Genomic DNA, 48912 nt, shown 5'->3' on the forward strand with positions numbered 1-48912 from the left:
TCGGGTCGCTTTCAGCCTGTTCCTGTCCGACGGGCGTGTGGCCATCGACAACAACCCTGCCGAACGTGCCCTGCGTCCCATCGGCATAGGGCGGAAGAATTGGTTATTTGCAGGGGCAGACACAGGTGCCGAAACCTTGGCCCGCGCTATGACCATCATCGAAACCGCCAAGCTGAACGGCCTAGACCCACAAGCCTACCTCGCTGACATTCTCAACCGCATCCATGATCACATGATTAACCGGCTGGATGAATTGCTGCCTTGGAATTGGCTGCCGACTTCCGCATCGGAAAATCAGGCCGCATAAGCTGCGGTATCAACGGAGCGCTTACGCTTGAACGCTATGTCGCGCTGGCGTTCGAGGCGGAGGTGATGCCGGTGATCTTGCTCACCAAGGCAGACCTTTGCGACGATCCAGAATCCTACGCCCAAGCGGCAAGCACCATTTCAAACCGCGTTCTGGTCGAAGTGCTCAATGCCTTGAGTGAAGAACCAGTCGCGCGGTTGGCTTCATGGTGCAAGCCCGGCCAAACGATTGCCTTTCTGGGGTCGTCCGGCGTCGGGAAATCTACGCTGGTCAATGCTCTGTTCCGAGCTGGTGTGGCCGATACGGCTGCCATTCGCGAAGATGACAGCAAAGGTCGCCACACGACGACACGGCGGCAATTGCACTTCACGGCCAACGGCTGCGCCGTGCTGGACACGCCGGGCATGCGAGAGCTTCAACTGACCGATGTTGAGGCCGGCATTGCAGATGTATTTGTCGACATCGTTGCCTTGGCGGGCCAATGCCGTTTCAGCGATTGCCGACATGACACAGAACCAGGTTGCGCCATTCAAGGTTCATTGGAGCGCGGCGAGATTGATCGTGACCGGCTTGCGCGATGGAAGAAGCTGGCAGCGGAGGAACGCTTTAACGCGTCTTCGTTGGCCAAACGTAAAAGCGTCGAAAAATCGCTCCACAAGATGATCAATGCGGTCCAGAAGAAGAATAGGAAGTAAGTCGATGATGCGTAAATACAAAACCGACGATATCGATGCCTTGATCACAATATGGGACACGGCAGAACCGCTTGCGCACCCCTTCTTGTCCGATGAAATCAGAAGACAGGTGCGCAAGGATATGCGCAATATCTATCTGCCAAATGCCGATACATGGGTTCTGGAACATGATGGTGTTCCGGTTGGCTTTATCGCCATGATTGGCACAGAAATCGGAGGTTTGTTCCTTGCCCCCACTCATCAGGGCAAGGGTATGGGACGCCACATGGTGGATCATATCGTCGCCATCAAAGGGCCGCTGACAGTCGAGGTCTTCAAAGACAACAAGATTGGTCTGCCGTTCTACGAACGCTATGGCTTTGTAAAAACCGGCGAAGGCGCATTTGACGCCAGCGGCGACAAAACCTTCAAGATGGCGATGCTGCTTCGCAATAGTCATTCGGAGGCACTGTTGATCAGTGCCTCCGATTTAAGTCCGGTATCCCGCCCGCGAGCCCCGCAGGCCGGAGCCCGGTAGAATCGGTTGGCCGGTTAGAAAAAGGCCAAAACCTGAACAGCGCCAACTCAGGAACGAGGACTGCACGGGTCTCAGGTCACTGGGCCGGGTGCTGCTCGTCAGGCGGATTTTTTCGAATCGCGTTATCAAAACGATCGCGAAAGCAGATTGGGATTTCCGGTCTTTTAGGTTCCTTTGGCGCATTCAAGCGCCTTGGAACATGCGACGAAAGTGGCTTGATGTTTGAGCGATGTATCTAAAGTCGACCTTTACACCAACCGACTGACATCTTTCGCCGCCCGCACAAAATCCCGGAACAGTGGATGGGGGTCAAAGGGTTTCGACTTCAGCTCGGGGTGGAACTGCACGCCAATGAACCACGGGTGGTCAGGCCATTCCACGATCTCGGGCAGGCGGCCGTCGGGGGACATGCCGGAAAAGCGTAGGCCGCAAGCCTCCAGCTGGTCCTTGTAGGCGATGTCGACCTCATAGCGGTGGCGGTGGCGCTCGTCGATGGTGGTTGTGCCATAGACCTGCGCCACCTTCGATCCTTCGGTCAGCACCGCGTCATAGGCGCCCAGGCGCATGGTGCCGCCCTTTGCATCGTCGGGGCGGCGGTTGACCTTTTCGTTGCCCTGCACCCATTCCTTGAGGTGGTAAACCACCGGCTCAAAACGCTTTTCGCCGGACTCGTGGTCAAATTCCTCGGACCCGGCCTTTTTCACGCCAGCAACGTTGCGGGCGGCCTCGATCACCGCCATCTGCATGCCAAGGCAGATGCCCAGATAGGGCACCTTGTGTTCGCGGGCGAATTGCGCGGCCTTGATCTTACCCTCTGTGCCGCGCTCGCCAAAGCCGCCGGGGACAAGGATGGCATCGTATTTCTCAAGGTAGGGGGCGGGGTCTTCGCCCTCGAATGTTTCGGCATCGACCCATTCCACGTTGACCTTGACCCGGTTGGCCATGCCGCCGTGGGTCAGCGCCTCTGCGATGGATTTATAGGCATCCTCAAGCTGGACGTATTTGCCGACGATGGCGACGGTGACGTCGCCTTCGGGGTTGTGGATGCGGTCAGAGACGTCTTCCCACTTGGTCAGGTCGGGCTTGGGCGCGGGGCTGATCTGAAAGGCGTCGAGGACGGCCTGATCCATGCCTTCGCGGTGATAGGCCAAGGGCGCGTCGTAGATTGACGACAGGTCCTGAGCGGCGATCACGGCGTCAGGGCGCACGTTGCAGAACAGCGCCAGCTTTTCGCGTTCCTTTTGCGGGATCGGACCCTCTGACCGGCACACAAGGATATCGGGCGCCAGACCGATAGAGCGGAGTTCCTTGACCGAGTGTTGCGTCGGTTTGGTTTTAAGCTCACCACTGGCCTTGATGAAGGGCAGCAGGGTCAGGTGCATGAAAATACACTGGCCGCGCGGCTTGTCCTGGCTGAACTGGCGGATCGCCTCGAAGAACGGCAGGCCCTCGATGTCGCCGACGGTGCCGCCGATCTCGCACAGCATGAAGTCGACTTCGTCTTCGCCAATGGAGATGAAATTCTTGATCTCATCGGTGACGTGCGGGATCACCTGGATCGTCTTGCCGAGGTAATCGCCGCGTCGTTCTTTTTCCAACACGTTGGTGTAGACGCGGCCCGAGGAGATCGAGTCGGTCTTGCGGGCGGGCACGCCGGTGAAGCGTTCGTAATGCCCAAGGTCGAGATCGGTTTCGGCGCCGTCATCGGTGACAAAGACCTCACCATGTTCAAACGGCGACATGGTGCCGGGATCGACGTTCAGGTAGGGGTCCAGCTTGCGCAGGCGGACGGAAAAGCCGCGCGCCTGAAGCAGTGAGCCAAGGGCCGCCGAGGCCAGCCCCTTGCCAAGCGAAGACACAACGCCGCCAGTGATGAAAATGAAGCGTGCCATGTGGGCGATCCCGTGATTTTGCCTGTCGTGTCGGCGTTTTGCGATCTGACCCCGGAGGTCCGGATCTGTGTTCCGGTCGGGGCCAATTCATGTTCTCCCGCTGCCAGAATGGCAGCAGCATCACGGGATTAAACCGATAGCGGATTCGGAACGATTTGTCTAGCCAACCGCAAGATGCTGTTGCGGTTGGTGAACATACTGCAAACCCTAGTGGGGCGTCTGTCAGTCGGCGCGCGGGACCAGCGGGGCGTCCGGGTCGGTGTCGCTGGCGGGCGGCGGGATCAACAGGCTGGGGTCCAGACCATCGAGGCCCGGGGTGGGCGCGTCGGCCCCTGCAGGCGCGGAGGTGCCCAGCCGGTCAAGGATCGAGGTGCCCGAGGCATTGCGCGCCGAGATGATGGTCAGCGTGATCGACGTCACGATAAAGGCCACGGCGAGGATCCAGGTCAGTTTGCCCAGAGCGGTCAGCGGGGCGCGCTGGCTCATGGCGCCGCCGCCCCCGATCCCCAGACCGCCGCCTTCGCTGCGCTGGAGAAGCACGACACCAATCAGGCCAAGAGCCAGAAGGAGGTGTACGATGAGGATAACGTTTTCCATGGGGCCTGCGTCTTTTGATCGGTTTCGAGGTCATTTAGGGGAAGGTGCCGGTCGGTGCAAGGCGCGAAACTGTTTGGCGGCTGGCGGGAGGCTCTGTTTGGCCTGCGGCCAAAGGCGCCCACCCGCCGGCCCCGGACCTGTGTCACTGGTCTGGCGGGGTCTGTGCCGGGGATGCGTTTCGGAGCGGCGGAACCCCGAGAGAGAGGCAGCTGGTTGGGGCCTGAGGCGTGCCAGCGTGGCAGATCACGCACCAGGCGTTGCCGGGAATGCAGCAGTTGACCACGGCGGAGGCGTCGACACCGGCGCGGGGAGTGCCCCAGTCGTCGGTGCATATGTCGCGCAATGCGGCGCCCTGTGACGGTGTGAGGTCGAACACGATGACCGCCGAGGCGGGCGTTGCGCATATGACAAGCGTCACAAGGGCTGCGGCGTGGAAGAGTCTGGACATGTCCTGGGCCTCCTTTGGCATCCTGTCCCGACAGACTGGCAAAGGACGGGGCATCTGTCACGGTGCGTTTGTCACGGTGCGTTTTGCGGGCGGGTGGGACGTGGCGGGGCGGCCCGGAGCACTCATTTCCGCGTCAGCGGTCCGCGCGCGCCCCCTTGTCCGTTCGGACCGGGCAGGGCAAGCTGTTGTCCATGCCCCATGATCACGCCGACGATGCCCCGCCCCACAGCCTGTTGCCGCCTGAGCCTGCCTTGCGGGTCAAGGCGCTGGAGACCTTGTTGACCCGCAAGGGGCTGGTCGATCCGGCGGCGCTGGATGAGATCATCGAGACCTATGCCCACAGGATCGGGCCGCGCAACGGGGCGGCGGTGGTGGCGCGCGCCTGGGTCGATCAGGGGTTTCGCGCGCGGTTGTTGAGCGATGCGACGGCGGCGGTGGCGGAGATGGGATTCACCGGGCGGCAGGGCGAGCATATGGTGGCGGTCGAAAACACGCCGGCGCAGCACAACATGGTCGTGTGTACGCTGTGTTCCTGTTACCCGTGGCCGCTGCTGGGGATTCCGCCGGGGTGGTACAAATCCGACGCCTACCGGGCGCGGGCGGTGCGCGAGCCGCGCGCCGTTTTGGCAGAGTTTGGTGTGACCTTGCCAGAGGGGCAGCGGGTGCGGGTCTGGGATTCGACTGCCGAGGTGCGCTATCTGGTGCTGCCTATGCGCCCCGAGGGAACAAAGGCGCTGGATGAGGCGGCGCTGGCGGGCTTGATCCACCGCGACGCGATGATTGGCACTGCGCTGGTGGAACCGCCCGCATGAGCCGGGTGCATGACATGGGCGGGCGATTTGGCGATGGTGCGGTGATGCCCGGGTCCGAGAACGACCCGGTCTTTGCGCAGGACTGGCACGCGCGGGCCTTGGCCGTGACGCTGGCCGCCGGGGCGTTGGGGCAGTGGAATCTGGATGTGTCGCGCCATGCGCGTGAATGCCTGTCGCCCGCCGATTACATGGCGTTTTCCTACTATGAAAAATGGCTGGCGGCGCTGGCGGATCTGCTGGTGGCGCGGGGCGTGGTGACACGCGCGGAACTGGCGGGGGCGGCACCTGATGTCTCGCCGCTGGCAGAGCGGGCAATGCGGGCCGAGGCGGTGGCCGGGGCCTTGGCACGCGGCGGTCCGGCATCCCGCGACGGGCGTGCACCGCGCTTTGCCAAGGGCGACAGTGTGCGGACACGGCGGCCTGCGCGCAATGTGCGGGTGGCGGGCGGCCACACCCGGCTGCCGGGCTATGTGGCGGGGCTGGTGGGGACAATTGAGCGGCTGCATGGCTGCCACGTCTTTCCCGATGCCAATGCGCATGATCAGGGGGAGCAGCCAGAGCCGCTGTATACGGTGGTTTTCGATGCGGCAGAGGCCTGGGGCGCGGCAGAAGCGCCCGGTGATACGGTCAGTTGCGACCTGTGGGAAAGCTACCTGGAGCCCGTGGCATGAGCGCGCCCGCACCGGTATTCGCAGCCCCCTGGCACGCCGAAGCCTTTGCCATCTCCGTCTCGCTGGAGGTGGGCGGGGCGTTTACATGGTCCGAGTGGACCAAGGTGTTTGGCGCGGTTCTGGCAGAGCATGGCAAGGCCGGGGATCTGGACGGCGGCGATGATTACTTCTACGCTTGGGTGGTGGCGCTGGAACGGATCTGCACCGCCAAAGGCATTGCCGGGGCCGGGGATCTGGAGGCGCTGCGGCGCGACTGGGAACGCGCCTATCTATCGACGCCACATGGCGCGCCGGTACGGATCGACGGCTAACCGACGCGCTGCCCGCCCACATAGGTGGCGGCGATGGCGCGGTCATCGCCCATCATGATGGTGGGAAACAGCGATTCCCAGATGTCGTCCGCGCGTGCATTGCGTTGCGCGATGGCGGGGGTCGAGGCCAGATCCAGCGCGATGAAATCCGCCTCTGTCCCCGGTGCCAGCGTGCCGATCCGGTGATCCAGCCGCAGCGCGCGGGCGGACCCCTCTGTCGCCAGCCAGATCAGTTCCGCCGGGTGCAGGGCGCGACCGCGCAATTGCGCGATCTCATAGGCCGCCGCCATGCTGCGCAGCATGGAAAAGGACGACCCACCACCGGTGTCGGTGGCCAGCCCGATGCGGTGGTTGTCACGGGTCAGCCCGTCCATGTCGAACAGGCCCGAGCCGATAAAGGTGTTCGAGGTCGGGCAATGGATCAGCGCGGCGCCGACCTCTTGCAGGCGGTGGGCCTCACGCGGTTCAAGGTGGATGGCGTGGCCGTACAGCCCGTTTGCGCCCAGCAACCCCGCCTGTTCATAGGTGTCCAGGTAATCGCGCGCCTCGGGAAACAGCGATTTCACCCAGGCGATCTCATCCACCTGTTCGCTGAGGTGGGTCTGCATCAGGCAATCGGGGTGGTCGGCCCACAGCGCCCCCAGCGCCTGTAGCTGCGCCGGCGAAGAGGTGGGCGAAAAGCGCGGCGTGATGACATAGGACAGGCGGTTCTGCCCGTGCCAGCGGGTCAGCAGCGCCTTGCTGTCGTCATAGGCGCGCTGTGCGGTGTCGCGCAGCCCCTCCGGCGCGTTGCGGTCCATGCAGGTCTTGCCGCCCAGCACGCGCATGCCGCGCGCGGTTGCGGCCTCGAACAGGGCATCGACGGAGGAGGGGTGGATGGTGCAATAGCTGCACACGGTGGTGGTGCCGTTGGCCAGCAACAGGTCCAGATAGCGGCCCGCGATCTCTGCCGCATAGGCCGGATCGCCAAAGCGCATTTCCTCTGGAAAGGTATAGGTGTTCAGCCAGTCGATCAGCCGCTTGCCCCAGCTGGCGATCATGGCGGTCTGCGGATAATGCGCGTGGGCATCGACGAAACCTGGCAGCAGCAGCGCCGCGCCGTGATCCGTCACGCTGGCATACTCTCCCCCGCGCAGATCGTCGGCCTGTCCCAAGGCGGCGACCACGCCATCCTCGACCACCAGTGCGCCTTGGCGGTTGTGGCGGGCGGCGTCCAGCCCGTCGTGAAACGGGTCGCCGGAAAAGGTCAGCGCCTGACCAAGATGCAAGTGCTGTTTGCTCATGCAGCAAAGCCTAGGCGCGCTTGCACAAAAGGTAAATCGCCCTTGCCCCCTGTTGCCCGGTGGCGGCATGTCATAAAGTCGGGGCGAAGCAGGTTGAGGGCAAAAACATGGCCGAAGAGCAGGACGCAGAAACCACTGACGCGCCCGAACGCGACGACGCCTATGCGCTGGACCGCAAGGCCGTTGCGGCGATTCTCTATGCCGTGGACGTGGATGACCGCGAGCAACTGATCGAGCTGATGGAGCCGCTGCACGCAGCCGACATCGCCGACCTTCTGGAACAGATCAACGCCTTTGACCGCAAACGTCTGATCCGTCTGTACGACAAGGAAATCGACGGCGAGATCCTGTCCGAACTGGACGAGACGCTGCGCGAAGAGGTGATCGCCGCGCTGACGCCGCAGGTGCTGGCCGAGGCTGTGCGCGAACTGGACACCGACGACGTTGTCGATCTGGTCGAGGATCTGGAAACCGCGCAGCAAGACGCCATCATCGACTCGCTGGAGGCCGGGGACGCGGCGGCGGTGCGGCAGTCACTGGCTTACCCCGAGTTTTCTGCAGGTCGCCTGATGCAGCGCGAGGTGGTCATGGCACCCGAATACTGGAGCGTGGGCGACGCCATCGACTATATGCGCAGTTCGGAACATCTGCCGGAACAGTTCTACCATGTGATCCTTGTGGACCCCAAGCTGCGCCCGGTGGGCAACGTGACGCTGGGCAAGATCATGTCGTCGCGGCGTGACGTGCTGCTGAAACGGATTGTCGAAGAGACCTTTCACACCATTCCCGTCACCCGCGATGAGGGTGAGGTGGCCTATGCCTTCAACCAGTACCACTTGATTTCGGCCCCGGTGGTGGACGACAACGACCGGCTGGTGGGTGTGATCACCATCGACGACGCCATGGCGGTGCTGGATGAGGAAAACGAGGAAGACATCCTGCGGCTGGCCGGTGTGGACGGCGAAAGCCGCCTGTCGGACAAGGTGATCGAAACCACCAAGCGGCGCTTTCCCTGGCTGGCGGTGAACCTGCTGACGGCGGTCATGGCCTCACTGGTGATCTCGCAGTTCGAAGAGGCGATCACCCAGGTAGTGGCGCTGGCGGTGCTGATGCCGATTGTCGCCTCGATGGGCGGCAACGCGGGCACCCAGTCGCTGACGGTGGCGGTGCGGGCGCTGGCGACCAAAGACCTCACCGGGTCGAACATCTGGCGGGTGATCCGGCGTGAGGTCGCGGTGGGGCTGATCAATGGCATCGCCTTTGCGGTGATCATGGGGATTGTCGGCATTGTCTGGTTCGGATCGCTGCAACTGGGCGGGGTGATCGCGGTCGCCATGGTGGTCAATCTCGTGGTCGCGGGGCTGGCCGGGATCGCGATTCCGGTGATCCTTGAAAAGGCCGGGGTGGACCCGGCGCTGGCCTCGGGCGCCTTTGTGACGACGGTGACCGATGTGGTCGGTTTCTTCGCCTTTCTCGGGCTGGCCGTGGTGTGGTTGCTGTGACACTGGAGGCGCGCAAGGCGGCGGCGCGCAAGGCGGGGTTTGCCCGACGCCAGCGCGCGTTCGACACGCAGTTGCCCGGTGCCGCAGGCAAGCTGAGCGAGGTGCTGGCCGGCTATCGCGGCGTGCCCCTGTCGGGGTTCCTGCCGATCCGCACGGAAATCGACCCGGTCCCCGCAATGGCAGAGGCCTCGGCGCATGGGCCGGTCGGCGTGCCGGTGATTGTCGCCCGCGCGCAACCGCTGAAATTCGCCCGGTGGGAGCCGGATTGCACGCTGGTCGAGGGCGCGTTCAAGGTCATGATCCCCGACCCGGCGGAGTTCCTTGAGCCCGAGGTGCTGATCGTGCCACTGATCGCCTTTTCACGCGACGGCGGACGGCTGGGCTATGGCGGCGGCTTCTACGACCGGACGCTACAGATGCTGCGCGCCAAGCGCCCGACTTTGGCCATCGGCTTTGCCTTTGCCGCTCAGGAAGACAGCGACCTGCCGCTGGAACCCACCGATCAGCCGCTGGACATGATCGTGACCGAATCCGAGGTCATCACACCCAACTCCTGACCTCAGATCGGCGGTGCGGGCGGCTTGGCCCGCAGTTCCAGCCGTCGCTCCCGCTCAAACACATACAGACCAGAGGCGACGATGATCGCGATTCCGACCCATGTCAGCGACGTCGGGAAATCGCCAAACGCCAGGTAGCCGATCACCGTGGCTCCCACGATCTCAAGGTATTGCAACGGCGCGATGGTGCCCGCAGGCGCCAGTCGCAACGCATAGGTCAGGAACAGATGTGAGATCGTCGCCACCACGCCAACCCCAAACAGCGTCCAGATCGCCCGCCCCTCGGGCCAGACCGGATCGAAATAGACGTTTCCAGTGCCGTTGAAGATCAACAGCGGCGGCAGGATAAGCAGTGTCGCCGCCAGCGCGGTGTGTCCCTGCAGGACAAGCGGATGCAACCGCCGCGTCATGGCCCGCGTCATCAGCATGTAAATGGAAAACAGCGCCGCCGTGACCAGGGGCAAAAACGCCACCGGCCCCAGATCGGAAAAGCTGGGCCGGATCACCAACAAGGCCCCGCCGAAGCCGACAGCGCAGGCCGTCAGGCGGCGCCAGCCCACGGGTTCACCCAGAAAAACCGCGCCCATGAGGATCAGCACAAACGGCTCGACAAAAAAGATCGAGATCGCATCGGCGATCGGCATGTAGCGCAGCGCGGTAAAGAAACAGCCCGTCGCCGCCAACAGCGCCGCCGCCCGCGCCAGATGGAGCCAGACATCGCGCAGGGTCATGCGCAGACTGTGTCCCAACATCGCGGCGAGCGGCATCAGGATCGCGACCTGGATGGCAAACCGATAGGCAAGGATCTGCGACACCGGCACCACCTCGGGCGTGGCCTTGGCAAACGCGTCCATCATCGGCGCAAACAGGCAAAAGGCCAGCATGAACAAAATGCCAAGAGTGGTACGCTGTGGTGGGGGGGGCATGAGACCTCGCAGAATTGTCGCGCCACATGACCCGCGCCCGCGCCAAAAGTCAAAGCGGATCGTCCCGGTTTCTTCTGTCCTGAAATATCCCGGGGGAAAGGCCGCAGGCCGAGGGGGTCGTGCTGAAAGCATGCCTCTGGCATGACGCCCCCTTTGCCCCGCTCAGGGAAACGCTCCTGACACAGGTCAGGGCAGCAGCGACAGCCAGATCCAGGCGGTGATCACCGACAGCGCCGTGGCGATCAGCACCGCCGAGGCCGCCACCCGCCGCGCCCGCCCGTACATGTTGGCAAAGACATAGGTATTGATCCCCGGTGCCATGGCGGCGGTCAGCACGGCGGACCGGAATGCCTCGACCGACAGGCCGGTGATCGTGCCCAGCGTCCATGTGATCGCCGGATGCAGCATCAATGAGACCGCGCAGATATAGGCGATCACCCGCCCGTCGCCTTGCGGCTTGTAGCGGCACAGAACCCCGCCCATGCCGAACAGCGACGCGGGCAGCGCGGTGCGGATCATCATGTCCAGCGCGTCGGTGGCGACAGTGGGCAGCGACAGGTTTACCAGGTTGGCAAACAACCCCAGTCCGATCCCGATCACCAGCGCGTTTCGGAACATCGCCCGCCCGACTTTGCCCGGCAACGCCCGGTTCGAGATCCCGGCAGAGCGCGCGCGCACAATCTCCATTGCGGTGATGCCGATGCCATAGCAGAACGGCGAGTGCAGCGCGACAATCACATAGTTGGCTTGCAGCGCGTCGCTGCCATAGGCGCGTTCGGTCAGCGCCAGACCGATCATCACCGAATTGGCAAACAGGCAGCAAAACCCGATGGCAACCGCATCCTCCCAGTCGCGCTTGAACAAAAAGCGCGCGCCCAGCAGTCCGGCGGCAAAGCAGGTGGCCGACCCGGTGTAGAAACTCACCAGCAGCCAAGGATTGAAATCATCGCCCAGTTCCAGCGTCCAGATGGCGCGGAACAGCAGGCAGGGGATGGCAAAATTCTGGGTAAAGCTCATCAACCCGTCGACACCGGACTCGGAAAACCAGCCTTTCCAGACCGCCGCGTAACCGGCAGCAATCACCAGAAAAACAGGCAGGATGACGTCGAGCAGGGCCTGCATCTCAGTGGCTCTTCCGAGCCGGCTCAGAGCGCATAGCGAATGACCATGCCGTCATGGGCCGGAGTGATATGCTCTGCCGTCTCATCCGCGACCTCGGCATGGTCAAGGTCGATATGCATGTTGGTCAGCACGGCGCGGCGGGGCTGTGCGCGTGCGATCCAGTCCAGCGACAGTGCAAGATGCGCATGGGTCGGGTGAGGTTTGCGGCGCAGCGCGTCCAGCACCCAGCAGTCCAGATTTTCCAGTTGCGGCCAGACGTCGTCGGGGATCGTCGCCACATCCGGCAGATAGGCCAGATCGCCGATGCGGAACCCCAGAGCCTCGATGCTGCCATGGTTGACCTCGAACGGGGTCAGAGTGATCGGGCCGCCCGCGCCGTCGATGCTGAAGGGGCCCTTGATGGTGTGAAGGTTCAGGATCGGCGGATAGGGAGAGCCTTCGGGTTGCACAAAGGCATAGGCAAAGCGCGACAGCAGGTCGCTTTGGGTGTCGCCGTCCGCCCAGACGTTCAGACGCTCGCGCGTGTTGAAGACGATCTGACGCAGGTCGTCCAATCCGTGGGTGTGATCCGCATGGGCGTGGGTCCAGACCACGGCGTCCAGCTTGCCCACCCCGGCGTCCAACAGCTGTTCGCGCATGTCGGGCGAGGTGTCGATCAGCACGGTTGTGGTGCCGTCAGCGGTCTCACGTTCCACCAGCATAGAACAGCGGCGGCGGCGGTTCTTGGGGTTTTGCGGATCGCAGGCGCCCCAGTGGCCGCCAAGGCGCGGCACGCCGCCTGACGAACCGCAGCCAAGGATGGTAAAACGCAGCTCACCGCTCATGCCTTGGCCTCTTTTGCAGGGATTTCCCCCGTCCATGCGGCGGCCTTGGTAAAGAGGCGGTCAAAGTTGGCCTCTGTCCGGGCGGCGAACTCCTCGTAGCTGAGACCAAAGACCTCGGCGCCCTTGCGCGCGGTATGGGCGACATAGGCCGGTTCATTGCGCTTGCCCCGGCGGGGCGGCGGCGCAAGGTAGGGGCTGTCGGTTTCGACCAAAATGCGGTCGATGGGGGCGTCGGCAAAGATGTCGCGCAGGTCTTGCGATTTGGGGAAGGCGGCGATGCCGGACATCGACAGGTAGAACCCCAGGTCCAGCGCTGCGCGCGCCAGCTCTGCGCTGGAGGAAAAGCAGTGCATGACGCAGGTGTAGGGTTGCGTGCGGTAGCCTTCGGTCAGGATACGCGCGATGTCGTCGTCCGCGTCGCGGGCGTGGATGATCAGCGGCAGGCCGGTGGCCTGCGCCGCCTCTATGTGGATGCGCAGGCTTTGCTTTTGGATCTCGGCGCTTTCGGCGGTGTAGTGATAGTCCAGCCCCGTCTCACCGATGCCAATAAATTTAGGATGTTTGGCAAGAGCCACCAGTTCGTCGAGTGTCGCCAGCGGTTCCTCTGCGGCGGACATCGGGTGGGTGCCTGCGGCATAGAAGACGGGGGCGTTCGCCTCGGCGATGGCGCGCACCTGCGGTTCATTCCGCAGGCGGGTGCAGATGGTGACCATGCGCTGCACTCCGGCCTCAAGGGCGCGGGCGATAACCTGCGGGCGTTCCTGATCAAAGTCGGGAAAATCGAGGTGGCAGTGGCTGTCGGTAATGACGGGAACGGTCATGACGGCTCCTTGGTTGCCCGTGGTATCTAGGATGGGACGGGGAGGGTCAAGACGGCGGCCGCGACTAGGGGGCGCCCAGTCCGGCGGGGCGGGCAACCGGGCGCAGGGTAAACGGATCTGGACGGAAACCGGGGTCGCGCGCGACGGGACGCAGAGAGGATATGGGGGCCTGAGCTGTCGGCGGGCCACGCTCGGGGTCCGGGATCACGGGGTCCGGGATGGGGGCAGGATCAGGCTGTGGTGCGGGATCAGGCTGCGGCGCGGGTTCTGGTCGGACGTCAGGCGTGGCGTCAGGCAAAGGGCCGGGCAAAGGGGTGGGCAAAGGGTCGGGCGGTGAGGGGATCGGGTCAGCGACCGGCGCCACTGTCACCTCAGGCGTCACGACCTCTGGAACGACGACCTCCGGAACGACGGCCTCTGGAACGACGGCCTCTGGCAAGATGACCTCCGGCACCGAGAGCGCGGGCGGTGGCGGTGGAGCTGCGGGAGTTGTATCTACTTGCGGCATCACCCCGATGGCGGGCGTGGCAAGGGCTGCGCCGGGGGCGCGGGATGTCTTGGGGGCGGTTCGCAGCGCGGCGCGCGCGGTCAACAGTTCGGTTGCGGCAAAGGGCGCGGGGCGCACCAGAGCGGCAGGGGCATCGCCCGCCACCACAGGGCGCGGACGCGGCGTGGCGTCGGGCACAGGCGGGGTCACAGGTGCGGCAGGCGTGACAGGCGGCGGCGGGGCGTCGGCGCGGACCGGCGCTGCGGGCAACGCCCTTGGCGGGCTGGGCGCGTCCTCGGCCGGGGGCGCGGCAGGAGTGTCAGGCAAGTCGGTCTCTGGTGCGCGATCCCATGCAGCGATAAGGTCGCCTAGATCCGGTGTGACCGGCGACAAGGCCAGCGACGGGTCGGGCGGCTCTGTCCGGGGGCGGGAGATCACCGCAAGGATCGCCAGATGCACCGCCAGCGCCAGCAGCAGACAAATCAACGCCTCTATCAGTCGCGCGCGGGTCACTTCGCCCCCTGTCCGGTGGTTACTAGATCAACCCGCCCTGCGCCTGCCTGCGCCAGCGCCGTCAGTAGCCGCGCCAGGGCGGTTGCGTCGGTCTGCCCGTCGGTCTGCAAACGGACCGGGCCAGCCCCGGCGGCGGCGGTTATGGCGGCCTCTCCGCGCAAGGTGCCGAACGAGACCAGCCCCGACGGCGCAAGGATCAGAACCGAGCGCATCGGGCCGGGGGCATCCTCGACCGACAGCTTGCTGCGCCCGGCGCTGCCGGGGTCGGCGAATTGCGCGGTCATCAGGAAAAAGATCAGCAACAGGAAGACCACGTTGATCATCGGCACAACCGGTTCCGCCCGCGCCTTGGGCGGGCCGGGCCAGAACCGGCGGGGCGTGCTGAGGCGGACGCGGGCCATATCGTTATTCCACCACGGCGAGGCGCGTAAAACCAGCCTCGCGCAGCGTGTTCAGCACATCGACCAGCCGCGCGACGCCGGTGCCGGGGGCAGGGCGGATGACAATGAGATCGTCCGGCCCGGCCATGAGGGGCGCAAGTGCGGTGGGTAGGTCCGTCACGGGCTGACCATTCAGGGCAAGGCCCGCAGGCATGACCGACACAAGGCGGGGTGGGCCAGTATACGGTGTCTCACCGCCGGGCGCGGCCAGCAGCAGCGAAACGCCATCGGTTCCGCCAAAGCGCGCCACCAACATGAAAAAGACCAGCAGCAGAAAGACCACGTCGATCATCGGGGTCAGGCTGGGGCGGCGGCGGCGCGGAGAGACGGGCAGGTTCAACATGGGATCAGGCCGATGGCTCCTCTTCGTCCTCGGCGTAGGCCCAGGGGGTCGTGAAGACGCGGGTGACCAGATCCTCAAGATCATGCGCCAGCCGGTCCGCCATGCCGTCAAAAATCGACAGCATGACACTGGCCGGGATCGCCACGGCCATGCCTGCGGCGGTGGTCAGCAGCGCCGCCCAGATCCCGCCCGCCAGCGCGGCGGGGTCCGCCTGCTGGCCGCTGTCCTGCAGGGCCTGAAACGCGTCGATCATACCCAGAACAGTGCCCAGCAGTCCCAGTAGCGGCGCGATGGTGACAACTAGGTCCAGCATCCGCAGGCCCAGCCGGGTCTCATTCAGCACGGCGCGGGCCTGCCGTGCGGCCTCTTCTCGGGCGTCTTCCTCAGGAATCGACAGGCGCGCCTGCATCGCCGCCTGAACGACGCGGGCGCGGGGCGCGGGGTCAAAAGAGATATGCGACATCGCCAGCGTGGTCTGCCCCTGTCCCCAGAAGCGCAGCGCCGTTTCTGCGCCTTCGCGTTTCCAGGTACCGCGCCGGAACATCTGCCAGAGCTTCCACAGCACAAGACTGAGCGTCAGGACCGACAGGACTGCGATGGCCCAGAGCGCCGGGCCGCCGCGATCGAGGAACTGGGGAATATTGCTCAGCATTGGGGGGCCTTCCGGGTCGGGGGGCGGGGGCTTTGTCCAGTGATCTCACGAAATGGCGTTTGGCGCGAGTGCGGGTTTTGCGATGACAACAGGGGCCGGGGGTGGGTCGATTTGGGATCGGATGGGGCGAACTCTGGGATTGGATGGGAATGGGCCGGGGGTTTGATGGTCCACGCGTGGGAATTCCTGGTTCGACGGGCGGAACACAGCCGATTCACCGCGACTCGCACCGATTTTGGATGATTCGCGGGTCGGATTCCGGCACAACGCGGGTGTCGGATGGCCGGGTCAGGTGCTTTGGCAGCCGGTTTTTGGATTTTGTGGGTCCGGATGGGATTTTTTTACCGATCATGTTCGCGCCTACATGTTGTGTGTGTCCGGGTCGTGTTTCGCTAGGTTTGCGCAGGATGGGGCGTTCTGAGTGAATTTTGCCTTATTTCTCTGGGTCTGGCTATGGTGTCTGGCCATCATTTCCCGCAAAAAACTATTGAATACCACCCGTTCCCATGTCATTCATAGTTTACACGATGAGAACGGCAGCAAGGGCATCCAAGACCCGGCACTGAACTCAAATAATAATAAGAGCAGGTTTCATACAGGCGCACGCTCTCATCGTGACACAAGGATCCGGCGCGCGGGCGAGCAGACATCCCCCCAGGTGGCGCGCGCAGTCGGAGACACCCGCATAGCGGGTCCAGCGGCGGGTTGATCAATGGCAGCTGATCAACCCGCCGTATTTCGTTTCAAATCGGGGGATTGAAGGGGCCGAGGGCAGTGAGCCGCAGGCTGAGGTTCAGAGGCGAGTTTCGACTTAAGGTCGATGGAAAAGGCCGGATGTCCATTCCGGTCGATTTTCGCCGTGTCCTCGAAGCAGGCGACCCGGACTGGGATCCGACATCCAAGGATCACACCAACCCGGGCTTTGTCATGGTCTACGGCCACCCCAGCAATGAATACCTTGAATGCATGACCATCGACGCGATGGAGCGGCTTGAAAACCGGATCGACGCGATGAAGGCCGGACCGCGCAAAAAGGCGCTGTCGCGGATCTATTCGTCGGGGTCGGTCAATGCCGTGGTCGATGAAACCGGGCGCATCGTGATCCCCGCCAAGCTGCGTGCGCGCTATGGCATTACGGGGGAGACCTTTGCCGTGGCGAACCTGAACACGTTCCAGATCTGGAGCGCGGACCGCTATGTGCCGACGGATGTCGTGGATGAAGACGATCTGATGGAAGATCTTCCTGATGACCCGATGGAATGGCTGGACGAAGCCGAGGAGGTCTGAGTGAGCGATCCTGCGGCGCAAAAGGGCGGCGCACCCCATGTTCCGGTGCTGTTGCGCCCGCTGTTGGCAGCGGTGGCGCCGGTTACGGGCGTGTGGATCGACGGCACGCTGGGGGCGGGCGGATATGCGCGCGGATTGCTTGACGCCGGGGCCGACAAGGTGATCGGCATCGACCGGGATCCGCTGGCCCATGAGATGGCGCGGAACTGGGGTGCCGAATACGGCGACCGGCTGTCGCTGTGGCAGGGCAATTTCGCGCAGATGGACAAGGCGGCCGAGGCGGTCGAGGCGGTGGATGGCGTTGTGCTGGATCTGGGCGTGTCCTCGATGCAGCTGGACCGAGCCGAGCGCGGCTTTTCCTTCATGAAGGACGGACCGCTAGATATGCGGATGGGGCAGGAGGGGCCGACGGCGGCGGATCTTGTCAATACCGTCGAAGAGGCGGAGCTTGCCAATATCCTGTTCATCTACGGCGAAGAACGGCAATCGCGCCGGATCGCCCGCGCCATTGTGCAGGACCGACCGTTTGACCGGACCTTGCCGCTGGCCGAGCTGATCGAGCGGGTGCTTGGCCGCACCAAGCCGGGGCAGGCCCATGCCGCCACCCGCAGTTTCCAGGCGCTGCGGATTGCGGTGAACGGGGAATATGACGCGCTGTGGCAAGGGCTTATGGCGGCTGAGCGGGTGTTGAAGCCCGGCGGGCGGCTGGCGGTTGTGACCTTTCATTCGGTCGAGGACCGGATGGTGAAACGCTTTTTCCAACTGCACGGCGACAAGAAGACCCATGTGAACCGCTACGGCGACCAGACGCAGGCGGCGACAGACCCGTTCGAGGTGTTGACCCGCAAGGCCGTGGGCCCGGATGCCGAGGAACTGGCCGAAAACCCGCGTTCGCGATCTGCCAAGCTGCGGGTTGGGCGGCGGACAGAGATCCCCGCGCGCGCCGTAGAGGCGGCAGAGCTGTCGATGCCAGTGATGAAACAGACACCAAAGACACCAAGGAGACGATGAGATGCGCAGTGTTTTTTTCCTGCTTGCGGCCATGGCCGTCATCACATCCGGCTACTGGGCCTACTACGAAAACTACCGCACCAAGGCGGAGCTGGACAACGTGGACGATCTGCGCCGCGACATCGGGGCGGCGCGGGAGCGATTGGCGATCCTGCGCGCGGAATGGGCCTATCTGAACCGGCCCGACCGGCTGCGCGATCTGGCCGAGCTGAACTTTGACCGGCTGGGGCTGTTGCCGCTGCGCCCGGACCAGTTTGGCAGCATTGATCAGGTGGCGTACCCGCAGCCGCTGTCGCTGGATCTGACGAAACCCGTCGATGTCACCTCTGCCGGAGCGACCAACCCATGACCCGCACGCCGCTGCGTCCGCTGGCCCGCATCCTTGAGGCCCGCCAGAAAGGCGAAAACCCCGACGCCATCGAACGCGAGAATCGCAGGCTGCGCCACGAAGAGATTCGAGACCGGCTGCGGCTGCGCGCTGAGGGGCGGTTGCTGGTGCTGGCGGTGATGTTTGTCTGTGCCTATGGCGTGGTCGGGGCGCGGATGGGGGTCTTGTCCGCGTCGGAGCCGAAAGAGCCGCGCGCGCAGATGACAGGCGCATCCATCGTTGCCACCAGGGCGGACATCACGGACCGGCATGGTCGTATTCTGGCCACCAACATGTCGACCCACAGCCTGTATGCGCATCCACAGCAGATGGTTGATCCGCTGCGCGCGGCGCAGGAGCTGGCGGCGATTTTCCCGGACATCGACGCCGAAAAGCTGGGCGCGCGGTTTACCAACCCAAAGACCAAGTTCCTGTGGGTCAAGAAAAAACTGAGCCCCGAGCAGTTGCAGGCGGTGCATGACATCGGGGAACCGGGCCTGTTGTTCGGCCCGCGCGAAATGCGGCTCTATCCCAACGGCGCGCTGGCGGCCCATGTTCTGGGCGGCGCGAGTTTCGGCGATGAGGGCGTTCATGCCGCCGAGGTGATCGGTACGGCGGGCATCGAAAAGTACTTTGACGCGGAAATGCGCGATCCCGCCCGGCAGGGCGTGCCCCTGACGTTGTCGCTGGATCTGACGATTCAGGCCGCCACCGAAGAGGTACTGGACGCCGGGATGAAGCTGCTGAACGCCAAGGGTGCTGCCAGCGTGCTGATGGATATCTACACGGGTGAGGTGATTGCCATTGCCTCTTTGCCCGACTTTGACCCCAACGACCGCCCGCGCGTGCCGATCGCCGGGGAAAAGGCAAGCGACAGCCCGCTGTTCAACCGCGCGGTGCAGGGTCTGTATGAGCTTGGCTCTACATTCAAGATCTTCACCGCAGCCCAGGCGCTGCAACTGGGACTGGTCCATCCGCAAACCGTGATCGACACTTCACCGCCCTATGAGGTGCTGGGATTCAAAGTAGGTGAGTTTCAGGGCAAGAACTATGGCAAGCTGTCTGTCGAGAACGTGATTGTCCAAAGCTCGAACCGGGGCACGGCCAAATTGGTCATGGCCATCGGGCGGGGCCGTCAAAAGGACTTTTACGAAAATCTGGGCATGTTCGCGCCCTCCTCACTGGAGATCGTCGAGGCGCGCAACGCCAAACCGCTGATCCCCGAACGGTGGACCGACCTGTCGGCGGTGACAATTTCCTATGGCCACGGCATTTCGGTCTCGCCGCTGCATCTGGCGGCCGGCTATGCGATGATTGGCAATGGTGGCCATGTGGTGCAGCCGACCCTGTTGAAACAGGATGGCCCCCGCATGGGGGACAAGCTGTTGCGCGACGACGTGGCAGAGCAGGCGCGTACCATGCTGCGTCATGTGGTGAGCGCCAAAAAGGGCACCGCCTCTTTTGCCGAGGTGCCGGGCTATCGCGTTGGCGGCAAGACCGGGACCGCGGAAAAGCCCAAGGAGCGCGGCGGCGGCTATCACAAGGACAAGGTGATCGCGACCTTCGCCGCGTTGTTCCCGACAGATGAACCGCGCTATGCGCTGGTGGTTATGCTGGATGAGCCGGTCGAGACCTCCGGATCGACCCCGCGCCGCACCGCTGGCTGGACGGCCGTGCCTGTTGCCGCCGAGATGATCACACGGATTGCCCCGCTTCTGGACTTGCGTCCGGATTATGATACGGGGCAGGTGAAAACGTTGACGACGGCCTCTGACTAAGGCCGCGTGGGCACAGGGCCACCTGCGGAACTGCGGGGCCAGAACCACAGCCGGGGGCGATAGAAACATGGCGTCTGAACGCAGCATTCTGACCAAGAGCCTGTCACAACTGGGTCTCACCGCCCGCGGCGGTCGAGAGGTCGCGGTGACAGGTCTGGCAGTGGACAGCCGTGACGTCCGCGAGGGCTATCTGTTCGCTGCGCTACCCGGCACACGGGTGCATGGTGGAGAGTTCATCCAGTTCGCCCTGCGCATGGGGGCCGCAGCTGTGCTGACCGATGCGGCGGGCGCCAAGATGGCAGAGGCGGAACTGGCAGCATCAATCGCGGCACTGGTGATCGCCGAAGACCCGCGTCAGGCGTTGGCATATACGGCGGCGCTGTGGTTCGGCTCTCAGCCGGAAACCGTGGTTGCGGTGACAGGTACAAACGGCAAGACATCGGTCGCCAGCTTTACCCGTCAGATCTGGCAGGAACTGGGCCTGCGTGCGGTCAATGTGGGCACCACCGGCGTCGAGGGCGATTGGCAAACCCCGCTGAAACACACCACGCCAGAGCCGATCACCCTGCACCGGGTATTGTCCGGCGCGGCAGAGGCGGGGGTGACCCATGCCGCGATGGAGGCATCCAGCCACGGGTTGGCGCAGCGACGGCTGGACGGCGTGACCTTGGCGGCCGCCGGGTTCACCAACTTCACCCAGGATCATCTGGACTACCACGAAAGCTTTGACGAGTATTTCTCTGCCAAGGCGGGGCTGTTTGCCCGCGTCTTGCCCGAGGACGGGATAGCAGTGATCAACATCGACGATCCGCGCGGCGTGGACATGCTGGCCATCGCGCGGGCACGTGGCCAAGAGGTGATCACCGTGGGCCGTGAGGCGGCGGACCTGTGTCTTGAGGCGCAGCGCTTCGATGCCACGGGGCAGGAGATCCGGCTGAGCTTTGAGGGGACTGTGCGTCAGGAACGGCTGGGGCTGATCGGCGGTTTTCAGGCGGAAAACATCCTTGTCGCGGCGGGGCTGGTGATTGCCTGCGGTGGCGACCCGGAGGATGTGTTTGACGTGCTGCCCCTGTTGGGGACGGTGCGCGGACGCATGCAATTGGCGGCCAAACGGGACAACGGCGCGGCGATCTTTGTCGACTACGCCCACACCCCTGATGCGGTGGCGACGGCCTGCAAGGCATTGCGCCCGCATGTCATGGGTCGGTTGATCGCCGTGGTCGGCGCGGGCGGCGACCGGGATCGAGGCAAACGCCCGTTGATGGGCATGGCCGCAACCGAGAACGCCGACAGCGTGATCGTGACCGATGACAACCCACGATCTGAGGATCCCGCCTTGATCCGCGCGGCGGTGATGCAGGGCGCGCCCGAGGCGCTGGAAGTGGCCGACCGGGCAGAGGCGATCCTGCGCGGTGTCGACGGGCTTGGCCCCGGCGATGCGCTGCTGATCTGTGGCAAGGGCCATGAAACCGGGCAGACAGTCGGCGACACGGTTTACCCCTTTGACGACGTGGAACAGGCCAGCATCGCGGTGGCGGCTCTGGACGGGAAGGGGCTATGACGGCGGCGCTGTGGACCTCGGCTGAGGCGGTCGCCGCCACCGGCGGCACCACGCCCTGCGACTGGACGGCGACGGGCGTGTCGATTGACACGCGCACGATTGTCCCCGGCGATCTGTTTGTGGCGCTCAAGGTGGCGCGCGATGGGCATGATTTTGTCAAACAGGCGCTGGACAAGGGGGCCGCGGCGGCACTGGTCAGCCATGTCCCCGAGGGGGTGGACGACTCTGCACCTTTGTTGATCGTCAAGGATGTGCAGGCCGCACTTGAAGCATTGGGGGGGGCCGCGCGCGCCCGCACCCGTGCGCAGGTCGTTGCGGTGACCGGGTCGGTCGGCAAGACCTCGACCAAGGAAATGTTGCGCACGGTTCTGGGCGCGCAGGGCCACGTCCATGCCGCCGAGAAAAGCTATAACAACCATTGGGGCGTGCCGTTGACGCTGGCGCGGATGCCGCGCGACGTGGATTTCGCCGTGATCGAGATCGGTATGAACCATCCCGGTGAGATTGAACCCCTGGCCCGTCTGGCCCGCCCGCATGTGGCGCTGATCACGATTGTTGCGCCCGCGCACCTGGCGGCCTTTGACAGCGTCGAGGGGATCGCCCGCGAAAAGGCCGCGATCTTTGACGGGTTGGAACCCTACGGCACCGCCATCTTCAACGGCGATTTGCCGGTCAGTCCCATCCTGCGGGAAAAGGCCGACGCGGGACGCCGCTTTGCCGTCAGCTTTGGCGAGAAGGCCTGCAACCAGTACCGGCTGTACCGGGCGTCCGTGCGCGATGCCTGTACCGTGGCCGTGGGCCGGGCCGGGGTCGAGACGCGGCTGTTCAAGGTTCTGGCGCCGGGACGACATTTCGCGGTAAATGCCATGGGTGCGCTGGCGGTGAGCGATGCTCTGGGTCTTGATCCGGCGCTGTCGGTCATGGCGCTGGGCCAATGGCAGCCGGGCGCGGGACGCGGCCAGCGCGAAAGCATAGCACTAGACCCGGTGGATGCGCGCATCAGCGTCGAGCTGATCGACGATGCCTACAACGCCAACCCGGCGTCGCTTGCGGCGGCGCTGGAGGTGTTGGCGGCGGCAGAACCCCGGCATGGCGTCGGGCGCGTCGCACAGGGGCGGCGGATTGCCTACCTTGGCGACATGAAGGAACTGGGCCGCAGCGAGGTGGCCCTGCACCGGGTGATAGCCCACAACCCCGCGCTGACGCGCATTGATACCGTGCACTGTATCGGACCGCTGATGCAGCACCTGTGGCGCGACCTGCCGACCGAAAAGCGGGGCCATTGGACCGAAACCGCCGACAAGATGGCCGAACGCGTGGGGCGCGATCTGGACGCTGGCGACGTTGTACTGGCCAAGGGCTCTCTTTCGATGGGGGTGGGGCGCGTGGTTGACGCCATCCGCAAATTGCGCCAATCGACACCGGATCTGGAAGGCTAGGAAGGACGAGAGCCATGCTATTCTGGCTGACAGAGTTCAGTGACGGCGGCGACGCCTTCAACCTGTTTCGCTACATCACCTTTCGCGCAGGCGGGGCATTCCTGACGGCGCTGATCTTTGGCTTTCTGTTTGGTCCGCCGCTGATCAACGTGCTGCGCAAGCGGCAGGGCAAGGGCCAGCCGATCCGCGCCGACGGCCCCGAGGGGCATTTCGCCAAGGCAGGCACGCCCACGATGGGCGGGTTGCTGATCATCGGCGCGCTGGTCACCTCGACCCTGCTGTGGGCGCGGCTGGACAATCCGTTTGTCTGGATGGTGCTGTTCGTGACCATTTCCTACGCGGCCATCGGGTTTGCCGATGACTACGCCAAGGTGAGCAAGCAGAACACCGCAGGCGTGTCCGGCAAGGTGCGGCTATTGCTGGGATTTGTCATTGCCGGGATCGCCGGGTTCTGGGCTGCGGCCTATCATCCCGAAGACCTGTCCTACCGGGTGGCTTTTCCGATCTTCAAGGACACGCTGGTCTATCTGGGGTACTTCTTTGTGCCCTTCGCCATGATCGTGATCGTGGGCGCGGCCAATGCAGTCAACCTGACGGACGGTCTGGACGGGCTGGCCATCATGCCGGTGATGATTGCCACCTCGACGCTGGGCGTGATTGCCTATGCGGTGGGCCGGGTCGATTTTACTGAATACCTCGACGTGCACTATGTGCCCGGCACTGGTGAGATCCTGATTTTTGCCGCCGGGGTTGTGGGCGGCGGGCTGGGGTTTCTGTGGTACAACGCGCCACCGGCGGCGGTGTTCATGGGCGATACCGGGTCGCTGGCGCTGGGCGGCGCATTGGGGGCCATCGCGGTGGCGACCAAGCACGAGGTGGTTCTGGCGATCGTCGGCGGGCTGTTCGTGGTCGAGGCCCTGTCGGTGATCATCCAGGTGTTGTATTTCAAACGCACCGGCAAGCGCGTCTTCCTGATGGCGCCGATCCACCACCACTATGAGAAAAAGGGCTGGGCCGAGCCGACCATCGTGATCCGGTTCTGGATCATTTCGTTGATCCTGGCGATCATCGGACTGGCCACGCTGAAAGTTCGCTGAACCGGAAATTTCATGTCCAACAGGCGCTTGGCGTGCCTTTGTGACCTATTCGGAGACCAGTCATGATCCCTGTTCGCGGGTTTGAGGGCGCTGTGGTGGCGGTGTTGGGACTGGGGCGGTCCGGTCTGTCAGCAGCGCGGGCGCTGCGCGAGGGTGGTGCGCGGGTGGTGGTCTGGGACGACACCGACGCGGCCCGGACACGGGCCGAGGGTGACGGGTTCGAGGTCCGCAGGCTGGACCGGGCCGAGGCATTTGACGACGTGGCCTGCCTGATCACCTCGCCCGGCATTCCGCATCTGTATCCGCAGCCTAATGCGGCCATCGCGGCGGCCCTGCGTGCGGGTGTGCCGGTCGACAACGACATCGGGCTGTTCTTTCAAAGCCTTGGCGGCGATTGGGACATGTATGACCAGCCGCCCAAGGTGATTGCAGTGACCGGGTCGAACGGCAAATCCACCACGTCGGCGCTGATCCACCACATTCTGACGACGGCGGGCCGCGAGAGCCAGCTTGCCGGCAATATCGGGCGCGGCGTGCTGGACATCGACCCTCCGGGCGATGGCGGGGTCGTGGTGCTGGAACTGTCCAGTTACCAGACCGATCTTGCGCGCAGCTTGACCCCGGATGTGGCTGTTTTCACCAACTTTTCCGCCGATCACCTGGACCGGCACGCGGGCCTGGGCGGCTATTTCGCGGCCAAGCGACGGCTGTTCGCCGAGGGCGGGCCGGATCGGGCTGTCATTGGCGTCGATGAGGTAGAGGGGTTGTACTTGGCCGGGCAACTGTCAGAGGGGCGCGCGGATGACCGGGTGATCCGGGTGTCCAGCGGCCAGAAGCTGGGCGGTCCGGGGTGGTATGTCTTTGCGCGCAAAGGGTTTTTGTCCGAGTGGCGCAAGGGGCGGCAGGTGGCGTCGTTTGACCTGCGCGAGATCGCCGGGTTGCCCGGCGCGCACAACCACCAGAACGCCTGTGCAGCCTATGCGGCGTGTCGCAGCCTGACCCTTGCCCCGCGTGAGATCGAGGCCGCCATGCGCAGTTTTGGCGGTCTTCCGCACCGCAGCCAGCGGGTGGCAGAGGTGAACGGCGTCACCTATGTGAATGATTCAAAGGCAACAAATGTCGACTCGGCGCTCAAGGCGCTCTTGGCGTTCCCGAAAATCCGCTGGGTCTGTGGTGGGTTGATGAAGGACGGCGGACTGGCGGCATTGCAGCCCGCGTTGGACCATGTGGCCAAGGCCTATGTGATCGGCCGTGAGCCAGAGAGCTTTGCCTTGCAACTGCCGGGTGTTCTGGCGGAAATCTGCGGTGATATGGCGACGGCCGTCGCGCGCGCCGCTGCGGATGCCCAGCCGGGTGAGGTGGTTCTGTTGGCCCCGGCGGCGGCGAGTTTCGATCAGTACGACAATTTTGAACAACGCGGGAATGATTTCATTGCCTGCGTCAAGTCTGTAACAGGTCTGGAATAGGGTGCGTTTTCAGCCGGTTGCACGGCTCTGAATGTCGCGCGCGGCGGCCACGCCCGAGGCCCAAGCCCATTGGAAATTGTAGCCGCCCAGCCAACCCGTGACGTCAACGGCCTCCCCGATCACATACAGACCGGGCAGGTGTTTTGACATCAGCGACTTGGAGTCGAGACCTGCTGTTGAAACGCCGCCAAGGGTGACCTCTGCGGTGCGATAGCCCTCAGAGCCGGTGGGTTTGAGCCGCCAAGCGGTGAGGGCATCGGTCAACTGGTCGATGCGCGTGTCGGACAGATCAGCGATATTACCTTTCAGATCAATCTCCTGCCCAAGAAAGCTCACGAGGCGGGCGGGCAGGTGGGTGGTCAGTTCGGCGCTGAGCGCGCGCTTGCCGTCGGATTGGCGTTTGTCCCGCAGGAGGCCGGAAAGTTCCAGATCGGGCAGCAGGTTGACCACGATCTCTTGACCTTCGTGCCAATAACTGGAGATTTGCAGGATGGCAGGTCCGGACAGGCCGCGATGGGTGAACAGCATGGCCTCGGGAAAGCTGGCCTTATCGTTGGAAATCAGCGTGTTGGTTGCAACGCCAGAGATCGCGGAAAAGCGGTCACCAAAGGTCAGCGGGACCAGCGCGGGGCGGGTCTCTGTCAGGTCATGGCCAAACTGCTGGGCGATGTCATAGGCGATGCCGGTGGCACCCATCTTGGGGATGGATTTGCCGCCCGTGGCGAGGATCAGGTTTTGCGACGTGACCTCAACGTCACGCCCCTCTTTCTCCAGCAGGGTGACAAAGCGGCCGTCGGCGTGGCGCACCTCCTTGATCGCGGTGCGCAGCCAGAGGCGGGCGCCGGATTTCTCCATTTCCTGCAATAGCATGTCGACGATCTGGATGGACTTTCCGTCACAGAACAACTGTCCCAGCGTCTTTTCGTGCCAGGCGATGCCGTGGCGGTCGACCATCTCGATGAAATCCCATTGCGTATAGCGGGCAAGGGCGGATTTGGCGAAATGTGGATTTTCGGACAGGAAACTATCGGGATCGCAATACATATTCGTGAAGTTGCAGCGCCCGCCGCCGGAAATACGGATCTTTTCACCGGGGGCCTTGGCGTGGTCGATGACCAGAACATCCGGTCCCGCCTGGGCGGCGGCCATCAGTCCGGCGGCCCCTGCGCCAAGGATCAAGGTGGTGACATGCATGGACCGGGAGGTAGGGGCAAATCCGGCAAAAGGCCAGAGGACGCCAAGCCGGTAAATTGAGAAATCCGGGCTTCGACGTGACTGCTGGGTCACACCGCTTTGGCGGTCACCGGATTCATTTGGCGTGACCGCAATTTCTGCGCTACACTGGGCGTCAGATCCGGAAAACCGGACGGTCCGAGGCAGTAGCGGTGTTCAGATGACAGAGATGGTTTATGGCACGGTGCCCGTGAAGGGTGGCGAGCCGGTGTTGCCGAAATGGTGGCGGACGGTGGACAAGTGGACCTTGTCCTTTATTTTCATGCTGTTCGGCGTAGGGCTATTGCTGGGCCTCGCCGCCTCGCCGCCGCTGGCGGACCGCATCGGCCTGCCGCCTTTCTACTATGTCCAGCGTCAGGCGTTCTTTGGCGGCCTCGCAATGGTGGCCATGGTGCTGACCTCGATGATGGGGCCGGTGATGGTGCGACGGCTGGCGGTGATGGGTTTTTTCGTGGCCTTCGTCGCGCTGGCGCTGCTGCCGGTTCTGGGCACCGATTTCGGCAAGGGCGCGGTGCGGTGGTATTCGCTGGGCTTTGCCAGCGTGCAACCGTCGGAGTTTCTCAAGCCGCTTTTCGTGATCCTGACCGCCTGGCTGATGGCCGCAGGGCAGGAATTGAGCGGACCGCCGGGGCGGATGTACTCCTTTATCCTGATGTTCGCGATCGTGCTGATGCTGGCATTTCAGCCGGACTTTGGTCAGGCGGCGCTGATCCTGTTTGGCTGGGGCGTGATGTGGTTTGTCGGCGGCGCGCCGATGCTGTTGCTGGCGGGGCTGGCGGGGCTGGTCGTGCTGGGCGGCATGTTGGCCTACAACTCGTCAGAGCATTTCCAGCGTCGGTTTGACGGTTTCCTGAACCCCGAGGTCGATCCGACCTCACAGCTTGGCTATGCGGAAAACGCGATCCGCGAGGGCGGCTTTTTCGGCGTCGGCGTCGGAGAGGGGCAAGTGAAGTGGAGCCTGCCGGACGCGCATACGGATTTCATCATCGCCGTCGCGGCCGAGGAATACGGCCTGCTGATGGTTCTGGTGATCCTGACACTGTACGCGGCCATCGTCATGCGCAGCCTGATCCGGCTTATGCGGGAACGCGATCCGTTTATCCGGCTGGCGGGCACCGGGCTTGCCGCCATGTTCGGCGTGCAGGCGATGATCAACATGGGTGTGGCGGTGCGTCTGCTGCCGGCCAAGGGCATGACGCTGCCCTTTGTCAGCTACGGCGGGTCGTCTCTGATCGCGGGCGGTATCGCTGTGGGGATGCTGCTGGCCTTTACCCGGTCCCGGCCCCAGGGCGAAATCCGCGACATTCTGCGCGGGCGGGCGCGGTGACACCGGCCTTATGGGCAGGAACCTGCCGGTCTTCCCCTTGTCATGGACGGGGACGTGGGGATGTTATATCCGCGCGTGGATCGGGTACGGAGTGGATTAAATGGGCAAGCGCAAGCCTTTGCTGGTGATGGCGGCGGGCGGCACAGGTGGACACATGTTCCCTGCGCAGGCCCTTGCGGAAATCATGCTGGCGCGCGGTTGGCGGGTAAAGCTGTCGACGGACCAGCGCGGTGCGCGCTACACCGGCGCCTTTCCCGAGGGGGTCGAGATCGAAACAGTCGCCTCTGCCACCTTTGACCGCGGCGGGGTTCTGGCCAAGGCACTGGTGCCATTTCGGCTGGCCTCTGGTGTGATGTCGGCGATTTTCGGCATGCGGCGCGACCGGCCTGACGTGGTAGTGGGCTTTGGCGGCTATCCCAGCGTGCCGGCGCTGACCGCCGCCTGGCTGATGAAGCTGCCGCGCATGATCCATGAACAGAACGGCGTCTTGGGCAAGGTGAACACCTGGTTTGCGTCCAAGGTCGACGTCATGGCCTGCGGCACATGGCCGACTGACCTGCCCGAAGGGGTTGAGGGCATCCACACCGGCAACCCGGTGCGCCTGGCGGTGCGGGAACGGGCGGGCGCGGGCTATATCGCGCCGGGTCCTTATCCGATGTCGATCCTTGTGATCGGCGGCTCTCAGGGGGCGCGGGCACTGTCGGACATTGTGCCGCCCGCCATTGCCGCCCTGCCGCTGGACATGGTCGGCAACCTGCGGGTCAGCCATCAGGCGCGGGACGAGGATGAGTTGCGCGTGGCGACCTATTACGCCGAACACGGGCTGGACGCGGATGTGCAGCCGTTCTTTCACGACGTGCCGGCGCGGATGAGCGAGGCGCAATTGGTGATCTCGCGCTCCGGGGCGTCCTCGGTGGCGGATATTGCGGTGATCGGACGACCTAGCATCCTGATCCCCTATCCGCACGCGACAGGCGATCACCAGATGGCCAATGCGCAGGCGCTGGTGGACGCGGGGGCAGCCATCCGCATCCCGGAAACCAAGCTGACAATCGAGACGCTGACAGAGACAATCCAGGCGGTTCTGAGCAACGAACAGGGCGCGATCCGGATGGTGCACGCGGCGCTGCGGGTGGGAAAACCCGAGGCGGCGGACCACTTGGCCGCGCTGGTCGAAGAACTGGCAGGCATAACAACAAACGATGAGGGCACGGCAGATGAAGGACTTGGGGATTGAGCGGGGCGCTTGCATGACCGGCGCGACAAAGCTGCCCGGCGATGTGGGCGCGATCCATTTCGTCGGGATTGGCGGGATCGGCATGTCCGGTATCGCCGAGGTGCTGTTGAACCACGGCTATTCGGTTCAGGGCTCGGACCTGAAATCGACCAAGATCACGCAGCGGTTGGTGGATCTGGGCGCGCGGGTGTTCGAGGGGCAGGTGGCCTCGAACCTTGAGGGGGCCGAGGTTGTGGTGATCTCTTCGGCGATCAAGCCGGGCAACCCCGAACTGGACGAGGCGCGCCGCCGCGGTCTGCCCGTCGTGCGCCGGGCGGAGATGCTGGCCGAACTCATGCGTCTGAAATCCAACGTCGCGGTGGCCGGAACGCATGGCAAGACGACAACCACGACGATGGTCGCCACGCTGCTGGACGCTGGTGAGTTTGACCCCACGGTGGTGAACGGCGGGATCATTCACGCCTATGGCTCCAACGCGCGGATGGGGCAGGGCGAGTGGATGGTCGTCGAGGCCGATGAGAGCGACGGCACCTTCAACCGCTTGCCCGCGACCATCGCCATTGTGACCAACATCGACCCCGAGCATATGGAGCATTGGGGCACGATCGAGAACCTGCGCAACGGGTTCTATGATTTCGTGTCGAACATCCCCTTCTACGGTCTGGCAGTCTGTTGCACTGATCACCCCGAGGTGCAGGCTTTGGTCGGTCGTGTGTCCGACCGCCGTGTGGTGACCTACGGATTCAACGCGCAGGCGGACGTGCGGGCGGTTGGGCTGACCTACAAGGGCGGCGTGGCGCATTTCGACGTGGTGTTCCAGCAGACGGGTGAGGTGATCGAGGGCATGACCCTGCCAATGCCGGGCGATCACAACGTGAGCAATGCTTTGTCGGCCATCGCGGTGGCGCGGCATCTGGGCATGTCGGGCGATGAGATCCGCAAGGCCTTGGCCGCATTTGGCGGGGTGAACCGGCGCTTCACCAAGGTGGGGGAGGTGAACGGCGTGACGATCATCGACGATTATGGCCACCACCCGGTGGAGATCGCCGCCGTTTTGAAAGCGGCGCGGCAGGCCAGCGAGGGGCGGGTGATCGCGGTGCATCAGCCGCATCGGTACAGCCGCCTGTCGCATCACTTTGAGGAATTCTGTTCCTGCTTCAACGAGGCGGATGTGGTGGCGATTGCCGAGGTGTTTGCCGCCGGTGAGGACCCCATTCCGGGGGCCACGCGCGATGACCTGGTGGCGGGGCTGGTGCGGCATGGCCATCGCCATGCGCGGGCGATCCGCGACGAGGACGATCTGGAGCGGTTGGTGCGTGAGCAGGCGCAGCCGGGGGATATGGTGGTCTGTCTGGGGGCGGGCACGATTTCGGCCTGGGCGAACGGATTGCCGGCGCGGCTGGAGGCGGTGCCGGGCTGAAGCCCGGCCACCCCCTGTCCACGCGTGGACAGTGTTCGGGGTATGTGAAATCAATGGGTTACAGAGACGGTTTTACGTTTCTTTAAGAAATGGCCCCTTCGGGGGCTGTTTTGTTTTGGGGGGTGTGGGGGCGCTGCCCCCGGCCTTCGGCCTCCCCCGGGATATTTTTGGACAGAAGAAGCTGGGGGGAGGGATAAGCCGTTGCGGTTTGGCTTGGCGGGGGCGAGAGTTGCGGGATGAAGGCCAAAGACATCAAAAATCGAAAGACGCTGGAGGCGTGGCTGAAGACGCGGCCGCGAGAGGATGCGGTGGTGATCGCGCATCGCGCGATGCTGCGAGCTTTGCCGTTCTGGGGGGCGGCGATGGGGGAGGATTGGGCGCGGAAAGGTGATTTGACAGCTTTGCCGGTTTTGCGTTGTGGTTTGATATCGGCAGTTGCGAGCACCTTGCCAACTGCCGATATCAGTAGCGCCACCGCCACCGCCACCGCCGCCTACGCCGCCTCCTACGCCACCGCCGCCGTCGCCGCCTCCTACGCCGACGCCACCGCCGACGCCGCCGACGCCGACGCCGCCGCCGCCGCCGCCGCCTACGCCGCCTCCTACGCCGACGCCACCGCCGACGCCGCCGACGCCGACGCCGCCGCCGCCGCCGCCGCCTCCTACGCCGACGCCACCGCCACCGCCGACGCCTCCTACGCCGACGCCACCGCCACCGCCGACGCCTCCTACGCCGCCGCCTACGCCACCGCCGCCGTCGCCGACGCCGTCGCCGACGCCGTTCTGCTGGAAGCGGAGGGTGACGTGATGGGACAAGCCCTTTGGCCCGGAGCCACGCCCGATTGGTTCGTGGAGGGCGAGGTCAAGATGTTGGCACTGTGGGATACTGATCCAGTCGAACGTTGGGAGTTCTGGCGGCGCTGGTGGGCGGGGGCAAAGGCGGGCACGCCGATTGATCCGCAGTTGCAACTGGCCATCGTCGAAAGGATTGACGAGGAAACGTGGACAGACCCGGACAAGGTTGCAGCAGCGATTGCCAAGATCGAGCGGGATTTTGTTCCGCCATTGTCCGAGGCTGCCTTCAGCGATTTCAGTTTTGAGGACGTTCACAACTGGATGGTTCTGGCGGAGTTCGATGACGATCTGGACCATCTGCGCGACCCGGACGTCATCCGAGCCTTTTACGAAGACTGTGAGGACCTGCGCGACCAATTGCAGGATTTCACCGACTTTGCAGGCGACGCCGCAGAGGGGCGGAACCGGCCTGTGCCAATGGTGCGCTCGGCGGACAAGTTGGGTCAGGAATTGCAGCGCTGCGAGGGTGCGTCCCGATTGCGGGCGCGTCGGTTTGTGCAACTGGGCCAATATGCCGAGTTGCATGCGGCGGTCGAAGTGGACCGCGCGGTGGTGGGCGAGACCAATGCGCGGATGCTGGACGACGCGCTGGATGCCTTTCGCGCTATTTGCCGCAAACATCTGGGGCCAGTGTTGCGGCGGATGGAACCGTTGGACCGGTTCGAATTGGGTGACAGCGATCCGGCGGAACTGGTGCGCGTGCTGAGCGTGACGGTCGATGCCTTGTCACAGGCGCAGGTACAGGGGTTGAAGCCGCTTTCGCCGGACGCACAGACCGCGTTGAAGGAGTTGGTCGAGGGGCTGGAAGACCTGAAGTCGCAACTGGCCGAAGCGCAATCGGACGAACGGCGGTCCTACCTCGCGAAACGCTTTGCGCGGGCTTATGCGGGCAGCGCGGCGACGGTCAAGCGGTTGACGGAGCGTATGGCCCCGGTGGCGCAAGGGGCCAGCAAGGGAGTGGACGGTGCGATCAAGAACCATGGGCGGTGGACCAAGATTGCAGAGATCCTTGACTGGCTATCCAGTTTTGTTTCGTGAGGAATTTAGCGCCCTATGGACAAATGCCTGCCTTTCCCGTCCTAAACCGCCCGCAAGCCGCCCTTTTCTGCAATTGCATCTATCGCAGGGCTTGCCTGATCGGCGTGACTGGCGCAAGCTAACCACACCTCTGGGGGGATACGGAGGGCAGACAATGACCGTTTCGTTAATACTCGCCTGTGCTTGGGCCGTGCTGGCCAATGTGCTGGCGATGCTCCCGTCGCGGGACAACCATTGGACGCGCGCCTATGTGTTGATCGCGTTGGGCATTCCGCTTGTCGGGTTTGTCACCTATCAGAACGGTCCTTGGGTCGGGCTGTTTGTCCTGTTTGCCGGAATGAGCGTGTTGCGCTGGCCGCTGCGCTATCTGTTTCGCTGGGTGCGGCAGACCGCAAGGTAAGGGCCTCCTGACTGGCGCGGCCTGTGTCCGCGCGGCAAGACTGTTGCCGCAAGGAGGGCTGTGCCCATGATTTTCATCATTCCCGCTGTTGCGGCGCTGATCGGTCTGACCGCCGGTTGGGGTTTTTTGCGTTATGGGCTGTCCGGTCTGGCCTGGGCGCTGTCGGCTCTGTTGGCGATACTGATGGCCTGGGGTTTGTACAAGAGCCAGACGGCGCAGGGCTGGGATGCGCTGGCCTATGTGGTGCTGTGGCTGTTGGGCGCGGCCCCGGCGCTGTTGGGTCTTGGGCTGGGCGCATTGATTGGTCGGTGGCGGCGGATCAAGGCCGAGGGGATCCCGCAGGTCGAATGATCCTCTTGCAGCGGCGCGTCGTGCGTCCTAGCAACCGGGGATGAGCAATTTTCCTACCCCGCGCGGACGGTTGACCCCGGACCGCCCGCTGAACGATCTGACATGGCTGCGCGTGGGCGGGCCTGCGGATTGGCTGTTTCAACCTGCCGATCTGGACGATTTGCGCGGGTTTCTGGAGGAGTTGCCCCGCGATGTGCCGGTGTTCCCGATGGGCGTCGGGTCCAACCTGATTGTGCGCGATGGCGGTATTCGGGCCTGCGTGATCCGGTTGGGGCGCGGGTTCAACGGCATCTCGGTGGATGGCGTTCGGGTGACGGCGGGGGCGGCGGCGCTGGATGCGCATGTGGCCAAGCGTTCGGCAGAGGCGGGTGTTGATCTGACGTTTTTGCGCACCATTCCGGGCAGCATCGGCGGCGCGGTGCGGATGAACGCGGGCTGTTATGGCACCTATGTGGCGGATCATCTGGTCGAGGTGCGCGCGGTGACGCGGGGCGGCGATCTGGTGGTGATCCCGGCGGCGGAGTTGTCGTTACAGTACCGGCAAAGCGCGTTGCCAGAGGGCTGGGTGCTGGTGGAGGCGGTGTTTGAGGGTGTGCCGGGCGACCCGGAGGCGTTGGCCGCGCGGATGGATGCGCAATTGAAGAAGCGCGATGAGACGCAGCCGACCAAGGACCGCACCGCAGGCAGCACGTTCCGCAACCCTGCCGGGTTTTCCTCAACCGGGCAGGCGGATGACGTCCATGACCTGAAGGCGTGGAAGGTGATTGATGAGGCCGGGATGCGCGGCGCCGTGCAGGGCGGCGCGCAGATGTCGCCCAAGCATTCGAATTTTCTGGTGAACACCGGGGGCGCCACGGCGGCGGACCTCGAAGGGCTGGGCGAATCGGTGCGAAAAAAGGTTTTCCAACACAGCGGAATAGAGCTACACTGGGAAATCATGCGGGTCGGTGAACCGGACCGCGGCTAGGGCCACTGGTACGACAATAAAAACAGGGTCCGGCAACCACAGGCGGTTGTACAACAGATGGCGGCAGTGACCGCGCAAGACTTTGCGACAGGGTGTTGAGCCCCTGCGCGATCCATGGGGGTGTTTCCCCTTGGGACCGAATGGGGGCACGGCCCTCTGAATAAGAATGGGGGCACGGCCCTCTGAATAAGAATGGGGGCACGGCCCTCTGAATAAGAATGGGGGCACGGCCCCCGGGCAGTTGAGGCAGATTTGGGAATGTCGAGCAGGACAATCCCGAAAGTGGTGGTGTTAAAAGGTGGTCCCTCGTCCGAGCGCGAGGTCTCGCTTGTTTCCGGTCGGGAATGCGCCGCCGCTTTGAGGGGCGAAGGATACGAGGTGATCGAACTGGACGCGGGCCCCGATGTGGCCGAGCGGCTGGCAGAGATTGCCCCGGACGTGGTTTTCAACGCATTGCACGGGCGCTGGGGCGAGGACGGCTGTATCCAGGGGATGCTGGAGTGGCTGCGCATCCCGTATACGCATTCCGGGGTTCTGGCCTCGGCGCTGGCGATGGACAAGGAAAAGACCAAGGACGTGTACCGCGCCGCCGGACTGCCGGTGGCCGAGAGCCTGCTGGCGCGGGCCGATGAGGTGCGCGCGCGTCATGTGATGGCGCCGCCCTATGTGGTGAAACCCTACAATGAGGGATCGTCGGTCGGCGTCTATCTGGTGGATGAGGCGGCCAACGGGCCGCCGCAGCTGGATGCCGCGATGCCAGAGGTGGTCATGGTCGAGGCCTTTGTGCCGGGGCGAGAGTTGACCACAACCGTGATGGGCGACCGGGCATTGGGTGTGACGGATATCGTCACCGACGGCTGGTACGATTACGACGCGAAATACAAGACCGGCGGGTCGCGGCATGTCTGCCCCGCCGAGGTGCCGCAGAAGATCACCGACGCCTGTCTGGATTACGCCCTGCGCGCCCATAAGGCGCTGGGGTGCCGGGGCGTGTCGCGGACCGATTTCCGCTGGGATGAGGGCAGGGGCCTCGACGGGCTGATCCTGCTGGAGACAAACACCCAGCCGGGCATGACGCCGACCTCTCTGTCACCGGAACACGGTGCGTTGGTGGGGCTGAGTTTTGGCCAGTTCTGTGACTGGATGGTGAAGGATGCCTCATGCGACAGGTAGAGGCGCAGGCCGCCAATGACGATCCGCAGATGGCGCGGCTGGACCCGCGCGCATCCAAGCTGAAATACCGGCTGGAACGGCTGATGCTGACGCCGTTCTTTCGCTTTGCCCTGCGGGTGTTGCTGCCGTTTGGTCTGTGCTTTGGCGCGGGGGCGGCGTGGTTTGCAGTAGATGAAAACCGCGAGGCCTTTCACCTGATGCTGAGCGAAGTGCGCGCCACGGTGGAAAACCGGCCCGAATTTCAGGTCCGCATGATGGCGATTGACGGCGCGGCACCGGAGGTGGCGGTTGCGATCCGGGCCAATCTGTCGATCGACTTTCCCAAAAGCTCTTTCGATCTGGACCTTGAGCAGATGCAGCGCACAGTGACGGCACTGGACGCGGTCAAGACGGCAGAGCTGCGGGTGCGGCAGGGCGGCGTGTTGCAGGTGGACGTGGTTGAGCGCAGGCCTGTCGTGCTGTGGCGGACCGCCGAGGGGTTGCACCTGCTGGACGACGAAGGGATCTTTGTCGGTCCGGCCGCGTCACGCGGGGCCTTTGCCGCGCTGCCGGTGGTGGCGGGCGACGCGGCGGAACTGGCGGTGGACGAGGCGCTGCGGCTGTACGCGCTGACCGGGCCGGTGCGGGCGCGGCTGCGCGGGTTTGAACGGATCGGCGCGCGGCGCTGGGACGTGGTGCTGGACCGGGGTCAACGGATCATGCTGCCCGAGGCGGGCGCGGAACGGGCGCTGGAACAGGCCATCGGCATGGCGCTGACGCCGGGGCTGGACCTGCTGGCGCGCGACCTGACGGTGGTCGACCTGCGCCTGCCGCGCAGACCAACAATACGAATGACCGAGGACGCCACGCAGCAGATGTGGCGGATCAAGGCGATTGAGGCTGGTAGGGAAGTGGTGCGATGATCGAGCTTTACGAGTCCCAAAGGGCGATGCGGAACATGCGGCGCGCAGCGATGCAGCGCGGCGTGGTGGCCATTCTGGATGTAGGGTCGTCCAAGGTGGCCTGTCTGGTGCTGCGCTTTGACGGCACCGACCCGTCCGATGAGGGCATCGGGTCGCTGGCGGGGCAGTCGGGATTCCGGGTGATCGGGGCCGCGACAACGCGGTCGCGCGGGGTGCGCCACGGCGAGGTCCACGACATGGGCGCCACCGAACGGTCGATCCGCACAGCGGTGCAGGCGGCGCAAAAGATGGCCGGTATCCGGGTCGATCACGTCATTGCCGCCTTTTCCGGGGCCGAGCCGCGCTCTTACGGGTTGGCGGGCAAATCCGAGGTGCTGGGCACCACGGTGGATGAGCAGGACGTGGCGCGGGTGCTGTCGGCCTGTGATGTGCCGGACTTTGGCTATGGCCGCGAGGTCCTGCACGCGCAGCCGGTGAATTTTGTGCTGGACCACCGCTCGGGCCTGATTGATCCGCGCGGGCAGATCGGCAATGAGCTGGGCTGTGACATGCACATGCTGACGGTCGAAGGGCAGGCGATCCAGAACCTGGCCCATTGCATCAAACGCTGTGATCTGGAATTGGCCGGGCTGGCCTCATCCGGCTATGTCAGCGGTGTGTCTGCGCTGGTCGAGGACGAACAGGAACTGGGGTCGGCCTGTATCGACATGGGCGGCGGTGCCACGGGCCTGTCGATCTTTATCAAGAAACACATGATCTACGCCGACAGCGTGCGCATGGGCGGCGATCACGTCACCCGCGACATCTCGAAGGGGCTGAAGGTCTCGATGGCGACGGCGGAGCGGATCAAGACATTCTACGGCGGACTGGTGGCCACCGGCATCGACGACCGCGAGATGATCGAGATCGGCGGCGATTCCGGCGACTGGGAACACGACCGCCGCACCGTCAGCCGCGCCGAACTGATCGGCATCATGCGTCCGCGCGTCGAGGAGATCCTCGAAGAGGTGCGGATGCGGCTGGATGCGGCGGGCTTTGACCATTTGCCGTCGCAACAGATCGTATTGACCGGAGGAGCGTCGCAGATCCCCGGTCTGGATGGATTGGCGTCCAAGATCCTCGGCCAGCAGGTACGCCTTGGCCGCCCGCTGCGCGTCCACGGGTTGCCGCAGGCGGCGACGGGGCCGGGATTTGCCACCGCCGTCGGTCTGTGCCTGTTCGCGGCGCATCCGCAGGACGAATGGTGGGACTTTGAGATCCCGGTGGACCGGCTGCCGGCGCGCTCGTTGAAGCGCGCGGTGCAGTGGTTTCGCGAGAACTGGTAAGGCGTGATCGGTTCCTGCCTGGCAGGCCCGAAAAATCGCTGTAGAGGATCACTTCCGGGGCTGACGGGCTGGTAAGGCTCTGTTAGGTTATACACAAATCCGTCCACAGAGGCGGGGCTACGGGACGTCGGGCAGACTCCCTCAAATTGTCAGTCGAACCATAGCGCGCCACGAGTGTTCGTGGCGTGGCTTTAGTGGTCTGTTCTGGGCAATCCACCGTATCTGGGCGTGTGGGCGAAATGCGGCCAATGCATGCCGCGAATTTGCCACATTTGGTAGATTTCACGCGTTTTTCGCGTGACGGACCGGGCGTCTATCGGTAGGATTCAAGGGAACGGGCCGCGCACAGGCCTGAAACCGGAATAAAAAACAGGCGGACGACAACATGGCACTGAATCTTTCGATGCCCGGACAGGACGAGCTGAGACCCCGGATCACGGTCTTTGGCGTGGGCGGCGCGGGCGGCAATGCCGTCAACAACATGATCGAGAAAAACCTTGAGGGCGTCGATTTTGTCGTCGCCAATACCGACGCTCAGGCGTTGGCCCAAAGCATGTCGCAAAGCCGCGTGCAGCTGGGTGTCAAGGTGACCGAGGGTCTGGGTGCCGGGGCGCGCGCCAGCGTGGGTGCCGCCGCCGCCGAGGAAAGCATCGAACAGATCGTCGACCATCTGGCCGGCGCACACATGTGTTTCATCACCGCAGGTATGGGGGGCGGCACCGGGACAGGGGCGGCCCCGATCATCGCGCAAGCGGCGCGTGAACTGGGTGTGCTGACCGTTGGCGTGGTGACCAAGCCCTTTCAGTTCGAGGGCGCCAAGCGGATGAAGCAGGCCGAGGCCGGTGTCGAAAGCCTGCAAAAGGTTGTCGATACGCTGATCATCATCCCGAACCAGAACCTGTTCCGCCTTGCGAACGAAAAGACCACCTTTACCGAGGCGTTCAGCCTTGCGGATGACGTGCTGTATCAGGGCGTCAAAGGGGTGACGGATCTGATGGTCCGTCCGGGTCTGATCAACCTCGACTTTGCCGACGTGCGCGCGGTGATGGACGAGATGGGCAAGGCCATGATGGGCACAGGCGAGGGCGAGGGCGAGGATCGCGCGGTTCAGGCCGCCGAAAAGGCCATCGCCAACCCACTGCTGGACGAAATCAGCCTCAAGGGTGCACGCGGTGTGTTGATCAACATCACCGGCGGCAACGACCTGACGCTGTTCGAACTGGACGAAGCGGCCAACCGCATCCGCGAAGAAGTGGACGCAGAGGCGAACATCATCGTCGGCAGCACGCTGGACGATAGCATGGCAGGCCGGATGCGTGTGTCCGTCGTCGCCACCGGCATCGACGCCCGCGACAACACCGGGGATGTCCCGGTGCCGCGCCGTCCGCTGTCCAAGCCGCTGGGCAACCTGGCAAACACCTCCACGCCCGCCCCGGCCCCTGCGCCGCAGCCCGCGCCGGAACCGGTAGCCGCCCGCGCCGCCGAGGCAGAGCCCGAGCCGTCGCTGTTCGGTCAGATGGACGAGGTCGCACAGGCCGATCCGGTGATCTCGCGCGAGTATGACGAGGTGATCGAGGATGAGCGCGCCGACGACGGCCTGCCGCCGCCGGTCTACCGCGCCCATGTGGCCGAGTTCCGCCCCGCCCCGGACACGATCGAGGCGGACCCGCAGGACTTTGTCGCACCGCGCGCACCCGCTCCTGGCACGCCCAGCCCGGCCACGCTGGACCGGCTGAAGGCCGCCGCCGCGCGGACCCGCGAAGAAACGCAGGCCGCCGCTGCCGCACCGCAGGCTGCCCCCGCAGCCCCGGCAGAGGAACGCTCGCGCTTTAGCGTCAACTCGCTGATCGGGCGGATGACCGGCCATAGCGAGCATCAGGCCGCACCGCAGGCCCGCCGCGCGCAGCCGCCGGTGCAGGCGCATCGCCCGGCCCCGATCCATGATCAGGAGCCCGAAGCCGAGGACGACCGGATCGAAATCCCGGCCTTCCTGCGCCGTCAGGCCAACTGAGCCGGAGTTACCCACAGGCGGACGGGCCGAACCCGAGCGCCTGACCTAGTCGACCTCGTGAGAGCGCCCTCTGCCTTGGCAGGGGGCGTTTTCCTGTTTCGGGGCGGGAAACAAAGGTGTTCACAAAACGCAACATTGCTGCAAAAAACACCCTGTTCCGCTGGTTCGAAGGTGTCAAGTCGCGCGTGGGGTGTCCCGTGGATAATGCAGTAACCACAAGGAGTTACGGCATGACCTTCGGGTGTGTGGCGGGGTTTCGCCGACCGCTTGCAGGGGATGTTTCACACCGTTGCAATCTTTGATTTGAGGCGCGGGTGAGGCTTCGCTAGGTCCAATGTCAAAGCCGCGTCCAGGTTGGGGGGACGTGTGCAACTCAGGGGCAGCCTCGTGCAGACCACTCTTCGTTCGCCGATCACATTCACAGGTGTTGGACTTCATTCCGGCGCGCCAGCGCGCCTGACCATCCGTCCGGCCAGCGCCGATTATGGCATCTGGTTCAAACGCACCGACATCGCGCTTGGCGACACGATGGTTCCGGCCCGGTGGGACGCTGTCGATGCGTCGCCGCTGTGTACCCGGATCGTGAACCGCGCGGGCACCTCTGTATCCACGGTCGAACATGTCATGGCGGCGCTGTCGGGCTGCGGTGTCCACAACGCATTGATCGAGATCGACGGACCCGAGGCCCCCATCCTCGACGGGTCGTCGGTTCCGTTTGTGCGTGGCATTCTGGCCCGTGGCCTGCGCCAACTTGCAACGCCGATCCGCGCGATCGAGGTTCTCGCCCCGGTCGAGATCCGCACCGACATGGGGTGGGCGCGTCTGTCTCCGGCGGAGATGGGGCAGGGGCTGACCATGCAATTCCATATCGCTTTTGCCGATGCGGCGATTGGCGAACAGACCAAAACGCTGAACCTTGCGAATGGCGCCTTTGTGCGCGAACTGTGCGACAGCCGCACGTTCTGTCGCGCGTCGGATGTAGAGGCGATGCATGCGGCGGGCAAGGCGCTGGGCGGCACCTATGAAAACGCGGTTGTGGTTGACGGCGACAAGGTCCTGTCCCCCGGCGGGTTGCGCCATTCGGATGAGGCCGTGCGCCACAAGATGCTGGATGCGCTGGGCGATCTCGCGTTGGCCGGTGCGCCGATCATTGGCCATTATGAGGGCCACAAGGCCGGTCACGCCATGACAAATGGCCTGCTGCGGGCGCTGTTTGACAGGCCCGGTGCCTACCGTGTGGTCCAGTGTGATGTGGACCAAGCTGCGCGCCTTCCCGGCTCCGGTGTCGAACGGCATGAGATTCCGGCCGTGGCCTGAGCGCCCCAGTGGGCGGCATGGCGCGCATTATTCGGTCCACAAGACATTTTGCACCGGAATTTTCTGTGCTAGACCGCTCCCAATGGCAGCCGCTCAAGGCGGTGCCGCACGAAGTAGAGGACGATCGGGCATGACTGGGGGCGGATCGCGGAAACTTGGGGTCGTGGCGGTGGCACTTGTGCTGTCGCTGGCGGGCTGTGGTGAATTGCAGCGCAAAGAAGTGGGCCCGGGTGGCGTGCCGCTGGAAAGCTTTACCGCCAAGCAGATCTTTGAACGCGGCGAATATGAACTGTCGCGCAAGGACGAGAAGGACGCAGCCTTTTACTTTGGTGAGGTTGAGCGGCTGTATCCCTATTCGGAATGGGCCAAACGTGCATTGATCATGCAGGCCTATGCCTATCACGAAGATACGGACTATGAGAACGCGCGCTCTGCGGCGCAGCGGTACATCGATTTCTATCCCGCCGAAGACGACGCCGCCTATGCGCAATATCTGCTGGCGCTGTCCTACTATGACCAGATCGAACTGGTGGGCCGCGACCAGGGGCTGACGTTCCAGGCCTTGCAGGCGCTGCGCACGGTGATCGAACGCTATCCCGACAGCGAATACGCACGGTCCTCGATCCTGAAATTCGACCTGGCCTTTGACCATCTGGCGGCCAAGGAAATGGAAGTCGGGCGCTATTATCTGAAACGGTCGCACTACGGTGCTGCGATCAGCCGATTCCGCGTGGTGGTCGAGGATTTCCAGACCACGACCCACACGCCGGAGGCGCTGTATCGTCTGATCGAGTCCTATCTCTCGCTTGGTCTTCTGAACGAGGCGCAGACTGCCGGGGCCATCCTTGGCTACAATTACCAGTCGACCGACTGGTACGAGGACGGGTTCAAGCTGTTGACCAAGCAGGGGCTGAAGCCCACTGTTCTTGGCGACAACTGGCTGTCGGCGATCTATCGTCAGATGATCAAGGGCGAGTGGTTGTAAGGAGCGGCGGACCACAGGTCTGCCCGACGGCGAACCATGCTGCGCGCGCTTGAAATACGGGACATGTTGATCATCGAGCGGCTGGAACTGGAGTTCCAGCCGGGGCTGAACGTGTTGACCGGGGAAACCGGGGCCGGAAAGTCGATCCTGCTGGATTCGCTGGGCTTTGTGCTGGGCTGGCGCGGGCGCGCGGAACTGGTGCGTTCTGGTGCCGAGCAGGGCGAGGTTGTGGCCGAATTTGAGCTGCCCCAGGGTCATGCGGCTTTTGCGGTGCTGGAAGAGGCGGGGCTGCCCGCGTCGGATGAGCTGATCCTGCGGCGGGTGAACACCAAGGACGGGCGCAAGACCGGTTGGGTCAATGACCGCCGCGTGTCTGGTGAGGTGCTGCGGCGCCTGTCGGAAACCTTGGTCGAGTTGCACGGCCAGCATGATGATCGCGGCTTGCTGGACCCCAAGGGGCATCGCGCGATCCTTGATCTATATGCGGATGCGGCCCCGGCCATTGCCGGGGTGCGCACGGCGTGGCGGGCGATGGGCGCGGCGCGCAAGGCGCTGGATGCGGCACAAGCGGCGCTGGAGGCGGTGCGCGCCGAAGAAGAGTTCCTGCGTCATGCGGTGGCTGAGCTGGAAAAGCTTGGTCCGGTCGAGGGAGAAGAGGCAGAGCTGGACGCCCGCCGCCGCTCCATGCAAGCGGCTGAAAAGATCCGCGATGACATCGGGCAAGCCTCCAGTGCGCTGGGGTATGACGGGGCCGAAGGGGCCATGTCGAACGCTCTGCGCTGGCTGGACGGGGCGGCAGAAAAGGCGGGCGGACTGTTGGATGCGCCCATCGGGGCGTTGACGCGGGCGATGGCGGAACTGGATGAGGCCGCGCGCGGCGTGGCCGATTGCCTTGATGCGCTGGAGTTCAACCCGGCAGACCTGGACGATACCGAAGAACGGCTTTTTGCGATCCGGGGTTTGGCGCGCAAACATCAGGTGATGCCGGACGCCCTGCCGGGATTGGCGGCAGAGCTGTCGGACCGGCTGGCGGCACTGGACGCGGGCGAGGCGCGGATTGGCGGGCTGCGCGCTGATCTGAAGGCGGCAGAGGCGGGCTATGATGCGGCGGCCACGGCACTCAGCGCGCGGCGGCGCGAGGCGGCGGGGCGGCTGGACGTGGCGGTGGCGGGCGAATTGGCCCCGCTCAAGATGGAACGGGCGGTGTTTCACACCGCTGTCACCGAGGCCCCGGCGGGACCGGAGGGGCGCGACACCGTCGCCTTTACCGTAGCGACCAACCCCGGCGCGCCCGCAGGGGCGCTGAACAAGATCGCCTCTGGCGGCGAGCTGTCGCGGTTCCTGCTGGCGCTCAAGGTCTGCCTGACAGAGGCGCAGGGGCGCGGGGCGACGATGATCTTTGATGAGATCGACCGGGGTGTTGGCGGGGCCACGGCGGATGCGGTGGGCCGCAGGCTCAAGGCGCTGTCCGAGGGCGGGCAGGTGCTGGTCGTGACCCATTCGCCGCAGGTGGCGGCGCTGGGCGGGCATCACTGGCGGGTGTCCAAACGGGTCGAGGGCGAGAAGACGCTGTCCGAAGTGCTGCCGCTGGCGGTGGGCGACCGCGAGGATGAGATTGCGCGGATGCTGTCCGGCGACGTGGTCACAAAAGAGGCCCGCGCGGCGGCGCGGGCGTTGTTGAAAGCGTGAATCGCAAGGCTGGAGCGCGTCAGGTGGCGTGCTCCGCCGGGCGGGACACGGCCAGCAGACCGATCCCACAAAGCAGCAAGGCAGTCCCGGACGCAACGGTGCGCAGCGTGTTGAACACTTGCCAGCGGGGCGAATACGCCTGCCAGAGGGCCTGCGCCTGAGCCAGATCCTGCGGCACCTCCAGCGCGCCAAGCGCGCGGTTCATCGGCACATTCACCGCCATTGTCAGCACCATGCCGCCAAGGCCATAGACCAGCGCCGCCGCCGCAAAGGCAAGGGCTGCGGGGCTGTTGCGGACCCCGAGACTGAGACAGGCGGCCAGCGCGCAGACCAGCGGCGTGCCAAAGAACGCCGGGGCAAAGACCGCGTTGCGGACGCTTTCGTTCATGGCCTGCATGGCGGCGATGGCAATGCGCGGATCAAGCGTATCCAGCCCCCATATGGTCGAACAGATCCAGGCATAGAAGAAGCCAAAGATCGCGCCTGTGAACAGCAGAGCGGCAAGGCTGGTGGGCACCAAGAACCGTTGCATCGGCTCACACCGGCAGTCTGCGCGCCGTGAGGCGGGCGAGGGGATAGGACAGGATTGTTTTCAAGGCCGTGATGAGCGCGTGGCGTCGGGCGCGGCGTGAGGCCTGTGTCTGCTGTCTGTGGCGGTCGTGTGTGTCGCAGTATTCGAAAAAGGCAGGGGTCATTGGTGGCTCTCCGGTTAAAAGCGTACACCTATGTACGCCTTGAGCAAATGCGTACATAGGTGTACGCCTTGCGTCAAGGGAGATATGCCATGCGACCAGAGAACCGGACAGAACGCGAAGCACAGATTGCCGAGGCGGCCTACGCGGTGTTGGCGGAAAAGGGCTTTGGCGGGTTGTCGATGCTGGCGGTGGCAAAGCGGGCCAAGGCCTCGAACGAGACGATGTATCGGTGGTACGGTGACAAGACCGGGCTGTTTCGGGCCTTGATCCAACGCAATGCGGCGCAGGTCACCGAACGGTTGGAGGCCTTGCCACCGGACGCAACATCATTGGACGATCTGGGCGCGCTGCTGTTGGATATGCTGCTGAGCGACCGCGCCGTGGCGTTGAACCGTGCGGCGGCGGCGGACCCCAGCAACAGCCTGGGAGCGGTGCTGGCCGAGGCCGGGCGGGGCACGGTCTTTCCCCGGCTTGTGGCGGTTTTTGAACACCTGTGCGCCGCGGGCGAGGTGACCGGGCCGCCCGAGGCCGCAGCCGCGCTATGGGTGGATCTGTTGGTGGGCGATTGGCAGCTGCGCTGCGTGACCGGGGCGATGAGCCCGCCGGGGCCAGAGGCGCGGGGTGCGCGGGTCCGGCGCGCGTCGCGGGGTGTGTTGACCGCCCGCTAGGCGGATGGACCTGCGGCCGCCCCGACTGCCGGGGCTGCGCCCGTCAGCGGCCCGCCCTCCGGCCACATCCGGCAGAAGCGCCTAGTTGCCGGGCACCAGTTTGCCGGGGTTCATCAGGTTTTGCGGGTCCAGCGCGGTTTTCACGCTGCCCATGACCTGCCAGGCGTCGCCGTGTTCGGCCTGCATGAAGGGCAGCTTGCCATAGCCGACGCCGTGTTCGCCGGTGCAGGTGCCCCCCAGTTGAATGGCGCGGGTGGCCATGCGCGCGGCCAGATCCTTGGCCTTGTTCAGTTCGGCGGGCTGGTCGGGGTCGATCAGCAGGATGGCGTGAAAGTTGCCGTCGCCCACATGGCCGAGGATCGGGCCGGGCAGGCCGCTGGCAGCGATGTCGGCCTGTGTCGCCTCGACCGCCTGCGCCAGACGCGAGATCGGCACGCAGATGTCAGTCACAACCGCACGGGCGCCGGGGCGCGAGGCCAGGATGGCGTAGTAACCGTTATGACGCATGGCCCAGAGCGCGCGGCGTTCCTCTTCGCGGGCGGACCAGCGGAAGGCGCTGCCGCCGTGGTCTGCGACGATCTCGGCAAAGCGTTCGGCGTCCTGTTCGGTGCTTTGCGGGCTGCCATGAAATTCGATCATCAGGTGCGGCGCCTCTGCCATGTCGGTGCCGGCATAGGCGTTGAAGGCGCGCGCCGTCTGGGCGCAGGCAAATTCGATCCGGGCAAGGGGGATGCCCATCTGGATCGTCTCCATCACGCAGGCGGTGGCCGCGTTCATGTCAGGAAAGGCGCAGATGCCAGCGCTGACTGCCTCTGGCTGGCCGTGCAGGCGCAGGGTCAGTTCTGTCACCAGACCCAGCGTCCCCTCAGAGCCGACCATGAGCGCGGTCAGGTCATAGCCCGCAGCACTTTTGCGGGCGCGGGTGCCTGTGCGGATCACCCGACCGTCGGCCAGCACCACCTCCAGCCCCATGACGTTGTCGCGCATCGAGCCATAGCGCACGGTTGTGGTGCCAGAGGCGCGGGTCATCGCCATGCCTCCCAGCGAGGCATTGGCGCCGGGATCGACCGGAAAGAACAGGCCGGTGGCGCGCAGCTCCTCATTCAAGGCCTCACGCGTGACGCCGGGTTGAACGGTTACATCCATGTCGGCTGGGCGGATTTCCAGCACCCTGTTCATGTGCCGGAAATCCACCGACACGCCGCCGCGCAGGGCCTGACCGTGGCCTTCGAGCGAGGTACCCGCGCCCCAACCGATCATCGGCACGTCGGCCCTGGCGCAGATTTTTACGATGTCGCGCACCTCTGCCGTGGTACGCGGATAGACCACGGCCTGTGGCGGCGTGGTGGGAAAATAGGATTCCGATGCGCCATGCGCGTCGAGATCGCTCTTGGACAGGCTGACGCGTTCGCCTAGGAGGGTTTTGAGATCATCGATCGCCTGCGCGATGGGCATTGGGGGGACTCCGGCATTTTGCTCGGGCTACCTTAACCAGCGCGCGCGTCGCGGGAAAGCCACGGGATTTGGGGAGGCGGGATTGTCCAGCCTGCTGCGAGAGCAACTGCACAGCGTCAAGGCGGCCTGCGGGCAGGGCTGGGATATGTTGCGGCATCGAGGGCCGGGGCAGATCCAGTTCTGGTTCATTGCGCTGGGGGTCGGGATTGCCTCTGGTCTTGCGGCGATTGCCTTTCGCGGCGCGGTCGAGTGGTTGCAGACGCTGGTCTACGGCACGCCGGACGTCAACACGCTGCATTCCTTTGCCGAGCATCTGCCGTGGATCTGGGTGCTGGTGATCCCGGTGCTGGGCGGGATTGCTGTGGGGATCATCCTGCATGTGGCCACGCCGGACGGGCGTGTGCGGGCCGTGGCCGACGTGATCGAAGGCGCGGCGCTGAACGACGGGCGGGTGGAAAAGAAGGCGGGGATCGCCTCGGCTCTGTGTTCGTGGATCACCCTGTCGACCGGCGGATCGACGGGCCGGGAGGGGCCGGTGGTGCATATCGCCGCCATGGCCTCAAGCTGGGTGGCCAACGCGCTGAAGGTGGACGGGATCACCGGGCGCGATCTGCTGGGCTGTGCTGTGGCGGCGGCGGTCTCGGCCAGCTTCAACGCGCCGATTGCCGGGGCGTTGTTCGCGCTGGAGGTCATCCTGCGACATTTTGCGCTGCACGCCTTTGCGCCGATCGTGGTGGCCAGCGCGGCGGGGACGGTGATCAACCGGCTGGTGTACGGCGATGTCACCGAATTTGTCCTGCCGGGCACAACCACGGTGGAATTTTATCTGGAGCTGCCGGCGTTCTTTATCCTCGGGCTGGTCTGCGGGCTGGTGGCGGTGATCATGATGAACGCGATCTTTTTTGCCGACGACATGGAAACCCGGCTGCAAAAGCGGCTGGGCCTGCCGTATTGGCTGCGCCCGGCGGTGGCGGGGCTGCTGCTGGGCGGGCTGGCGATCCTGTATCCGCATATCATCGGCGTCGGGTATGAGACGACCTCGCGCGCGCTGACCGGCGGGCTGTTGATGCATGAGGCGCTGGTGTTCGCGGTGATCAAGGTAGCGGCGGTGTCGATCACCATGGCCGGGCGCATGGGCGGCGGGATCTTTTCGCCTTCCTTGATGGTGGGGGCGCTGACCGGGCTGACCTTTGGCCATATCGCGACGGGTATCTTTCCCGAGGTGTCTTCGGCCTTTACGCTCTATGCGCTGGCGGGCATGGGCGCGGTGGCGGCGGCGGTGCTGGGCGCGCCGATCTCGACCACGCTGATCGTGTTCGAACTGACAGGGGACTGGCAGACCGGGCTGGCGGTGATGGTGTCGGTGTCAATGTCGACCGCGCTGGCCAGCCGCGTGGTGGACCGGTCGTTCTTTCTGACCCAGTTGAAGCGGCGCAACGTGCATCTGGCAGCGGGGCCGCAGGCCTATCTGCTGGCGATGTTCCGGGTGCAGGGGGTGATGCGCAAACCGACCGACGACAACGCCGCCGACGAGGACGCCTGCCTGCGGATGATCGAGCAGGAACTGTATGTGCTGGCCACTGCGACGCTGGAGACGGCGTTGCCGCGTTTCGACAAATCGGGCGTCGCGTTCCTGCCGGTGGTGACGATGGTCGACGATGCGCCGGTCTTGCAGGGCGCCCTGTTCCACGTCGATGCGTTGAAGGCCTATAACCGGGCGCTGGCGGCGACGGCGAAAGAAGAACACAGGTAACCGGACCGAAAAAAGGCGGGCCACGCATGGCCCGCCCGATGTCCGGACGTGTGTCCGGTGGTGTATCGCGATCACTTGATCCTTGAGATGTTCTTGGCGAGGCAAGCCTGGCGGGCGACGCCGGTGGTCCCGTTACAAGCGGCAACCGCATCGTCAAAGCTGTCAAAGGTCTTGTCGTTTTTCTTGTTATCTTTCTTGACCTTTCGATCAGACAGAAAGCGGCTGCTGGCCCATCCGATCCTGCCGTCAAAGCGCAGCTTGTACCATCCGTCCTGCTTGTAGAGGACATGCGCCTTTGCGCCGTGGGGCATCTTGTCGATGACATTGTAGGACCGTCCCGGCCCGTTGCGCAGGTTCAGGTGGCCGTCACGGGGGGCGTCGATCCA

48 protein-coding genes are annotated in these 48912 nt (G+C 64.5%); 32 read left to right on the plus strand and 16 right to left on the minus strand.

Annotation, left to right across the window (positions count from 1 at the left end; all coding sequences use genetic code 11):
• The 3 genes from CHB90_RS17670 to CHB90_RS17680 form a co-directional block, all read left to right on the plus strand.
• A partial coding sequence (locus tag CHB90_RS17670; RefSeq protein WP_141135915.1) for a transposase domain-containing protein occupies positions 1–307 on the plus strand: 307 nt, incomplete at its 5' end.
• Positions 262–1002, plus strand: coding sequence for a ribosome small subunit-dependent GTPase A (gene rsgA / locus CHB90_RS17675; RefSeq protein WP_245823287.1), 741 nt, complete (start codon positions 262–264; stop codon positions 1000–1002). The genes CHB90_RS17670 and rsgA, both read left to right, overlap by 46 nt.
• 4 nt (positions 1003–1006) lie before the next feature.
• Positions 1007–1519 (plus strand): GNAT family N-acetyltransferase, encoded by a 513-nt coding sequence (locus tag CHB90_RS17680; RefSeq protein WP_089279181.1) that lies wholly within the window; start codon positions 1007–1009, stop codon positions 1517–1519.
• A gap of 248 nt (positions 1520–1767) precedes the next feature.
• On the opposite strand, the gene CHB90_RS17685 is transcribed toward CHB90_RS17680, so the two are convergent.
• From CHB90_RS17685 to CHB90_RS17695, 3 genes are all read right to left on the minus strand, one after another.
• Complete coding sequence (locus CHB90_RS17685) at positions 1768–3411, minus strand: CTP synthase (protein WP_089279182.1); 1644 nt, start codon at positions 3409–3411, stop codon at positions 1768–1770.
• Positions 3412–3633: 222 nt separating this feature from the next.
• A complete protein-coding gene (secG, locus tag CHB90_RS17690) occupies positions 3634–4008 on the minus strand; it encodes a preprotein translocase subunit SecG (protein ID WP_089279183.1) in 375 nt (124 codons plus the stop codon).
• Positions 4009–4150: 142 nt separating this feature from the next.
• Positions 4151–4456, minus strand: coding sequence for a hypothetical protein (locus tag CHB90_RS17695; RefSeq protein ID WP_141135916.1), 306 nt, complete (start codon positions 4454–4456; stop codon positions 4151–4153).
• Positions 4457–4647: 191 nt separating this feature from the next.
• Between CHB90_RS17695 and nthA the strand changes: the two genes are divergently transcribed.
• From nthA to CHB90_RS17710, 3 genes are read left to right on the plus strand one after another with little or no spacing between them, the layout of a single operon-like run.
• Entirely contained in the window at positions 4648–5268 is a 621-nt protein-coding gene (gene nthA / locus CHB90_RS17700) for a nitrile hydratase subunit alpha (protein WP_089279185.1), read from the plus strand.
• A complete protein-coding gene (nthB, locus tag CHB90_RS17705) occupies positions 5265–5939 on the plus strand; it encodes a nitrile hydratase subunit beta (protein WP_089279186.1) in 675 nt (224 codons plus the stop codon). Before nthA ends, nthB begins: the two co-directional genes overlap by 4 nt.
• The gene (locus CHB90_RS17710) at positions 5936–6250 is read left to right on the plus strand and encodes a nitrile hydratase accessory protein (RefSeq protein WP_089279187.1); all 315 of its coding nucleotides are present in this window, start codon (positions 5936–5938) and stop codon (positions 6248–6250) included. Before nthB ends, CHB90_RS17710 begins: the two co-directional genes overlap by 4 nt.
• Here CHB90_RS17710 and guaD read toward each other — a convergent pair.
• Positions 6247–7533, minus strand: coding sequence for a guanine deaminase (guaD, locus tag CHB90_RS17715; RefSeq protein WP_089279188.1), 1287 nt, complete (start codon positions 7531–7533; stop codon positions 6247–6249). The genes CHB90_RS17710 and guaD overlap by 4 nt on opposite strands.
• Positions 7534–7640: 107 nt before the next feature.
• On the opposite strand from guaD, the gene mgtE reads away from it, so the two are divergent.
• Entirely contained in the window at positions 7641–9035 is a 1395-nt protein-coding gene (gene mgtE / locus CHB90_RS17720) for a magnesium transporter (protein WP_089279189.1), read from the plus strand.
• A gap of 2 nt (positions 9036–9037) precedes the next feature.
• Positions 9038–9592, plus strand: coding sequence for a 5-formyltetrahydrofolate cyclo-ligase (locus CHB90_RS17725; protein WP_089279223.1), 555 nt, complete (start codon positions 9038–9040; stop codon positions 9590–9592).
• Between the two features lie 2 nt (positions 9593–9594).
• Here the strand turns inward: CHB90_RS17725 and CHB90_RS17730 are convergent, their stop codons facing one another.
• From CHB90_RS17730 to CHB90_RS17765, 8 genes are all read right to left on the minus strand, one after another.
• Complete coding sequence (locus tag CHB90_RS17730; protein WP_245823289.1) at positions 9595–10518, minus strand: DMT family transporter; 924 nt, start codon at positions 10516–10518, stop codon at positions 9595–9597.
• Between the two features lie 186 nt (positions 10519–10704).
• The gene (locus CHB90_RS17735) at positions 10705–11640 is read right to left on the minus strand and encodes an AEC family transporter (RefSeq protein WP_089279191.1); all 936 of its coding nucleotides are present in this window, start codon (positions 11638–11640) and stop codon (positions 10705–10707) included.
• Positions 11641–11663: 23 nt separating this feature from the next.
• Entirely contained in the window at positions 11664–12464 is an 801-nt protein-coding gene (locus CHB90_RS17740; RefSeq protein WP_089279192.1) for an MBL fold metallo-hydrolase, read from the minus strand.
• The gene (locus CHB90_RS17745) at positions 12461–13285 is read right to left on the minus strand and encodes a TatD family hydrolase (protein WP_089279193.1); all 825 of its coding nucleotides are present in this window, start codon (positions 13283–13285) and stop codon (positions 12461–12463) included. The genes CHB90_RS17740 and CHB90_RS17745 overlap by 4 nt, the downstream gene beginning before the upstream one ends.
• A 64-nt stretch (positions 13286–13349) precedes the next feature.
• Positions 13350–14285, minus strand: coding sequence for a hypothetical protein (locus CHB90_RS17750; protein ID WP_089279194.1), 936 nt, complete (start codon positions 14283–14285; stop codon positions 13350–13352).
• Entirely contained in the window at positions 14282–14686 is a 405-nt protein-coding gene (locus CHB90_RS17755; protein ID WP_089279195.1) for an ExbD/TolR family protein, read from the minus strand. Before CHB90_RS17755 ends, CHB90_RS17750 begins: the two co-directional genes overlap by 4 nt.
• Before the next feature lie 4 nt (positions 14687–14690).
• Positions 14691–15068 carry an ExbD/TolR family protein gene (locus CHB90_RS17760; protein ID WP_089279196.1) on the minus strand — a complete coding sequence of 126 codons (378 nt, stop codon included), beginning with the start codon at positions 15066–15068 and terminating at the stop codon, positions 14691–14693.
• Positions 15069–15072: 4 nt separating this feature from the next.
• Positions 15073–15720, minus strand: coding sequence for a MotA/TolQ/ExbB proton channel family protein (locus CHB90_RS17765; RefSeq protein ID WP_089279197.1), 648 nt, complete (start codon positions 15718–15720; stop codon positions 15073–15075).
• 834 nt (positions 15721–16554) lie between these two features.
• Between CHB90_RS17765 and CHB90_RS17770 the strand changes: the two genes are divergently transcribed.
• The 8 genes from CHB90_RS17770 (at position 16555) to murD (ending at position 25726) form a co-directional block, all read left to right on the plus strand.
• Positions 16555–17007, plus strand: a complete 453-nt coding sequence (locus tag CHB90_RS17770; RefSeq protein WP_245823290.1) for a division/cell wall cluster transcriptional repressor MraZ — start codon at positions 16555–16557, stop codon at positions 17005–17007.
• Positions 17008–18018: a 16S rRNA (cytosine(1402)-N(4))-methyltransferase RsmH gene (gene rsmH, locus CHB90_RS17775; RefSeq protein WP_089279198.1), complete on the plus strand. Its 1011-nt coding sequence runs from the start codon at positions 17008–17010 to the stop codon at positions 18016–18018. It begins immediately after the preceding gene.
• A gap of 1 nt (position 18019) precedes the next feature.
• Positions 18020–18367 carry a cell division protein FtsL gene (gene ftsL / locus CHB90_RS17780; protein ID WP_089279199.1) on the plus strand — a complete coding sequence of 116 codons (348 nt, stop codon included), beginning with the start codon at positions 18020–18022 and terminating at the stop codon, positions 18365–18367.
• Positions 18364–20163 (plus strand): peptidoglycan D,D-transpeptidase FtsI family protein, encoded by a 1800-nt coding sequence (locus tag CHB90_RS17785; RefSeq protein ID WP_089279200.1) that lies wholly within the window; start codon positions 18364–18366, stop codon positions 20161–20163. Before ftsL ends, CHB90_RS17785 begins: the two co-directional genes overlap by 4 nt.
• Positions 20164–20230: 67 nt before the next feature.
• On the plus strand, positions 20231–21724 hold the full coding sequence (locus tag CHB90_RS17790) for a UDP-N-acetylmuramoyl-L-alanyl-D-glutamate--2,6-diaminopimelate ligase (RefSeq protein WP_089279201.1): 1494 nt from the start codon (positions 20231–20233) through the stop codon (positions 21722–21724).
• Positions 21721–23163, plus strand: a complete 1443-nt coding sequence (locus CHB90_RS17795; protein ID WP_089279202.1) for a UDP-N-acetylmuramoyl-tripeptide--D-alanyl-D-alanine ligase — start codon at positions 21721–21723, stop codon at positions 23161–23163. Before CHB90_RS17790 ends, CHB90_RS17795 begins: the two co-directional genes overlap by 4 nt.
• Before the next feature lie 14 nt (positions 23164–23177).
• Complete coding sequence (mraY, locus tag CHB90_RS17800) at positions 23178–24260, plus strand: phospho-N-acetylmuramoyl-pentapeptide-transferase (protein ID WP_089279203.1); 1083 nt, start codon at positions 23178–23180, stop codon at positions 24258–24260.
• A gap of 62 nt (positions 24261–24322) precedes the next feature.
• A complete protein-coding gene (gene murD, locus CHB90_RS17805; RefSeq protein ID WP_089279204.1) occupies positions 24323–25726 on the plus strand; it encodes a UDP-N-acetylmuramoyl-L-alanine--D-glutamate ligase in 1404 nt (467 codons plus the stop codon).
• Between the two features lie 9 nt (positions 25727–25735).
• Here the strand turns inward: murD and CHB90_RS17810 are convergent, their stop codons facing one another.
• Positions 25736–26920, minus strand: coding sequence for a BaiN/RdsA family NAD(P)/FAD-dependent oxidoreductase (locus CHB90_RS17810; protein ID WP_089279205.1), 1185 nt, complete (start codon positions 26918–26920; stop codon positions 25736–25738).
• 199 nt (positions 26921–27119) lie between these two features.
• Here CHB90_RS17810 and CHB90_RS17815 point away from each other — a divergent pair, with 199 nt between their 5' ends.
• The 14 genes from CHB90_RS17815 to recN all read left to right on the plus strand — a co-directional run bounded on the left by CHB90_RS17815 (position 27120) and on the right by recN (position 43955).
• The gene (locus CHB90_RS17815; RefSeq protein WP_089279206.1) at positions 27120–28286 is read left to right on the plus strand and encodes a peptidoglycan glycosyltransferase FtsW; all 1167 of its coding nucleotides are present in this window, start codon (positions 27120–27122) and stop codon (positions 28284–28286) included.
• 100 nt (positions 28287–28386) lie between these two features.
• Positions 28387–29523: a UDP-N-acetylglucosamine--N-acetylmuramyl-(pentapeptide) pyrophosphoryl-undecaprenol N-acetylglucosamine transferase gene (locus tag CHB90_RS17820; RefSeq protein WP_089279207.1), complete on the plus strand. Its 1137-nt coding sequence runs from the start codon at positions 28387–28389 to the stop codon at positions 29521–29523.
• Between the two features lie 13 nt (positions 29524–29536).
• Complete coding sequence (murC, locus tag CHB90_RS17825; protein ID WP_089279208.1) at positions 29537–30943, plus strand: UDP-N-acetylmuramate--L-alanine ligase; 1407 nt, start codon at positions 29537–29539, stop codon at positions 30941–30943.
• A gap of 236 nt (positions 30944–31179) precedes the next feature.
• On the plus strand, positions 31180–32835 hold the full coding sequence (locus CHB90_RS26265; RefSeq protein ID WP_170941106.1) for a hypothetical protein: 1656 nt from the start codon (positions 31180–31182) through the stop codon (positions 32833–32835).
• Between the two features lie 154 nt (positions 32836–32989).
• Entirely contained in the window at positions 32990–33235 is a 246-nt protein-coding gene (locus tag CHB90_RS17835) for a DUF2484 family protein (RefSeq protein WP_089279209.1), read from the plus strand.
• Between the two features lie 66 nt (positions 33236–33301).
• Positions 33302–33586: a hypothetical protein gene (locus CHB90_RS17840; protein WP_089279210.1), complete on the plus strand. Its 285-nt coding sequence runs from the start codon at positions 33302–33304 to the stop codon at positions 33584–33586.
• Between the two features lie 40 nt (positions 33587–33626).
• Positions 33627–34553, plus strand: coding sequence for a UDP-N-acetylmuramate dehydrogenase (gene murB / locus CHB90_RS17845; RefSeq protein WP_089279211.1), 927 nt, complete (start codon positions 33627–33629; stop codon positions 34551–34553).
• A gap of 258 nt (positions 34554–34811) precedes the next feature.
• Positions 34812–35726 (plus strand): D-alanine--D-alanine ligase, encoded by a 915-nt coding sequence (locus CHB90_RS17850; RefSeq protein WP_089279212.1) that lies wholly within the window; start codon positions 34812–34814, stop codon positions 35724–35726.
• Positions 35714–36628, plus strand: coding sequence for a cell division protein FtsQ/DivIB (locus CHB90_RS17855; protein WP_089279213.1), 915 nt, complete (start codon positions 35714–35716; stop codon positions 36626–36628). Before CHB90_RS17850 ends, CHB90_RS17855 begins: the two co-directional genes overlap by 13 nt.
• Entirely contained in the window at positions 36625–37953 is a 1329-nt protein-coding gene (gene ftsA, locus CHB90_RS17860) for a cell division protein FtsA (RefSeq protein WP_089279214.1), read from the plus strand. The genes CHB90_RS17855 and ftsA overlap by 4 nt, the downstream gene beginning before the upstream one ends.
• A 385-nt stretch (positions 37954–38338) precedes the next feature.
• The gene (gene ftsZ, locus CHB90_RS17865; protein WP_089279215.1) at positions 38339–39964 is read left to right on the plus strand and encodes a cell division protein FtsZ; all 1626 of its coding nucleotides are present in this window, start codon (positions 38339–38341) and stop codon (positions 39962–39964) included.
• A 387-nt stretch (positions 39965–40351) separates the two neighbouring features.
• Positions 40352–41281: a UDP-3-O-acyl-N-acetylglucosamine deacetylase gene (gene lpxC / locus CHB90_RS17870; RefSeq protein ID WP_089279216.1), complete on the plus strand. Its 930-nt coding sequence runs from the start codon at positions 40352–40354 to the stop codon at positions 41279–41281.
• Between the two features lie 130 nt (positions 41282–41411).
• Complete coding sequence (locus tag CHB90_RS17875) at positions 41412–42266, plus strand: outer membrane protein assembly factor BamD (protein WP_089279217.1); 855 nt, start codon at positions 41412–41414, stop codon at positions 42264–42266.
• Between the two features lie 36 nt (positions 42267–42302).
• Positions 42303–43955, plus strand: coding sequence for a DNA repair protein RecN (recN, locus tag CHB90_RS17880; protein WP_089279218.1), 1653 nt, complete (start codon positions 42303–42305; stop codon positions 43953–43955).
• A 19-nt stretch (positions 43956–43974) separates the two neighbouring features.
• On the opposite strand, the gene CHB90_RS17885 is transcribed toward recN, so the two are convergent.
• The gene (locus CHB90_RS17885; RefSeq protein WP_089279219.1) at positions 43975–44487 is read right to left on the minus strand and encodes an anthrone oxygenase family protein; all 513 of its coding nucleotides are present in this window, start codon (positions 44485–44487) and stop codon (positions 43975–43977) included.
• A 252-nt stretch (positions 44488–44739) separates the two neighbouring features.
• Here CHB90_RS17885 and CHB90_RS17890 point away from each other — a divergent pair, with 252 nt between their 5' ends.
• Positions 44740–45318, plus strand: a complete 579-nt coding sequence (locus CHB90_RS17890) for a TetR/AcrR family transcriptional regulator (protein WP_089279220.1) — start codon at positions 44740–44742, stop codon at positions 45316–45318.
• An 81-nt stretch (positions 45319–45399) separates the two neighbouring features.
• On the opposite strand, the gene CHB90_RS17895 is transcribed toward CHB90_RS17890, so the two are convergent.
• On the minus strand, positions 45400–46773 hold the full coding sequence (locus tag CHB90_RS17895) for an FAD-binding oxidoreductase (RefSeq protein WP_089279221.1): 1374 nt from the start codon (positions 46771–46773) through the stop codon (positions 45400–45402).
• A 145-nt stretch (positions 46774–46918) separates the two neighbouring features.
• On the opposite strand from CHB90_RS17895, the gene CHB90_RS17900 reads away from it, so the two are divergent.
• A complete protein-coding gene (locus CHB90_RS17900) occupies positions 46919–48526 on the plus strand; it encodes a chloride channel protein (RefSeq protein ID WP_089279224.1) in 1608 nt (535 codons plus the stop codon).
• 71 nt (positions 48527–48597) lie between these two features.
• Here CHB90_RS17900 and CHB90_RS17905 read toward each other — a convergent pair.
• Positions 48598–48912: SH3 domain-containing protein (locus CHB90_RS17905; RefSeq protein ID WP_141135918.1), on the minus strand; the 315-nt coding region annotated here is incomplete at its 5' end.

The organism is Antarctobacter heliothermus (genome assembly GCF_900188425.1).
Taxonomy (GTDB): domain Bacteria; phylum Pseudomonadota; class Alphaproteobacteria; order Rhodobacterales; family Rhodobacteraceae; genus Antarctobacter; species Antarctobacter heliothermus.

Coding starts and splice junctions, on each gene's coding strand:
- ftsA (WP_089279214.1), top strand. CDS start 36,625: ATGATCGAGCTTTACGAGTCCCAAAGGGCGATGCGGAACATGCGGCGC.
- CHB90_RS17770 (WP_245823290.1), top strand. CDS start 16,555: ATGTCCATTCCGGTCGATTTTCGCCGTGTCCTCGAAGCAGGCGACCCG.
- CHB90_RS17850 (WP_089279212.1), top strand. CDS start 34,812: ATGTCGAGCAGGACAATCCCGAAAGTGGTGGTGTTAAAAGGTGGTCCC.
- CHB90_RS17735 (WP_089279191.1), bottom strand. CDS start 11,640: ATGCAGGCCCTGCTCGACGTCATCCTGCCTGTTTTTCTGGTGATTGCT.
- CHB90_RS17895 (WP_089279221.1), bottom strand. CDS start 46,773: ATGCCCATCGCGCAGGCGATCGATGATCTCAAAACCCTCCTAGGCGAA.
- CHB90_RS17835 (WP_089279209.1), top strand. CDS start 32,990: ATGACCGTTTCGTTAATACTCGCCTGTGCTTGGGCCGTGCTGGCCAAT.
- ftsL (WP_089279199.1), top strand. CDS start 18,020: ATGCGCAGTGTTTTTTTCCTGCTTGCGGCCATGGCCGTCATCACATCC.
- nthA (WP_089279185.1), top strand. CDS start 4,648: ATGCCCCATGATCACGCCGACGATGCCCCGCCCCACAGCCTGTTGCCG.
- recN (WP_089279218.1), top strand. CDS start 42,303: ATGCTGCGCGCGCTTGAAATACGGGACATGTTGATCATCGAGCGGCTG.
- ftsZ (WP_089279215.1), top strand. CDS start 38,339: ATGGCACTGAATCTTTCGATGCCCGGACAGGACGAGCTGAGACCCCGG.
- CHB90_RS17900 (WP_089279224.1), top strand. CDS start 46,919: ATGTTGCGGCATCGAGGGCCGGGGCAGATCCAGTTCTGGTTCATTGCG.
- CHB90_RS26265 (WP_170941106.1), top strand. CDS start 31,180: ATGAAGGCCAAAGACATCAAAAATCGAAAGACGCTGGAGGCGTGGCTG.
- CHB90_RS17730 (WP_245823289.1), bottom strand. CDS start 10,518: ATGCCCCCCCCACCACAGCGTACCACTCTTGGCATTTTGTTCATGCTG.
- CHB90_RS17820 (WP_089279207.1), top strand. CDS start 28,387: ATGGGCAAGCGCAAGCCTTTGCTGGTGATGGCGGCGGGCGGCACAGGT.
- CHB90_RS17685 (WP_089279182.1), bottom strand. CDS start 3,411: ATGGCACGCTTCATTTTCATCACTGGCGGCGTTGTGTCTTCGCTTGGC.
- CHB90_RS17885 (WP_089279219.1), bottom strand. CDS start 44,487: ATGCAACGGTTCTTGGTGCCCACCAGCCTTGCCGCTCTGCTGTTCACA.
- CHB90_RS17765 (WP_089279197.1), bottom strand. CDS start 15,720: ATGCTGAGCAATATTCCCCAGTTCCTCGATCGCGGCGGCCCGGCGCTC.
- CHB90_RS17760 (WP_089279196.1), bottom strand. CDS start 15,068: ATGTTGAACCTGCCCGTCTCTCCGCGCCGCCGCCGCCCCAGCCTGACC.
- murC (WP_089279208.1), top strand. CDS start 29,537: ATGACCGGCGCGACAAAGCTGCCCGGCGATGTGGGCGCGATCCATTTC.
- mgtE (WP_089279189.1), top strand. CDS start 7,641: ATGGCCGAAGAGCAGGACGCAGAAACCACTGACGCGCCCGAACGCGAC.
- CHB90_RS17890 (WP_089279220.1), top strand. CDS start 44,740: ATGCGACCAGAGAACCGGACAGAACGCGAAGCACAGATTGCCGAGGCG.
- CHB90_RS17710 (WP_089279187.1), top strand. CDS start 5,936: ATGAGCGCGCCCGCACCGGTATTCGCAGCCCCCTGGCACGCCGAAGCC.
- CHB90_RS17785 (WP_089279200.1), top strand. CDS start 18,364: ATGACCCGCACGCCGCTGCGTCCGCTGGCCCGCATCCTTGAGGCCCGC.
- nthB (WP_089279186.1), top strand. CDS start 5,265: ATGAGCCGGGTGCATGACATGGGCGGGCGATTTGGCGATGGTGCGGTG.
- CHB90_RS17695 (WP_141135916.1), bottom strand. CDS start 4,456: ATGTCCAGACTCTTCCACGCCGCAGCCCTTGTGACGCTTGTCATATGC.
- CHB90_RS17680 (WP_089279181.1), top strand. CDS start 1,007: ATGATGCGTAAATACAAAACCGACGATATCGATGCCTTGATCACAATA.
- guaD (WP_089279188.1), bottom strand. CDS start 7,533: ATGAGCAAACAGCACTTGCATCTTGGTCAGGCGCTGACCTTTTCCGGC.
- CHB90_RS17815 (WP_089279206.1), top strand. CDS start 27,120: ATGACAGAGATGGTTTATGGCACGGTGCCCGTGAAGGGTGGCGAGCCG.
- CHB90_RS17840 (WP_089279210.1), top strand. CDS start 33,302: ATGATTTTCATCATTCCCGCTGTTGCGGCGCTGATCGGTCTGACCGCC.
- CHB90_RS17745 (WP_089279193.1), bottom strand. CDS start 13,285: ATGACCGTTCCCGTCATTACCGACAGCCACTGCCACCTCGATTTTCCC.
- CHB90_RS17740 (WP_089279192.1), bottom strand. CDS start 12,464: ATGAGCGGTGAGCTGCGTTTTACCATCCTTGGCTGCGGTTCGTCAGGC.
- CHB90_RS17810 (WP_089279205.1), bottom strand. CDS start 26,920: ATGCATGTCACCACCTTGATCCTTGGCGCAGGGGCCGCCGGACTGATG.
- CHB90_RS17795 (WP_089279202.1), top strand. CDS start 21,721: ATGACGGCGGCGCTGTGGACCTCGGCTGAGGCGGTCGCCGCCACCGGC.
- mraY (WP_089279203.1), top strand. CDS start 23,178: ATGCTATTCTGGCTGACAGAGTTCAGTGACGGCGGCGACGCCTTCAAC.
- CHB90_RS17875 (WP_089279217.1), top strand. CDS start 41,412: ATGACTGGGGGCGGATCGCGGAAACTTGGGGTCGTGGCGGTGGCACTT.
- CHB90_RS17790 (WP_089279201.1), top strand. CDS start 20,231: ATGGCGTCTGAACGCAGCATTCTGACCAAGAGCCTGTCACAACTGGGT.
- murB (WP_089279211.1), top strand. CDS start 33,627: ATGAGCAATTTTCCTACCCCGCGCGGACGGTTGACCCCGGACCGCCCG.
- CHB90_RS17855 (WP_089279213.1), top strand. CDS start 35,714: ATGCGACAGGTAGAGGCGCAGGCCGCCAATGACGATCCGCAGATGGCG.
- CHB90_RS17755 (WP_089279195.1), bottom strand. CDS start 14,686: ATGGCCCGCGTCCGCCTCAGCACGCCCCGCCGGTTCTGGCCCGGCCCG.
- secG (WP_089279183.1), bottom strand. CDS start 4,008: ATGGAAAACGTTATCCTCATCGTACACCTCCTTCTGGCTCTTGGCCTG.
- murD (WP_089279204.1), top strand. CDS start 24,323: ATGATCCCTGTTCGCGGGTTTGAGGGCGCTGTGGTGGCGGTGTTGGGA.